Annotated in this window: 56 protein-coding genes and 1 pseudogene (3 of these 57 running past the window's edge); 31 read left to right on the forward strand and 26 right to left on the reverse strand. The window is 55.7% G+C overall.

Going from position 1 to position 57671, the window contains the following annotated elements:
• Positions 1-951, forward strand: the end of a protein-coding gene (locus OU800_RS12090; RefSeq protein ID WP_059392067.1) for an efflux RND transporter permease subunit. It extends 2199 nt beyond the left edge of the window; 951 of the gene's 3150 nt are visible here — the last part of the coding sequence; the start codon falls outside the window, past its left edge; the stop codon is at positions 949-951.
• Between the two features lie 342 nt (positions 952-1293).
• On the opposite strand, the gene cadR is transcribed toward OU800_RS12090, so the two are convergent.
• Complete coding sequence (gene cadR, locus OU800_RS12095; RefSeq protein ID WP_017675702.1) at positions 1294-1746, reverse strand: Cd(II)/Pb(II)-responsive transcriptional regulator; 453 nt, start codon at positions 1744-1746, stop codon at positions 1294-1296.
• Positions 1747-1981: 235 nt separating this feature from the next.
• Here cadR and OU800_RS12100 point away from each other — a divergent pair, with 235 nt between their 5' ends.
• From OU800_RS12100 to OU800_RS12130, 7 genes and pseudogenes are all read left to right on the forward strand, one after another.
• Positions 1982-4264: a heavy metal translocating P-type ATPase gene (locus OU800_RS12100; RefSeq protein WP_268184299.1), complete on the forward strand. Its 2283-nt coding sequence runs from the start codon at positions 1982-1984 to the stop codon at positions 4262-4264.
• Between the two features lie 16 nt (positions 4265-4280).
• Positions 4281-4625: pseudogene (locus OU800_RS12105) on the forward strand (DUF3703 domain-containing protein).
• Positions 4626-4651: 26 nt separating this feature from the next.
• Positions 4652-5128 carry a hypothetical protein gene (locus tag OU800_RS12110; protein ID WP_059392066.1) on the forward strand — a complete coding sequence of 159 codons (477 nt, stop codon included), beginning with the start codon at positions 4652-4654 and terminating at the stop codon, positions 5126-5128.
• A gap of 192 nt (positions 5129-5320) precedes the next feature.
• Positions 5321-5521, forward strand: a complete 201-nt coding sequence (locus tag OU800_RS12115; RefSeq protein ID WP_139204310.1) for a hypothetical protein — start codon at positions 5321-5323, stop codon at positions 5519-5521.
• A 212-nt stretch (positions 5522-5733) separates the two neighbouring features.
• The gene (locus tag OU800_RS12120; RefSeq protein ID WP_026088463.1) at positions 5734-7059 is read left to right on the forward strand and encodes an OprD family porin; all 1326 of its coding nucleotides are present in this window, start codon (positions 5734-5736) and stop codon (positions 7057-7059) included.
• A 147-nt stretch (positions 7060-7206) separates the two neighbouring features.
• Positions 7207-7485 (forward strand): hypothetical protein, encoded by a 279-nt coding sequence (locus tag OU800_RS12125; protein ID WP_224490798.1) that lies wholly within the window; start codon positions 7207-7209, stop codon positions 7483-7485.
• A gap of 462 nt (positions 7486-7947) precedes the next feature.
• Positions 7948-8916 (forward strand): arsenic resistance protein, encoded by a 969-nt coding sequence (locus OU800_RS12130; RefSeq protein ID WP_059392065.1) that lies wholly within the window; start codon positions 7948-7950, stop codon positions 8914-8916.
• Between the two features lie 107 nt (positions 8917-9023).
• Here the strand turns inward: OU800_RS12130 and OU800_RS12135 are convergent, their stop codons facing one another.
• From OU800_RS12135 to OU800_RS12150, 4 genes are all read right to left on the reverse strand, one after another.
• Entirely contained in the window at positions 9024-12146 is a 3123-nt protein-coding gene (locus OU800_RS12135) for an efflux RND transporter permease subunit (protein WP_045733420.1), read from the reverse strand.
• A gap of 11 nt (positions 12147-12157) precedes the next feature.
• Positions 12158-12499, reverse strand: coding sequence for a P-II family nitrogen regulator (locus tag OU800_RS12140; RefSeq protein WP_045733421.1), 342 nt, complete (start codon positions 12497-12499; stop codon positions 12158-12160).
• 14 nt (positions 12500-12513) lie between these two features.
• Positions 12514-14103 carry an efflux RND transporter periplasmic adaptor subunit gene (locus OU800_RS12145; protein WP_045733422.1) on the reverse strand — a complete coding sequence of 530 codons (1590 nt, stop codon included), beginning with the start codon at positions 14101-14103 and terminating at the stop codon, positions 12514-12516.
• A gap of 153 nt (positions 14104-14256) precedes the next feature.
• Positions 14257-15525, reverse strand: coding sequence for a TolC family protein (locus OU800_RS12150; protein WP_045733423.1), 1269 nt, complete (start codon positions 15523-15525; stop codon positions 14257-14259).
• A 571-nt stretch (positions 15526-16096) separates the two neighbouring features.
• Between OU800_RS12150 and OU800_RS12155 the strand changes: the two genes are divergently transcribed.
• The 7 genes from OU800_RS12155 (at position 16097) to OU800_RS12185 (ending at position 24337) form a co-directional block, all read left to right on the forward strand.
• Positions 16097-16771 (forward strand): heavy metal response regulator transcription factor, encoded by a 675-nt coding sequence (locus OU800_RS12155; protein ID WP_061239415.1) that lies wholly within the window; start codon positions 16097-16099, stop codon positions 16769-16771.
• Positions 16768-18171, forward strand: coding sequence for a heavy metal sensor histidine kinase (locus tag OU800_RS12160; protein WP_045733424.1), 1404 nt, complete (start codon positions 16768-16770; stop codon positions 18169-18171). Before OU800_RS12155 ends, OU800_RS12160 begins: the two co-directional genes overlap by 4 nt.
• 129 nt (positions 18172-18300) lie before the next feature.
• Positions 18301-19560: an OprD family porin gene (locus OU800_RS12165; RefSeq protein WP_059392064.1), complete on the forward strand. Its 1260-nt coding sequence runs from the start codon at positions 18301-18303 to the stop codon at positions 19558-19560.
• 214 nt (positions 19561-19774) lie between these two features.
• Positions 19775-20674, forward strand: coding sequence for a LysR family transcriptional regulator (locus OU800_RS12170; protein ID WP_017679356.1), 900 nt, complete (start codon positions 19775-19777; stop codon positions 20672-20674).
• A 216-nt stretch (positions 20675-20890) separates the two neighbouring features.
• Entirely contained in the window at positions 20891-22180 is a 1290-nt protein-coding gene (locus tag OU800_RS12175; RefSeq protein WP_059392063.1) for an OprD family porin, read from the forward strand.
• A 341-nt stretch (positions 22181-22521) separates the two neighbouring features.
• Complete coding sequence (locus OU800_RS12180; RefSeq protein WP_017675718.1) at positions 22522-22854, forward strand: DUF2790 domain-containing protein; 333 nt, start codon at positions 22522-22524, stop codon at positions 22852-22854.
• 157 nt (positions 22855-23011) lie between these two features.
• Positions 23012-24337: an OprD family porin gene (locus OU800_RS12185; protein WP_059392062.1), complete on the forward strand. Its 1326-nt coding sequence runs from the start codon at positions 23012-23014 to the stop codon at positions 24335-24337.
• Positions 24338-24508: 171 nt separating this feature from the next.
• Here OU800_RS12185 and OU800_RS12190 read toward each other — a convergent pair whose 3' ends face one another.
• From OU800_RS12190 to OU800_RS12215, 6 genes are all read right to left on the reverse strand, one after another.
• Positions 24509-24952, reverse strand: a complete 444-nt coding sequence (locus tag OU800_RS12190; RefSeq protein ID WP_059392061.1) for a DUF411 domain-containing protein — start codon at positions 24950-24952, stop codon at positions 24509-24511.
• Positions 24942-25784 (reverse strand): c-type cytochrome, encoded by an 843-nt coding sequence (locus tag OU800_RS12195; RefSeq protein ID WP_059392060.1) that lies wholly within the window; start codon positions 25782-25784, stop codon positions 24942-24944. Before OU800_RS12195 ends, OU800_RS12190 begins: the two co-directional genes overlap by 11 nt.
• A gap of 9 nt (positions 25785-25793) precedes the next feature.
• Positions 25794-26885 (reverse strand): copper resistance protein B, encoded by a 1092-nt coding sequence (locus OU800_RS12200; RefSeq protein ID WP_059392059.1) that lies wholly within the window; start codon positions 26883-26885, stop codon positions 25794-25796.
• On the reverse strand, positions 26875-27189 hold the full coding sequence (locus OU800_RS12205) for a hypothetical protein (protein ID WP_059392058.1): 315 nt from the start codon (positions 27187-27189) through the stop codon (positions 26875-26877). The genes OU800_RS12200 and OU800_RS12205 overlap by 11 nt, the downstream gene beginning before the upstream one ends.
• A 12-nt stretch (positions 27190-27201) precedes the next feature.
• Positions 27202-28992, reverse strand: coding sequence for a copper resistance system multicopper oxidase (locus OU800_RS12210; RefSeq protein WP_061239412.1), 1791 nt, complete (start codon positions 28990-28992; stop codon positions 27202-27204).
• A gap of 188 nt (positions 28993-29180) precedes the next feature.
• A complete protein-coding gene (locus OU800_RS12215; RefSeq protein WP_003246751.1) occupies positions 29181-29387 on the reverse strand; it encodes a co-regulatory protein PtrA N-terminal domain-containing protein in 207 nt (68 codons plus the stop codon).
• Positions 29388-29670: 283 nt separating this feature from the next.
• Here OU800_RS12215 and bufA2 point away from each other — a divergent pair, with 283 nt between their 5' ends.
• The 4 genes from bufA2 to OU800_RS12235 are packed head-to-tail and all read left to right on the forward strand — an operon-like array spanning position 29671 to position 31968.
• Positions 29671-29931 carry a BufA2 family periplasmic bufferin-type metallophore gene (bufA2, locus tag OU800_RS12220; protein ID WP_003246752.1) on the forward strand — a complete coding sequence of 87 codons (261 nt, stop codon included), beginning with the start codon at positions 29671-29673 and terminating at the stop codon, positions 29929-29931.
• Between the two features lie 44 nt (positions 29932-29975).
• Positions 29976-30812, forward strand: coding sequence for an MNIO family bufferin maturase (bufB, locus tag OU800_RS12225; RefSeq protein WP_004374664.1), 837 nt, complete (start codon positions 29976-29978; stop codon positions 30810-30812).
• Positions 30809-31603 (forward strand): HvfC/BufC N-terminal domain-containing protein, encoded by a 795-nt coding sequence (locus OU800_RS12230; protein WP_061239410.1) that lies wholly within the window; start codon positions 30809-30811, stop codon positions 31601-31603. The genes bufB and OU800_RS12230 overlap by 4 nt, the downstream gene beginning before the upstream one ends.
• A gap of 50 nt (positions 31604-31653) precedes the next feature.
• Positions 31654-31968, forward strand: coding sequence for a hypothetical protein (locus OU800_RS12235; RefSeq protein WP_268184153.1), 315 nt, complete (start codon positions 31654-31656; stop codon positions 31966-31968).
• Between the two features lie 19 nt (positions 31969-31987).
• Here the strand turns inward: OU800_RS12235 and OU800_RS12240 are convergent, their stop codons facing one another.
• The 8 genes from OU800_RS12240 to OU800_RS12275 form a co-directional block, all read right to left on the reverse strand.
• Positions 31988-32188, reverse strand: a complete 201-nt coding sequence (locus OU800_RS12240; protein ID WP_003246756.1) for a heavy-metal-associated domain-containing protein — start codon at positions 32186-32188, stop codon at positions 31988-31990.
• A gap of 97 nt (positions 32189-32285) precedes the next feature.
• A complete protein-coding gene (locus OU800_RS12245) occupies positions 32286-33713 on the reverse strand; it encodes a UvrD-helicase domain-containing protein (RefSeq protein WP_033725463.1) in 1428 nt (475 codons plus the stop codon).
• Positions 33703-35430, reverse strand: coding sequence for an ATP-dependent nuclease (locus OU800_RS12250; RefSeq protein WP_013715609.1), 1728 nt, complete (start codon positions 35428-35430; stop codon positions 33703-33705). Before OU800_RS12250 ends, OU800_RS12245 begins: the two co-directional genes overlap by 11 nt.
• A gap of 173 nt (positions 35431-35603) precedes the next feature.
• On the reverse strand, positions 35604-37967 hold the full coding sequence (locus tag OU800_RS12255; RefSeq protein ID WP_197432172.1) for a heavy metal translocating P-type ATPase: 2364 nt from the start codon (positions 37965-37967) through the stop codon (positions 35604-35606).
• A 5-nt stretch (positions 37968-37972) separates the two neighbouring features.
• Entirely contained in the window at positions 37973-38221 is a 249-nt protein-coding gene (locus OU800_RS12260) for a DUF2933 domain-containing protein (protein ID WP_003246761.1), read from the reverse strand.
• A gap of 79 nt (positions 38222-38300) precedes the next feature.
• Positions 38301-38834: a cupredoxin domain-containing protein gene (locus tag OU800_RS12265; RefSeq protein WP_003246762.1), complete on the reverse strand. Its 534-nt coding sequence runs from the start codon at positions 38832-38834 to the stop codon at positions 38301-38303.
• Between the two features lie 147 nt (positions 38835-38981).
• The gene (locus OU800_RS12270; protein WP_003139550.1) at positions 38982-39539 is read right to left on the reverse strand and encodes a cupredoxin domain-containing protein; all 558 of its coding nucleotides are present in this window, start codon (positions 39537-39539) and stop codon (positions 38982-38984) included.
• Positions 39540-39705: 166 nt separating this feature from the next.
• Positions 39706-40065 (reverse strand): co-regulatory protein PtrA N-terminal domain-containing protein, encoded by a 360-nt coding sequence (locus tag OU800_RS12275; RefSeq protein ID WP_003246763.1) that lies wholly within the window; start codon positions 40063-40065, stop codon positions 39706-39708.
• Positions 40066-40271: 206 nt separating this feature from the next.
• Between OU800_RS12275 and OU800_RS12280 the strand changes: the two genes are divergently transcribed.
• Entirely contained in the window at positions 40272-40949 is a 678-nt protein-coding gene (locus OU800_RS12280; protein WP_004374688.1) for a heavy metal response regulator transcription factor, read from the forward strand.
• Positions 40950-40951: 2 nt separating this feature from the next.
• On the forward strand, positions 40952-42328 hold the full coding sequence (locus OU800_RS12285; RefSeq protein WP_013715608.1) for a heavy metal sensor histidine kinase: 1377 nt from the start codon (positions 40952-40954) through the stop codon (positions 42326-42328).
• A 59-nt stretch (positions 42329-42387) separates the two neighbouring features.
• Here OU800_RS12285 and OU800_RS12290 read toward each other — a convergent pair whose 3' ends face one another.
• Positions 42388-42984, reverse strand: coding sequence for a DUF6088 family protein (locus OU800_RS12290; protein ID WP_080558749.1), 597 nt, complete (start codon positions 42982-42984; stop codon positions 42388-42390).
• Between the two features lie 58 nt (positions 42985-43042).
• Complete coding sequence (locus OU800_RS12295) at positions 43043-43480, reverse strand: hypothetical protein (RefSeq protein ID WP_197432171.1); 438 nt, start codon at positions 43478-43480, stop codon at positions 43043-43045.
• A gap of 82 nt (positions 43481-43562) precedes the next feature.
• Here OU800_RS12295 and OU800_RS12300 point away from each other — a divergent pair, with 82 nt between their 5' ends.
• Together OU800_RS12300 and OU800_RS12305 are read left to right on the forward strand one after the other, a co-directional pair.
• The gene (locus OU800_RS12300) at positions 43563-43853 is read left to right on the forward strand and encodes a helix-turn-helix domain-containing protein (RefSeq protein ID WP_013715607.1); all 291 of its coding nucleotides are present in this window, start codon (positions 43563-43565) and stop codon (positions 43851-43853) included.
• 10 nt (positions 43854-43863) lie between these two features.
• Entirely contained in the window at positions 43864-44097 is a 234-nt protein-coding gene (locus OU800_RS12305) for an AbrB/MazE/SpoVT family DNA-binding domain-containing protein (RefSeq protein ID WP_041769753.1), read from the forward strand.
• A 136-nt stretch (positions 44098-44233) separates the two neighbouring features.
• Here the strand turns inward: OU800_RS12305 and OU800_RS12310 are convergent, their stop codons facing one another.
• Together OU800_RS12310 and OU800_RS12315 are read right to left on the reverse strand one after the other, a co-directional pair.
• A complete protein-coding gene (locus OU800_RS12310; protein ID WP_041769455.1) occupies positions 44234-44476 on the reverse strand; it encodes a BPSL0761 family protein in 243 nt (80 codons plus the stop codon).
• Between the two features lie 121 nt (positions 44477-44597).
• The gene (locus OU800_RS12315) at positions 44598-44987 is read right to left on the reverse strand and encodes an antitoxin Xre/MbcA/ParS toxin-binding domain-containing protein (protein WP_049792475.1); all 390 of its coding nucleotides are present in this window, start codon (positions 44985-44987) and stop codon (positions 44598-44600) included.
• A gap of 214 nt (positions 44988-45201) precedes the next feature.
• Between OU800_RS12315 and OU800_RS12320 the strand changes: the two genes are divergently transcribed.
• From OU800_RS12320 to OU800_RS12345, 6 genes are all read left to right on the forward strand, one after another.
• Positions 45202-46098 (forward strand): hypothetical protein, encoded by an 897-nt coding sequence (locus tag OU800_RS12320; protein WP_041769454.1) that lies wholly within the window; start codon positions 45202-45204, stop codon positions 46096-46098.
• Positions 46099-46251: 153 nt separating this feature from the next.
• Positions 46252-48183: an HAD family hydrolase gene (locus OU800_RS12325; RefSeq protein WP_013715606.1), complete on the forward strand. Its 1932-nt coding sequence runs from the start codon at positions 46252-46254 to the stop codon at positions 48181-48183.
• Positions 48180-49298: a phosphoribosyltransferase-like protein gene (locus OU800_RS12330; RefSeq protein ID WP_041769453.1), complete on the forward strand. Its 1119-nt coding sequence runs from the start codon at positions 48180-48182 to the stop codon at positions 49296-49298. Before OU800_RS12325 ends, OU800_RS12330 begins: the two co-directional genes overlap by 4 nt.
• Entirely contained in the window at positions 49291-51186 is a 1896-nt protein-coding gene (locus OU800_RS12335) for a hypothetical protein (protein WP_013715605.1), read from the forward strand. Before OU800_RS12330 ends, OU800_RS12335 begins: the two co-directional genes overlap by 8 nt.
• Before the next feature lie 5 nt (positions 51187-51191).
• Positions 51192-52235, forward strand: a complete 1044-nt coding sequence (locus OU800_RS12340) for a hypothetical protein (RefSeq protein WP_041769452.1) — start codon at positions 51192-51194, stop codon at positions 52233-52235.
• A 28-nt stretch (positions 52236-52263) separates the two neighbouring features.
• Positions 52264-53331, forward strand: coding sequence for a PfkB family carbohydrate kinase (locus OU800_RS12345; protein ID WP_013715604.1), 1068 nt, complete (start codon positions 52264-52266; stop codon positions 53329-53331).
• 1 nt (position 53332) lies between these two features.
• On the opposite strand, the gene OU800_RS12350 is transcribed toward OU800_RS12345, so the two are convergent.
• Both OU800_RS12350 and OU800_RS12355 read right to left on the reverse strand, forming a co-directional pair.
• Positions 53333-53845, reverse strand: coding sequence for an NADAR family protein (locus OU800_RS12350; RefSeq protein WP_041769451.1), 513 nt, complete (start codon positions 53843-53845; stop codon positions 53333-53335).
• An 84-nt stretch (positions 53846-53929) separates the two neighbouring features.
• Positions 53930-54910, reverse strand: coding sequence for a site-specific integrase (locus OU800_RS12355; RefSeq protein ID WP_061239408.1), 981 nt, complete (start codon positions 54908-54910; stop codon positions 53930-53932).
• Between the two features lie 182 nt (positions 54911-55092).
• Between OU800_RS12355 and OU800_RS12360 the strand changes: the two genes are divergently transcribed.
• Positions 55093-56130 (forward strand): DNA-binding protein, encoded by a 1038-nt coding sequence (locus OU800_RS12360; protein WP_268177575.1) that lies wholly within the window; start codon positions 55093-55095, stop codon positions 56128-56130.
• Positions 56131-56520: 390 nt separating this feature from the next.
• Positions 56521-57671 carry the 5' portion of a hypothetical protein gene (locus OU800_RS12365; RefSeq protein ID WP_137006966.1) on the forward strand. 4 nt of this gene lie beyond the right edge of the window, so 1151 of the gene's 1155 nt are visible here — the first part of the coding sequence; the start codon lies at positions 56521-56523; its stop codon lies off the right edge, out of view.
• Positions 57661-57671 carry the end of a TniQ family protein gene (locus OU800_RS12370; RefSeq protein ID WP_013715599.1) on the reverse strand. 1447 nt of this gene lie beyond the right edge of the window, so the window shows 11 of its 1458 coding nt (coding positions 1448-1458); the start codon falls outside the window, past its right edge; the stop codon is at positions 57661-57663. The two genes, OU800_RS12365 and OU800_RS12370, sit on opposite strands and share 15 nt — an antisense overlap.

Below are 57671 nucleotides of genomic sequence, written 5' to 3' on the forward strand. Positions count from 1 at the left end.
GCGCGCTATGGCCTGAGCATCGCCGATCTGCAGACGGTGGTATCGGGCGCCATCGGCGGCAGCAATATAGGCGAGACGGTTGAAGGACTGGCCCGCTTCCCGATCAACCTGCGCTATCCCAAGGAGTGGCGAGACAGTCCGCAGGCACTACGGCGTATGCCGATCCTCACTCCAGCCGGCCAGCAGATCACCTTGGGCACCGTCGCCCAGGTAACTCTGACCGAAGGGCCGCCGATGCTGCGCAGCGAGAACGGGCGACTGTCCGGCTGGGTCTATGTCGATGTCCGTGGGCGCGACCTGGCCTCGACCGTGCGCGAGCTGCAGCAGCGCGTCGCCGAGCGGGTACAACTCGACGCCGGCATGACCGTCTCCTACTCCGGTCAGTTCGAGTTTCTGGAGCGCGCCAATGCGCGGCTGGCCTGGGTGGTGCCGGCGACTCTGTTGATTATCTTCGTGCTGCTCTACCTGACTTTCAGCCGCTTCGGCGAGGCCCTGCTGATCATGGCCACCCTGCCCTTCGCCCTATCGGGCGGCATCTGGCTGCTCTACTGGTTCGGCTTCAACCTGTCGGTGGCCACCGGCGTGGGCTTCATTGCCCTGGCCGGCGTCTCGGCCGAGTTCGGGGTGATCATGCTGCTGTACCTGAAGAACGCCTGGCATGCGCGTGTGGATACCGGGCGCAGCGGTGATCCGGCCCTACTGGAGGCAATTCGTGAAGGCGCGGTGCTGCGTGTGCGGCCCAAGGTGATGACGGTGGCCGTGATCATCGCCGGCCTGTTGCCAATCCTCTGGGGCGGAGGTGCCGGATCTGAGGTGATGAAGCGCATCGCCGCGCCCATGGTCGGCGGCATGATTACCGCGCCGCTGATGTCCATGTTGGTTTTGCCGGCCGCGTACTGGCTGATGCGTCGACAGGGCAAACGAAAGAGTTACTCACCACAGGAGCTATAGCTCTGAGTGTTCAGGAGAGCCCCTCCGCCAGATGACGAAAAGGGGCTTATCTGCCTTAAATCACGCGTTTAACACTCAGGTACTCGCCCTTGGGTTCAGCTCAACGGCAATGGCACAGTGACCCTCAGGTGCTCAAAGCCTGGGAGGCTGCTGCCGTGCGCCAGACGACCACGTTTTTTGTGAATGGCAAACCGCTCCTGAGCTTTGGTGCACAGCCACTGATTGATCTGGTTAAAGCTGAAATCGAACAAAGCAAATAAGCGCTTGCAGTCTGTAAACAAACGAACCCGCACCACCGCCTGCAATGTCTCGTGCCGAGTACTGCAGGTGGTGGCGCATTGTTTAGTGGCGATGGCTTTTCCCAACGTGGGTATGGCCATCATCTGGAAGTGCACTGACTCCGCCGGTGGTATTCAGGCGCTGGAGAATTCCACACTCGTCTACACCCCGCTCAGAGGCGCAACGGTGTCGTAACTCAACCAGCTGTTGTTGCAGTGCCAGGAGGCTGGTCACTCGCGCTTGCACATGCTCGATGTGCTCATCCACTAAGCTATTCACACCCTCACAGTTCCCCTCTGGCCGATCCATCAGCGCCAACAAGCTTCTGATCTCGTCCAGGGTCATGTCCAGTGTTCGGCAATTACGAATAAACGTAAGCCTCTCAAGATGCTCACTGCTGTAAAGACGATAATTGCCCTCGCTGCGAGCCGGTGTCGGCAACAGCCCTTCACGCTCGTAATAGCGAACCGTTTCAACCTGGCAATCGGCAAGCTTGGCCAGCTCTCCAATTTTCATGAAATACCCCTTCTACAAACTCTTGACCCTGTAGTGGCTTCAGGGTGTTCACTCTACAGCACTGACCAATAAGGATACCCCCATGGCTGGTTGCTGCAGTGATGAACAAAAACCTGAAGCGGTTTCAAAGGATGTCTGCTGTGACCCCAGCGGCGCGTTTAAGTGCTCGGCCACGGCAACTACAACGGTAAATGCCATGGTTCGCTCCAGGCTCAGCAGTTTCCGTATTGAACAAATGGACTGCCCCACCGAACAGACGCTGATTCAAGACAAACTGAGCAAGCTGGCTGGCATAGACAAGCTCGATTTCAATCTGATCAATCGCGTTCTTGGGGTATGGCACAGCTTGCCGTCGACCGCTCTTATTGAAGCGGCGATCTCATCCCTAGGTATGCAAGCAGAACCGCTCTCTGCTGAGGGGCAAGCCCGCATCACAATCGAACAGATGGACTGCCCAACGGAAGAAAAGCTGATCCGCGACAAGCTCTCCTCCCTGACCGGCATCAGCGCGCTGGAGTTCAACTTGCTTCAGCGCGTATTGACGTTTAGCCACACAGCAGAAGCATTGCCAGCAGCCCTGGCAGCGATTCGCGACCTTGGTTTCACGCCAGTGGTTGAGGGTGCAGCAACAGTAAACGATGAAGCGCAAGCAGCGCCGCGCAAGAAGGCTTGGTGGCCTTTGGCGCTATCCGGTGTGGCTGCCGTATCGGCTGAAGTGCTGCACTTCGCCGAGCTTGCACCTGAGTGGGTTGTGGCCGGTGTGGCGCTGCTCGCCATTCTGCTGTGCGGCCTGACGACCTATAAAAAGGGTTGGATTGCGCTGAAGAACCGCAACCTGAACATCAATGCACTGATGAGTATTGCGGTTACCGGTGCGGTGCTGATTGGGCAATGGCCGGAAGCCGCCATGGTCATGTTCCTCTTTTCTGTGGCCGAGCTGATCGAGGCAAAATCGCTGGGTCGGGCTCGTAATGCCATCCGCGGCCTGATGGATCTGACCCCAGAGCGCGCCACGGTGCAGCAAGCAGACGGCTCATGGCTTGAAGTTGAGGTTAAAACCATAGCCTTAAGTGCATTGGTCAGGGTTCGGCCTGGCGAGCGAATCGGCCTCGATGGCGAGGTGACTTCCGGCAACTCCACCATCAACCAAGCGCCGATCACGGGGGAAAGCCTGCCCGTAGAGAAAACCGTCGGAGACCCGGTTTTTGCTGGCACCATCAATCAAGCAGGCTCGCTGGAATACCGCGTCGTGGCAGCCGCTGCCAACACTACGCTGGCACGCATCATTCACGCGGTCGAAGAGGCACAGGGTTCACGTGCTCCGACCCAGCGCTTTGTCGACCAATTCGCCAAGGTATACACCCCTGTCGTATTCCTATTCGCCCTGGCTATCGCCATTGTGCCGCCACTCTTCATGGCCGAACCCTGGTACGACTGGATCTATCGTGCCTTGGTACTGCTGGTGGTCGCTTGCCCTTGCGCCTTGGTTATTTCAACGCCCGTCACCATTGTCAGTGGCCTGGCTGCGGCTGCGCGCAAAGGCATTCTGATCAAAGGCGGTGTCTACCTTGAAACCGGCGGCAAGCTTGGCTTCCTGGCACTCGACAAGACCGGCACTATTACTCACGGCAAGCCGGTGCAGACCGATTACATGCCGCTGGTTGATCAGGACTCAGAAGTCTACCGCACACATGCCGCCAGCCTCGCCAGTCGGTCTGACCATCCGGTATCGCAAGCGATAGCCAAGCATGCCAGTAAGAATGGGCTGGCGTTTACCGCCGTTGAAGGATTCGAAGCCCTACTGGGTCGAGGTGTTCGAGGCACCATCGAAGGCATAGATTTCCACCTGGGTAACCACCGCCTGGTGGAAGAGCTTGGCCTCTGCTCACCCGAGCTGGAAGCGACGCTGGAGCGTCTCGAACGCCAAGGTAAAACAGTGGTGGTGCTGTGCAATCCGCAGCGTGCCATTGCCCTGTTCGCCGTTGCCGATACCGTCAAGGGCTCCAGCCGCCAGGCAATTGAGGAGCTTCATGCGCTTGGCGTGAAGACCACAATGCTGACCGGCGATAACCCGCACACCGCAGATGCGATTGCACAGCAGGTAGGCATCGACGAGGCACGCGGCAACCTACTGCCAGTCGACAAATTGCAGGCCATTGAAGCATTGCAGGCGCGCGGCTACGTTGTAGGGATGGTCGGCGATGGCATCAACGATGCGCCGGCGCTGGCGAAGTCTGAAATCGGTTTCGCCATGGCCGCCGCCGGCACGGACACGGCCATCGAAACTGCGGATGTGGCCTTGATGGATGACGACCTGCGCAAGATCCCGGCCTTCATCCGCCTGTCTCAACAGACCGCCGTCATCCTCAAGCAGAACATCGTGCTGGCGTTAGGGATCAAGGCCCTGTTTCTCGCCATTACCCTAACGGGGCAGGCGACGATGTGGATGGCCGTCTTTGCCGACATGGGCGTCAGCCTGCTGGTGGTGTTCAACGGCCTGCGCCTGCTTAAAAAGTAGGATCGGAGGATTGAAGATGAAAGCAGCATTGCAACTCGCAATTGAACAAGCCTTTCAGCAGGCCCGGCAGGCCATGCAGGAACAGCGCAGCGCAGATGCCTTTCAATGGTTAGAGCGCGCGCACATCCTGACCCAACGCCAACCCGTGCTGCATGCTGGGTCACACTGACTGATGCTTGTGCTCGGCTGGCAGACCGGCGATTACCGCGAGGTCGCGGGGCAACTACCACGTATTTTCGCGGCCCTGCTGTTCTCCAAAATCTGGGTGCCTATCGGCAATACAGGCCGCTCCAGGGTCAGTGCTTTCAAGCCCATGCCGGTTCCCGAAGAACCACAGACCTTGCTTGCCGATGACAAGTAAACTCAATCCGGTCGGTGATTGCGCCCATGCAAATTGATATCTCTACCCAGCTGCCATGCTCACTGGCAGAGGTGATCGCCCAGGTGCGCACGCCACGTCTGCTGCATCAGGTTGCATCACCGTTGCTGAGTTTCAGCCCGCTGACTCCCGTTGAGTTTCCTGGCACCTGGAACGAGGGCACTTACTGGGTCAAGCTGAAGTTATTCGGCGTACTTCCCATTGGCCGTCAGGCGATTGTGATTACATACCCGCAGACGGAAAATGCTCAGATTTTCATGCTAAGAGACAACGGCTACAGCCCGCTGATCAGCAAGTGGGATCACCTCATTACGGCACAAGAGGTCAACGGCGGAACGCTTTACCGAGATAGCGTGACCATCAAGGCGGGCGTCCTCACTCCGTTCGTCTGGCTATTTGCGCGCCTGTTCTACGCCCACCGTCAGCGCCGCTGGGCAACCTTGGCGGCAAATGGCTTTAACTACGGAAACTCTCAGCCGCTGTAGTAATCGCACCTTGCTAGGTTCTTGGTCGCATCAACCAACTCTTCGTCTGGTAAGCGCTGAGCCCATGGCTATTCACACCCATGCGGTCACAGTTTCATGCACCATTACTGCCATGAGCTGGAATATACGCAGTGCGCCTGCCAGCTCCAGCTCGTCAGCGAAATGCTGGCTTACACGGCGGGAGTGAGCAGCATGCCCGAATCACGCAAGGTGATTCGGGTGGACGCTTACGAGCATCCAAACAAGATCAACCGGCGTCACCCCCAGCCGGCTTGTCACATCAGCCCGGCGCTATCGATCTATCTGAGTGCACCGTCCTATGAGCTGGCAGTCATGAACATTCGGCCTGATCAAGGCTGGAGCTCTCTCGACCTACCCGTCGGATTCTATTGAAAATCTGAATTCAAATGTCGCTTTAAGACAACTTTCATTGCCGCCTTGTGAAGATTACAGAATTGTAATTTTCCAATCATCTTCAAGTTATCTTCAGCTTGCAAGGATAGGGCTCAGCTCCCCAAAGGCGCAGAGCGCTTGAGGGTGCAATACCTATAAGAACGCCATGGCGAAAACTAGACTAATAACTGCCAATTATAAAGGAGCAATAAATGCTTAATAAAACCAAACTATCCCTTGCAGTATTTTCGGCGATTGTCAGTGCAGCTCCGCTCATGGCGGCCGCAGAAGAGCAAGCCGAAGGTTTTGTAGAAGGTAGCAGTTTCAATATTCTCAACCGTAACTTCTACATGAATCGTGACTTTCGTAAAGGTCAGTCGAGCAACACTGACAATGGTTATACTGAAGCTTGGGCACACGGGATCATTGGCCAGTTCGAGTCGGGCTTTACCCAAGGTACCGTAGGCTTTGGTATTGATGCCTTCGCCATGCTCGGCCTTAAACTGGATACCGGGGATGGTCGATATGGCCCAGGTGGTACTGTTAATCTGCTGCCGGTAAATAGTGATGGTGAAGCCGAAGATAACTACTCCAAAGTGGGTGGTGCAGTAAAAGCCCGGCTATTCGACACCGTTGTCAAAGTGGGTGATGTGTTCCCCATGACGCCGGTGGTTCACTACGGTGACTCCCGCCTGCTACCGGAAAGCTTTCGCGGCGTTACGGTTGAGAACACAAGCTTTGATGGTTTGACCCTTCAGGGTGGCCGCCTGCATGCCATGAGCCAGCCGCAGGTCAGCACCATGCGTGATGAGTTCGCAACCTTCTATGCGGGCTCTGTCGCGTCTCCATGGGTTGCCTATTTCGGCGGTGACTATTCGCTAAATGACAACCTGAGCTTTAGTCTCTATAGCAGCCAACTCAAGGATGCTTGGAAGCAGCACTATGCCGGTACGTCCTTCACCTACCCGCTGACCGACAGTGTTTCCTTGTTCGGTGGCTTGAACTACTACAAAGCTGTTGATGACGGCCAGCAGCTGTTGGGTGAGTTCGATAACGACATTTACAGCGGCAAAGTGGGTGTGCAGTTCGGTGCACACAGCGTTGCCCTGTCGCACCAGCGCAACAACGGCGACGATGATTTCGACTACCTGCGCCAGTCTGATTCCATCTTCCTCGACAACTCTATTCAGTACAGCGACTTCAACTCGCCGAAAGAGAAGTCCTGGATGCTGCGCTACGACCTAGATATGGCCAGCTATGGCGTTCCTGGACTGACCTTCATGACGCGCTATGCGCTGGGTACAGATGCGGACTATTCCGACGCCAACAGTGTGTATATGCGTCGTGATGCCGATGGCAACCCGCTGACTGACCAGAAGCGCTGGGAACGCAACATCGAAGCCAAGTACGTCGTCCAAACGGGCTCACTGAAAGAGATGTCCTTCCGTGTTCGCCAGATGACTACCCGCGCAACGGATTACGAGTCGGATCTGGACGAGGTTCGTCTGATCGTCGAGTACCCACTGAGCGTGCTCTAAAAATGGATGGGCGGGCGGGCTCTAAAAGCACTGCCCGCTCATGCATAACAAGATAGGCAGTTATTAGATTTCAAGAATGTAATGTTGGGCTCACGCTGCTGTTAGCTTCACCTCCGTAAAATTCACTCGAACTTGCAGAACTTGTCCATGAACCTCGACAAGCTAATAATTGAATTTTACGAGGCCTGCCTTATGAAGATGTTGAAAGCCCTAGTTATTGGATCAGTACTTCTTGTCGGCTCCACACAGTCTTATGCAGAAGATGGCTATGATCGCTCAATGAAAGCTCAGGCAAAATTTCGAGCAGATCAAAAACGAATTCACGGAACTGAGCCTGCTGCCAAACCGGCGGACGAACTAAAGGTTAAGACCAGCAACCAAGATCGGACCAATACCGATCTTAAAAAAGAAACCAACGCTGACTAACCGCTCACTTCCGAACGATGTTCACCTCTAGAAGCTCCCGAGCTCCTTTGGAAAGAGGTGTACCCTAAGCGCCCTTCGGGGCGCTTTTTTTATTTAATCTTTAATAATAAGAAAGATTCACTGGGAGTTTAAACCTCCAAGCTAGACAACTAACTCTTCTCTTCCGCAAGTCATTCATATCTGCAACAAGCCATCGCTGTCAGCGTGTAGCAAGAAGGGCAAAATGATACCGGTGAAGGCCTTTAGATTGATCTGCCTGATATCTGCAAAGGCACTCGGCTATCACCCCGATGCTAGAACACGGTGTCATTTGAATACCGCGCCCTTGCACCGTCAGCAGATACCCACTCAATAGCCAGACGCCGTGCCCATCTCAATCTTTCATGATTCAAGCCATCCAAGAGGATCGCCACGCTTTTCGCTTCCTCATGTAAGCTGACGTTTTTCATCCTTGAGGATGCTATGAGTAGGGATGCACTTGAACAAAACCAGATACCGATCTATTTCGTCGCGGTCATTGCAGCGGCAATCGGTGGGTTAATAGCTACTGCAGCGGCGCAGAGCCTGAACGCATTAGTGACCCCGACTATCGCCGTGCTGATGTACGCGATGTTTCTGCAAATTCCCTTTCTTGATCTCCGCAAAAGTCTTAGCAACAAACGCTTCATGTCAGCCTTGCTTATCGCCAATTTCGTACTGATTCCACTGCTGGTATGGGCACTCACCAGAGGGCTCGCAGAACACCCGGCAATCCTAATAGGCGCTCTTCTAGTTTTGCTCACCCCGTGTATCGACTACGTGGTGGTCTTTACTCACATTGGCAAAGGCGACTCGCGTGCGATTCTTGCAGCAACCCCCATCCTCTTGCTGTTGCAGCTTGTGCTGTTGCCTGTGTACTTGGCTTTCATGCTAGGGGAGCAATCCCGAGTCGTTATCTCGATAGCGCCTTTCGCTGAAGCCTTTCTCGCACTGATTGTCGTGCCTTTATTGCTCGCGGTTGCTACAGCAGCCTTGGCTAAGCGCTCACGGTTCGTAGGTCGCTGGAACACCGTATGGGCATGGATGCCAGTCCCTGCGATGGCGGCAGTTCTCATTGCGGTGGTTGGGTCGCAAATCTCGCCGGTGGTTCGTGATATCGACCAGCTTTTACCGGTGATCCCGGTGTACATCGGTTTCATGCTTTTGGCCCCCGTAGTGGGCGCACTGGCTTCAAGAGCTTATAAACTGCCCGCCTCGACGGCGAGAGCGGTTACTTTCAGTACCTCCACACGTAACTCGTTGGTGGTTCTTCCGCTGGCCCTGGCATTGCCTGAAGAAATACGGGGGCTTGCAGCCGCAGCGGTCATCACCCAGACGCTGGTTGAGTTGGTGGGTGAGCTTGTCTACATCCGGGCAGTTCCGATTCTTATTTGGCGTAAAAAAAGCCGCTGAGGACGTCACAGGCACAGTCACCGCCCACATTGAGCGGTATTTACGGTAAGCAAAAAGCCCCGCTCAAGAGCGGGGCTTTTCAGTTGCACACGAATAGCGCTGTGAACTTAGCGCAGACGATGGGCCAAGCGGTAGAGCAATGGCAAAACCAGCAGCGTCAGCACGGTTGAAGACAGGATTCCGCCAATCACCACCGTCGCCAGAGGGCGCTGAACTTCTGCGCCCGTACCGATGGCAGTGGCCATTGGAATAAAGCCCAGAGACGCAACCAAAGCAGTCATCAGCACCGGCCGCAAACGAGTCAACGCGCCTTCACGAATAGCCTCGTCCAGCCCCATGCCGTTCTCACGCAAACTGCGAATAAAGGAAATCATCACCAGGCCGTTGAGTACCGCGACACCCGACAACGCAATGAAACCCACCCCCGCAGAGATCGAGAGCGGAATATCACGCAGCCACAAGGCCATGATCCCGCCGGTCAGCGCGAAGGGCACGCCGGTGAATACCAGCAGGCCATCTTTGACATTGCCGAACATCATGAAGAGCAGCGTGAACACCAGCAGCAACGAGACCGGTACGACAATCTGCAGGCGCTTGGCTGCCGACTGAAGCTGCTCGAAGGTGCCGCCCCAGGTCGTCCAGTAGCCTGTAGGGACGCTAACCGCCAGGGCGATCTTGCTCTCGGCCTCGGCGACAAAAGAGCCAATATCGCGGCCGCGAACGTTGGCGGTGACCACCACGCGACGCTTGCCACTTTCACGGCTGATCTGGTTCGGCCCCGGTGCGGACACCACGCTCGCCACATCAGCCAGGCGCACAAACCCTGGGCCATCCAGCCCATCGCCATTGGCCAGACGAATAGGCAGCTGCTGGATCTTGTCGACATCATTGCGCCACTCGTCCGCCAGGCGAACTTGGATATCGAAACGCCGGTCACCTTCAAACAGTGCACCCGCCTCGCGCCCGCCGATGGCGGTGGAAATGGCGTCCTGAATCTCCGAGACATTCAAACCGAATCGTGCGGCTTTCTCACGGTCGATTTGTACGCTGAGCATCGGCAGACCGGTGGTCTGTTCGACCTTCACATCAGCTGCTCCTGGAATACCCTCCAGCACCTCAGCGATTTGCTCGGCGGTCTCGTTCATCACATCCATGTCATCGCCAAACACTTTCACTGCGACGTCACTGCGTACGCCGGAGATCAGCTCGTTGAAGCGCATCTGAATGGGCTGAGTGAACTCATAGTTGTTGCCGGAAACCTGTTCAACCGCCTCCTGCATCGCCGCAACCAAATCGGCTTTGCTGCGATCAGGATCGGGCCACTGGTCGCGCGGCTTTAGCATGACAAAGTTGTCCGCCACGTTCGGCGGCATTGGATCGGTTGCGACTTCAGCGGTTCCAAGCTTGGCGAACACCGTATCAACCTCGGCAAAGGATTTGATTCGTTGTTCGAGTTGCACCTGCATTTCAATTGCTTGCGAAAGGCTAGTGCCAGGAATACGCAGGGCATGCAAAGCGATATCGCCCTCATCCAGGCTCGGCACGAACTCACTGCCCATCCGCGAAGCAGCTAAACCAGAAAGCACCATGATGACTGTCGCAATGGTCAGCACTAACGGCTTGCTGACCATGACCCAATCTAGCAACGGCGCGTAGCCTTGCTTGACCCAGGCCATTAGCCGATTTTCTTTTTCACTGACGTTGCCATTGAGGAACAGTGCAACAGCTGCCGGGACGAATGTCACCGAGAGGATCATGGCTCCGAACAGGGCTGTCACCACGGTGAACGCCATTGGGTGGAACATCTTGCCTTCCACGCCGGTCAGCGCAAATATCGGCAGGTACACCACCATAATGATCAGTTGGCCGAACAGCAGTGGACGACGCGCCTCCTTCGACGCCGCGAACACCTCATGGAAGCGCTCATTACGGGTCAACGTTCGGCCTGCTGCGGCCTGGGCGTGAGCCAAACGACGCACGCAGTTCTCTACGATCACCACGGCACCATCGATGATGATGCCGAAATCGAGTGCGCCAAGGCTCATCAGGTTCGCGCTGACCTTGTTGCTGACCATGCCCGTAAAGGTGAACAGCATCGACAGCGGAATCACCATTGCGGTGATGAGGGCCGCCCGAATGTTACCCAGGAACAGGAACAGGATAGCGATAACCAGCAGAGCGCCTTCGATCAGATTCTTCTTCACCGTATTGATGGCCTTATCGACCAATACAGTGCGGTCATAGACCGTCTTCGCTATGACTCCTTTCGGCAGGTTGCGATTGATCTCCTTTATGCGCTGGTCGACAGCCTGCGATACATAGCGGCTGTTCTCACCAATCAACATAAAGGCAGTGCCGAGCACCACCTCCTGGCCGTTCTCAGTAGCGGCACCGGTGCGCAGCTCCTTACCCAGGCCAACCTCGGCCACATCACCGATGCGCACAGGAACACCATCGGTGTTCTTGATGATGATGTTGGCGATGTCAGCGATATTGCCGACTTGTCCCGGAGCGCGGATCAGGTACTGCTCGCCGCTGCGTTCGATGTAGCCCGCACCAACGTTGGCATTATTGCTCTCCAACGCAACCACAATGTCCTGCAGGCTGAGGCCATGTGCGACCAGGCGCTCCGGCTTGGGTGAAACCTGGAACTCCTTGGCATAACCGCCAATGGTGTTGATCTCGGTAACACCTTTGACGGTTCGCAGTTGCGGCTTGACGATCCAGTCCTGAATCTCACGCAGATCCATCGGTGTATAGGTGCTGCCATCCGGCTTCTTCGCACCGTCTTGCGCCTCGATGGTCCACATGTAGATCTCGCCCAGACCAGAAGCGATTGGCCCCATGCTCGGCGACAGATCACTGGGTAGATTTCCACGCGCTTCCTGTATCCGCTCATTCACCAACTGACGAGCGAAGTAGATGTCTGTGCCGTCTTCGAAAATGACGGTGACCTGCGACAACCCGTAACGTGAGATTGAACGCGTTTCCTGTAAGTTGGGCAGCCCAGCCATTACCGATTCAATCGGAAAGGTCACGCGTTGCTCGGTTTCCAGTGGCGAGTAGCCCTTTGCCTCGGTATTGATCTGCACCTGCACGTTGGTGATGTCGGGAACCGCATCAATCGGCAACTTCTGGTAGCTGTAAACACCCAACGCTGCCATGCCGAGCACAGCCAGCAAGACTAGCCAGCGCTGGTCGATGGCGAAGCGAATTAATCGTTCGTACATGTCAATTTCCCCTAAAGCGCAGCATCACCGCGCTCTCCAGTACGGATGCGCAATGCGTCGGTCAAAGGGGCCACGGCGACGATTCCATCACCGGGTACACCTGTGTGGGCGGCCTTCTCGATGGCATGGACGATCTCATCGGCAACTTCTTCTGAACAGAACGCCAGCAGCACGAGATGCTGATGGGCGTCGGGGTTCCACTCGTCGGCGATGTAGCTGTGATCCTTGCCGTGGCCACGTGGATGACCATGGGCGGGCAGGATGGTAAATCCAGGCAGGTGTGGCAGTGCATGCAAAGCTTGCTCGACGGCCTCAAGCCGGATCGGGCGAAAAATAGCTGTAACTTGTTTCATAGCTCGACTCCGAATTAGTGGTCATGGCTCGCGCCGGCTTTGCCAAGCTCAGCTTTGATCAGGAAGCTGTTCTTCAGCGCGTATCGATCGCCCGCCTTCAGACCCGAGATAACCTCGACGAAGCGGCCGTCGGATTTGCCCAGCTCAAGAGGCCGAGCTTCTAGCTGGTTATCGAAGCGGCCGAACACTACCTGCCAATCGCGAACGGTCTGGATCGCTTCGACCGCTACTGCAACGGGAACGTTGTTCTCCTCGGCAATCACCTCGACCGTCACTGGCAAACCAGGCCGCCATAGCCGATCTGGGTTAGCTAGCACGATGCGAGCAGTCGCTGAGCGGGTTTGCGCCCCAACCAGAGCGCTGACATAGGAAATGGAGCCCTTAGCCGTGGCGGCGAATGCGCTGGAGCTCACGACAACGTTTTGCCCTTCGGCGATTACGCCCAAGTCTTTCGCCGCGACGGTTGAGTCCACCCATACGGTCGACAAATCCGAGACGGTAAAGACTGCGGAATCCTCTTTGAGTACTTCACCAACAGAGATGCTTTTGCTGGTTATCACGCCATCGATAGGGGCACGAATCTCGAATTCGGTGAGATTCTGGCCTTTGGCCGGTGCACCGCCCAGCGAAGCGATTTGTTGCTGGACGCGCTGCACTGCGATAGCAGCTTCCTGCATGGCAACTTGCGCCTGCAGGAAGTCCTGCTCGGCGGAAATCTTCTCTTCCCACAATTGCTTTTCACGTGCATAGGTCGTGCGGGCAAGCGCAGAGCGTTGCTGGGCGGCCAGTAGCTCGCCACGCAGTTCGGCCAGCGCCTGGCTGGAGATTTTGGCCAATACCTGACCCTTGCTGACCGTATCGCCAGCACTAACCGCCACCGAGTCGACGCGCCCGGCAAGTTGCGGGGTCACCTGAACCGTGCGGTCACCGTTGTAACGAACCTCGCCGAGCACTTGCAGCGTGGAGGCGATTTTCGCGGGACCAGCAGTGGCGAGCGTGACGCCACCCTGCTCAAGCTGCGCATCCGTCATGGTCACGCGGCCCTCAACCTGCTCGTAACCGAACGAATAGCTCTTGCCACTGTGCGTGGCGCTGATGGAAACCTGGAATGAATGCGGCTCTACAACCGCGGCATCGCCACGTAGGTAGTTATTCTCTTTGCTGAAATTGATGATTTGCGCAGGTTGGCCAAGACGCAACAAGGTCACTTGCACCGTGCTTTCAGCAGGATTTAGAAGCTTGCCGTCCAGGTAGGTATAGAGCCTGAACTGAGGCTCTACGCCCTCCTCAAAAATCGTCACTTCAAGCGCATAATCACCCTCGGTGAAAAGCTTGCCGCCATGCTCGCCCTTGGTGGGTTCTACAGTTTCATGGTGCTCTTTATCTGCATGCTCATCGGCCTCTTCATGCTCGTCGGCCGAAGCCTCCCCGTGGTGCTCGGGATCTGCGTGAGCCGATACATCCTCATGACTCTCATCATGGCCATGGCCTTCCTCCCCGGACTTACCAGGGCTACCACTTAGAATCAGGCCCGCCACGGCTAAACCGATGACGACAACAGCCACAATCATCAGCCACTGCTTTCTGGGAGTTGTTGATGCCATTGGTAACTCCAAATTATCAAAAGTATTGAATTTGATTCATGCCCAGGCGGCGACTAAACGCGCTCAATAAACATGCAGCCGCCAGGAAAGCAGGCGAGGCTTCATGTCGCATGACGCGACCGTCTAAGGCGTTATGTAGGTGCGCAGAGATGCTTATTTTTTGAATTCGATGTTGAGTTGGGAGCCGTAAATCTTCTCCAAGCTCACCCAGGCCGAGATAGCTTCATCCAGGGTATTCAGGTACTGGGAGCGCATGCTTACGAGGGTGCGCTGAGCATCGAGTACATCGATAAAGGCAAACTTGCCCATCTCGAATCCACGTACTGCGCCCTCTACTGCTTGCTGCGCGGTCGGCAGCAGTGTGCCGCTGATCGAGTCGACTTCACTTCTAGCGCTTTCCCACTGCTCAAATGCCTGCTGGGCTTCCGCGCGCAGGCGGAGTTCTGCGGCATTGCGCAAATCCCGCGCTTGGTCAGCTCCTTGAGCAGCGGCCAGCACATTGCCTTGGTTACGGTTGAACAACGGAATAGGCATCGACAAGCCGAGCAAATTGACGCGCTCGCCAAGCCCTTCGTCGTATTGGCTGCCAACACTGACGGTGAGGTCTGGAATGCGCTGCGACTTTTCGAGTTCCAAGGAAGACTCGGCACGCTGGATGTGCGTGCTGGCCAGCCGTAGGTCCGCTGTATCTGTTATGCGTGCAAGCATCTCAGCCTGCGACGGCAGGTACGGCAGGCGCTCAAGATCACCCTCGACATGCGCGAAGTTCGGTGTCTCGGCACCCGTTATGAGCGCCAGTTGCTTGTAGGCATTGCTTTGATTGAGGCGTGCGCGATTCAGCTCCAGTTGAATTTCCGAAAGCTGCACCTGAGCACGCGAAATTTCGATTGGCGAAGCCTTGCCGGCCTTTACGCGCCCTTCGACCACCTGAAGTCCGCGACGGGCAAGGTCTAACGACTGAGTGGAAAGCTGCAGTCCTTCCTGGGCACGCAGGGCTGAGTAAAAGGCCTGGATGACCTCAGCGCGCAAGATGTTTTTCTTACGCTCCAGATCAATCGCCACCGCGTCCTGATCACGCTCAGACACATCAATACGCGCGCTACGCTTGCCGCCCAGCTCAATTGGCTGAGATACCTGAATGCTGGTAACGCGCGACTCACTGCGCGTGTCCTCAACGCTCCAGGACAACTCAGGATTCGGGATCAGCCCAGCTTGAGTACGAGCACCTTCGGCAATACCTGTATTCCATTGTGCTGCAGCGAACTCCTGGTTCTCAGTGAGCGCTTGCGCCAACGCCTCATCAATCGTTATTGACTGCCTTGTTGATTCGGCAGCAGTTGTTGGAACTGGAGCAATTAACAATGCAGCCAGTAGCCCTGATAACACACAGAACTTACCTACTCCAACTCCATGTCCGGCCATTGTTTTTACATGCACTTAAAAGTCCTCCGCAGAACTAACTCTGCTGGAATATAATGAAGGCCTTTATATTTATTAATCCCGAGGGATATCGAGGATCATTACTTGGGAAAATAAGTAGAAAGCCAATTCCCGGCAGAATGTAGTGCTCCACGCCTATCAGCAAGGTGACTGGAAAATTACAAATACGTTATCCAGCACCTTTCCAAGTAGGCCTGTATTAGTATTGGCAGCGCTCAAGAGAGCAGGCGATTTAGCGCCCAGCAACAACTAGAAACAAACACAGTTAAATAGCGGTTGCCTCGCGTGTAGCGCCCCGGGCAGCCCTGCCAGTCAAAAGTTGGGGGTTTTGGATAAGGGCAAGTACTGCGACACGTTGTCGCTTAACACCTTGGAGCCATGCGAAATAGGCATTACAGCTTGACCCTAAAGCCGCTTCAGGCTTTAGCCTTGGAGCAACCTGAAAAGCCGTAGGTCATATCCGTGACCGCCGATGAAAGAATTAAAACCACTCCGCAGCCACAACAAAAGAATATCTAAAAAATACTGGCTGCACATTTTAAGGTGAATTTTTATGCGAATCCTTATTGTCGAGGACGAGCCCAAGACTGCCGAATACTTACACCAAGGTTTAAGCGAAAGTGGCTATGTAGTTGATAAGGCAGCCACTGGCGTGGACGGTCTCCACCTTGTTAGGCAACACGCTTACGACTTGGTAGTGCTTGATGTAAACCTGCCTGAAATTGATGGCTGGGGCGTGCTTGAGCATATACGCAGTAACAGCAGTACACGCGTGATAATGCTGACTGCACGCGGGCGCTTAGTGGATAAAATTAAAGGCCTGGATTTGGGGGCAGATGATTATTTAGTCAAACCGTTCGAGTTCCCTGAATTACTTGCGCGAGTTCGTACATTGCTACGGCGAAGCGAGCAAATTCCAGTACCGGAAGTGCTGCGGGTAGCCGACCTTGAGCTTGATCCGGCGAGGCACCGCGCGTTCCGTGGTGAGCAGCGCATCGACCTGACCACTAAAGAGTTTGCGTTGCTGCACCTACTGATGCGCCGCTCTGGGGAAGTGCTATCGCGCACCCAGATCATTTCGCTGGTCTGGGATATGAATTTTGACTGCGACACAAACGTCGTCGAAGTCTCCATCCGCAGGCTACGCGCCAAAATTGATGATCCGTTCGATAACAAACTGATCCACACCCTCAGGGGTGTTGGGTACGTGCTTGAGGAACGGGCATGAAGCCGGCCAGTCTATCCATGCGCCTTGGCCTGTCGGTCAGCGTGATGGGGGCGGCACTGGTTGTTCTGCTAGCGGCACTCGCCTACTTCGCGCTTACCCATGAGCTGGACTCGTTGGCCAAGCAGAGTCTTGACGGCAAACTGGAGCAGATTCAGCACAATCTCGCCGAAGACATGAGTGCACATGCAATTGCCCAGCAACCTCACGAGTTGCTGGATCTGGTCATGGGGCATGACAACCTGCACCTGACGATCTACGGGAAAAAGTCAGGCACCAAATTACTCCTGAATCTGGGTGAGAAATCCAGGGAGCCCATTCTTGCCAACATACCAGCAGGCGATACCCCTAGTTACCAAAGCTGGTCGGATACTGAGGGAAACAACTTCCTGACCGCATCCAAGGTGATGCTGCTCAACGACGGCGACCACGTCAGGGTCTTACTCTCAATTGATCGATCTGCCGACGAAGCACTGCTCAGTGCCTACCTCAAGTCAACACTGATCGCACTCCCTCTTCTGCTCGCGCTGATTGGCATGGGCGCATGGTGGATCGTGCAGCGAGGCCTTTCTCCGCTCCGGCAATTTCGCCAGGTTGCATCGCTGATCTCCACACAGGATCTGACCCACCGAATTTCCGTGGATAAGCTTCCACAAGAACTCAGCGCGCTGGCCCACGGCATCAACTTCATGCTGCATCGACTTGATGGCGGCGTTCAGCAGCTATCGCAATTCTCTGATGACTTGGCCCATGAGTTGCGTTCGCCCATCACCAACCTGATGGGCAAAGCCCAGGTAACTCTCTCCAGAGAGCGTCCGCCAGAGGAATACAAAGCCGTACTGGAGTGCTGTACAGAAGAGCTTGAGCGCGTCACCCGGATTGTTTCCGACATGCTGTTTCTCGCTCAAGTCAGCCACCCGGCGTCCCTGGTTCCCTTCGAGAAGATTGCCCTAGAAGATGAGGCAAGACGCGTTGTGGATCTGTTCAGCATCTCCGCGGAAGAGAAGCAGATCAGCCTGAGCATTGTCGGAGCAGGCCTAACCTTCGGTGATCGGCTGATGGTGCAGCGCGCGATTTCAAACCTGTTGTCCAATGCGATTCGACATAGCCCCATCGGCGCAAACATTTCGTTGCTGATCGAAAAGCACAGCGAAACCGTATCGTTCTCGGTGGAAAACCCCGGGATTGGCATTCCCGCACAGCACATCCCTCATTTGTTCGAACGCTTCTACCGTGTCGATACCAGCCGCTCTCGTGCCGAAGGTGGAACAGGGCTTGGCCTGGCAATTGTTCGCTCGATCATGAGCCTGCATCAGGGCACGGTCGAGGTCAGCAGCCTGCCAGGCAGCTTCACCGTGTTCCGTTTGATCTTCCCCAAAGTCCGCAATGGTTCCTCGACCTAGACCCTGCAGGCGTACAGGCATAACGACCAGCCGAAGATTGGCTGCAGAGGAACCCGCCCCTATTCGGAGAGCACGGCATACAGCGACGGCTCCCCGATATGCCAACCCCCTGAGCATGGAGAAACAACAATGAAGAAGACCCTCTTGGCAGTCGCGGTGAGTACTGGGGTACTCAGTCTTAGCCAGCCAGCCTCCGCTGAATTTTTTGCAGACAGCAAAGCCGGTCTGGAAGCGCGTAACTTCTATTTCAATCGCGACTTCCGCCAAGACTCAGCCAGCCAATCAAAGCAGGAGGAATGGGCCCAGGGCTTCCTGCTGCGCTACGAATCCGGGTTCACCGAAGGGACAGTCGGCGTGGGCATCGACGCTATCGGCATGCTTGGCCTCAAGCTGGACTCCAGCGCCGATCGCTCAGGCTCGGGCCTGCTCAAGCGCGATAAAGAAGCACCTCGTGCCGCGCAGGATGAATATGGCGAGATGGGTTTAACCGCGAAGCTACGTGCTTCGAACAGCGTGCTGAAATTAGGCACGCTGCAACCCAAGCTGCCAACCGTCCAAGCGAACGACTCGCGCCTACAGCCACAGACCTTTCAGGGCGGACATCTCAACTCGCTGGAGATTGACGGGCTTACCTTTGATGCAGGCCAGCTCAAGCAAGTAAGCCAGCGCGACTCCTCCGATAGCGAAGACCTCAGCATTACCAGCGGCTCTGCCCGCGCTATCAGTGGCGGTGGAACCCAGACGAGCGATGAGTTCAGCTTTGCCGGGGCGACCTACAAATGGAACAGCAACCTGACCACTGGCTACAACTACGGCAACCTGGACGACTTCTACAAACTGCATATTTTCACTGTCCTGCATACCTTGCCGCTAGGTGACAAGCAGTCGCTAAAAACTGATCTTCGCTACGCCCGCTCCACCGATGAAGGCAACAGCAACGTCGACAACAAGGCATTCGGAGCAATGTTTACCTACGCCTTTGGTGGCCACGCCCTCGGTGTTGGCTACCAGAGCATGAGCGGAGACACCGGCTACGCCTACATCAACGGCACCGATCCGTTCCTGGTCAACTATGTGCAGATCGGCGACTTCGCCAACAAAGACGAAACCTCATGGCAGGCCCGCTATGACTTCAACTTTGCCAGCGTTGGCATCCCTGGCTTGACGTTCATGACCCGTTACCTGACTGGTGACAATATTGATCTAGGCGCAGGCAGCGCCGATGGTAAGGAATGGGAGCGCAATACTGACATCGCATATGTCTTCCAGGACGGTGCGCTGAAAAACCTGGGTGTGAAATGGCGCAACGCCACACTACGTTCAACCAATTTCGGCAACGATGTTGACGAGAACCGCCTGATCGTCAGCTACACACTTCCGCTGTTGTAATCATCAAACCTCAGCGCGGAACTAGTAGTCGAGTGCCGCGCTTAGAACCGCCCGCGCTGATAAAGTGATACTGCCGGAAGTTCAATTCCAAACATAAAGCTCCTCCCTCCATCAGATTACAAATAAGTAATCCTGCTGCGATCCTGGCGTTAGGTTCGTCTCGTTAAGCTCAAAGTACATGCATTTTGCTTGGCACGAGCTTTGATCGCCCCCCATGTTCGACCCTCTCACCATCGACCACCAACTAGCACAGATTTTCTTGACCAGCGCGCGCTGCGCCTGCTTTAGGCAGGCTGCACGCAGCCTAAACTTACATATCGTGCCGATGCGCAAAAAACTCAGGAAGCTGGAGGCAACTGTAGGTACCCCGCTATTCCTTTATAAAGGACGCGAGCTCAGCCTGAGCGCAACAGGACGTGAATTACAACAACTACTGATCCAGAAATTCGGTGACCTGCATCCAGAGGACGTCAGTGTCCAGCGAGCTCTGGTACGTCTTGCGGTGCCGACGGCACTGCTCACCGACCTGCTGGCCCGTGATTTGATCTCCTGGCTGCGTAATGACGCGGCCGTGAGACTAGAAATCATCCCACAGGAGGGCGAGCCCGAGAGGCTGGCAGAGGTCATGATTTGGATCACCGATCCCGGCACGCCAAGACCGACTCCAAGCTTTGCAATGACAACACCATTGATGCTTGCACGAATTCCCTATCGTGCCCATATGGCCAAACGTTATGCGGGTAAACGCCTACCGAGTTCTGTAGCCGACCTCAAGGATTTCATGCTGGTTCAGCTCGCGGGAAACACAACGGTTGACAGTTTCGAACCATGGAATCAGCTGATCCGTCAGCGCCAAAGCGCGGTCATTCAAGTGCATTCACAAGAGTGGGTCGTTGACTTGCTGCGTAACTCCTCCTGCATTGGCCTGCTACCTGGCTACATCTCCCATGTAGACCGTAACCTGCTGCCCCTTGACGAGTTATTCGAGACTGCCTTGGAACGGGTGGTCTGGATTTCAACGTCCCCGCTGGCAGCAGAGCAATCAGAAGTGCAGACACTGGTATCGCTCATCTACAAAGCCTTTGAAGATCGCCACAACTGGTTCACTCAGTAGCCCTGAGTAGTCCACAAGCAGCTAATTCACCAAATAGTCATCTCGCTGAAACAAACAAAAGTTTCCACTCCTGCATTGAAACCCTCGCCCTGTAAGGCTTTCATTCGCCCTCTCGATCATTGAAATAAAAATGTCATCGAAAGTATGTGCAAGTGTAATACGCCTACCCGAGCCTGCCCCACGTCTACCACACATGTTTTCGACGAGGATAATTACATGCTCATTGCTACCCCCAACTCTCAATGGCTTAACCGAGTCACGTGCGGGCTCCTGCTGAGCGCTGGAGGACTCGGTCTCAGTCAACCAGCGGCAGCTGATTTTTTGGCAGATAGCAAAGCTGGTCTGGAAGCGCGCAACTTCTATTTCAATCGTGATTTCCGCCAAGACTCAGCTAGCCAGTCAAAGCAGGAGGAATGGGCCCAGGGCTTCCTGCTGCGCTACGAATCCGGCTTCACTGAAGGGACAGTCGGCGTGGGTATCGACGCCATCGGCATGCTGGGTCTCAAGCTGGACTCCAGCGCTGATCGTTCAGGCACGGGCCTTCTAAAACGCAACAAAGAAGCACCTCGTGCAGCGCAGGATGAATATGGTGAGATGGGCTTAACCGCGAAGCTGCGCGCTTCAAACAGCGTGCTGAAACTGGGCACGCTGCAACCTCGACTGCCAACCGTCCAAGCAAACGATTCGCGCCTGCTGCCACAGACCTTTCAAGGCGGGCACCTGAATTCGCTGGAGATTGCCGGCCTGACCTTCGATGCCGGCCAGCTCAAACAAGTAAGCCAGCGCGACTCATCCGATAGCGAAGACCTCAGCATTACCAGCGGCGCAGCCCGCGCTATCAGCGGCGGCGGAACCCAGAATAGCGATGAATTCAACTTCGCCGGAGCAACCTACAAGTGGAACAGCAACCTAGCCACCGGCTACAACTACGGCAATCTAGACGGTTTCTACAAGCAGCATATTTTCACGGTCCTGCACACCTTGCCGCTAGGTGACAAGCAATCGCTGAAAACTGATCTGCGCTACGCTCGCTCCACCGACGAGGGCAACAGCAACGTCGACAACAAGGCATTCGGGGCGATGTTCACCTATGCATTTAGCGGTCACGCACTCGGTGTTGGTTACCAGAGCATGAGCGGAGACACCGGCTACGCCTACATCAACGGCACCGATCCGTTCCTGGTCAACTATGTGCAAATCGGTGACTTCGCCAACAAAGACGAAACCTCATGGCAGGTCCGCTATGACTTCAACTTTGCCAGCGTTGGCATCCCTGGCTTGACGTTCATGACCCGTTACCTGACCGGCGACAATATTGATCTAGGCGCAGGCGGTGCCGATGGTAAGGAGTGGGAGCGCAATACTGACATCGCCTATGTCTTTCAGGACGGTGCGCTGAAAAACCTGGGCGTTAAATGGCGCAACGCCACACTACGTTCAACCAACTTCGGCAACGACGTTGATGAGAACCGCCTGATCGTGAGCTACACCCTTCCACTGCTGTAATTAGCAATAATCCGTGCGTTGCACTGTTTGTGCAGCGCACGCATTTAGCGAAATGCACAGACGGCGACTATGGGGAGCCGCCAAGAGTGCATTACTACCGCTAACGATCGCCTCACCAAAGCTGACTTTCCAATGACCCACTCACTGATACCTGGGTAGAAATTGTTATCTTCGGTAGCCGACGCCTGTAATTGCTCTGACGAGTGCCAAACATAACTGACGTATCAAAACCTTTACTCTCAAAGAGTTTAGATCCATTACAGGAATGTAATTCTCGCTTCACGTTTGTGACAGGGTCTTGCGTTTATATTTTAATCACCACCTTGAAGGAGTGATTAAACATGAAAAACCTCAAAGTCATTGCTGCACTTTCCGCTATGGTTGTTTCCTCTGCAGCTCTGGCAGAAGGCGGCGCTGATCGTGTCTATGGTCGGATGATTCAGGCCAATGAGCAGGCCATGCAAGAGTATGCTGCCGCTAACGGAAAGAATCCGCCTGAAGTTATTCATTACCGCTACGGCATGAAACTCGATATCGCCAGGGTCGTGGCCACTACCCCGACGGACTCTAGCTGCGGTGTGATGCCGGCCCAGATGACCTACGAGGACTCCAATGGCGATCTGAATATTCTTGAATACCGGGCAGCCGGGACAGGTTGCCGTAATCAAAACTAGATAAATGACATCGCGCTGACTGAAATGTAATTTCCAAGTCACCCTGACGTTATTTGGCATGTGGAAATATGACCAAGGCGTGCCTGGCTATGCCCGGCGCGCTTGGCACATATATGCGACCACACAATGACAACTGCCAATAACATCAGGAGCATTTATGAATAACAGAACCCTGTTAGGACTTTCTCTGCTCACTCTGAGCGTCAGTACCGGGCAAGCTGCAATGGCCGCCGGCGAGAAAGGCGAGGGATTTATCGAAGGCAGCAGCCTGACCATTCTCAATCGAAACCTCTACTTCAACCGCGATTTCCGTAAAGGCCAGTCCAGCAGCTCGGGTAATGGCTATTCGGAAGAGTGGGCGCATGGCGTGATAGGCCGATTCGAGTCTGGCTACACCGAAGGCACCGTAGGCTTTGGTGTCGATGCCTTTGCAATGCTGGGACTCAAGCTGGATACAGGCGACGGTCGCTCTGGTGCAGGCGGCTCAGTCGATGTGATGCCGTATAACAGCCTCGGGCAGGCTGAGGACAACTACTCCAAGCTGGGCGGTGCAGTAAAAACACGGTTCATGGATACCGAAATCAAGGCAGGCGATGTCTTTCCTGTCAGCCCGGTCGTCCAGTACGGTGATGCGCGGCTTTTACCGGAGAGTTTCCGCGGCATCACCGTGGCCAACACCAGTGTGGAAGGACTGTCGCTTCAAGGCGGTCGCCTTCATTCGATGAGCCAACCCAACAGCAGCAGCATGCGTGACGGCTTCGCCACCTTCTACGCGGGCGAAGTCGACTCTCCATGGATCGCCTATTTCGGCGGTGACTACACGCTCAACGACAACCTGGGCTTCAGTCTCTACACCAGTCGGCTCAAGGATGCCTGGAATCAATACTATGCGGGCACCACGCTGAGCTATCCGCTTGCGGACGATGTCACCTTGATCGGTGGGTTGAACTACTACAAGGCAGTTGATGAAGGGAAGCAGCTCCTCGGGAGCTTCGATAACAACATCTGGAGCGGTAAGGTCGGCATCCAGTTCGGCGCGCACACCGTCCTGGTTGGACTCCAGCGCAACAACGGCGATGACGACTTCGACTACTTGCGCCAATCTGACTCCATCTACCTCGACAACTCCATTCAGTACAGTGACTTCAACTCGCCCAAGGAGAAGTCATGGCAGGTGCGCTATGACCTGGATATGGAGCCTTTCGGTGTGCCCGGACTGAGCTTCATGACTCGATATGCTCAGGGCTGGGATGCCGACTACAGCAACGCAAACGAAGTCTATATGCGCCGAGATGACAATGGCGATCCGTTGACCAACCAGAAGCGCTGGGAACGTGACATCGAGGCCAAGTACGTTGTGCAGTCTGGATCACTGAAGGACATGTCCTTCCGCATTCGACAAGCCACGACTCGCGCCACTGACTTCGAGTCGGATTTGGATGAGTTCCGCTTCATCGTCGAGTACCCACTGGAAGTGCTTTAACGCCAGTGCGCGAGCGGTGTGAATGCCGCTCGCATTTTGACTCTGCTGTCCCCTCTAGTGCTCCTTTGGTTTGGAGACAGCCCTTGGCGCCCGTCGGGCGCCTTTTTTACTTAGGGGAAGTGTGAAGAAGATCGGCCACTCGTTCCCAAGCGGCCGCGGTGGAATGGGCTGCTACTCGGCGGGATATTCTGCAACGACCTGATCGGCACCCGTCTTGGTCAAGCCAATGACCTGGTAGGCATGCTGTACGCCATCGACTTCCATGCCGGGGGAGCCCGCCGGCATCCCGGGAACAGCGATGCCCAGCAGATCATCGCGCTTGGTGAGTTCGATGACCTGAGCCGCCGGCACATGACCTTCGACGAACTTGCCGTCAATCACCGCGGTGTGGCAAGACGCTAACCGTGGCGCGACGCCCAGTCTTTGCTTCACTGCTGTCATGTTGCTTTCAACATGGTCGACGACTTTGAAGCCATTCGCTTCGAGGTGTGAAATCCACTTCTTGCAACATCCGCAATTGGCATCACGATGGACATCAATCGTCAGGGCATCAGCTGCTTGAACCGCAGACGTGACGGAGAGAGCGGCCAGTAAGGCCAGATATTTAGCTTTCATGTACGTGCTCTTTGCCATCGGCGTGGGTGTGGGTCTTGGGCGAGGCGTTCGGAGCCTGCTCGGCGTGATGATCACCTCCGTTGGACGACGCCTCATCTCCAGCATGGTGGTCATCGCCACTCATATCCGAATGGTGACCTGCCTTAGGTGCGGAGCCACCCTCGCTATCCGTAGCCGCGGCATCGTGATGACCAGGCTCTCCAGCATCACCTGATCCATGATGGTCATCGCCACCGCCACTATTGTCATGATGGCCAGGCTTGTTGTCGCCGTGCTGTCCTTCATGGTTATGCATCTGCGTTTCCCCACCACCGTGCTGATGGCCGCCACTGGATGCGACGAGTGTTTGGTATTGCTTGGCATCCATCGTCGGCAGTTGGTTGAGGAAGGCAACCATGCCCCAGATGTACTCGTCTCCCATGCTCTTGCCCCACGCAGGCATACCCGTTGCCTTGATGCCATGCTTGATCACCCAGAACGCTGCTGACGGATTGCCATCGACACCGATCTTGGCGAGGTTGGGAGGAGCAGGATAAAGCGATTGGCTCAACTCGGTCTCCGCCACACCTGGCGCCAAGTGGCAGCCGATGCACATGGAGTTGTAGTTGCCCGCACCGGCGCGAATAAGAGCTTTATCATCCAGGTTAGGAACCTCGATGTCCCGCGAACGGACCTCGATAGAGCGGTCACGGGCCATTGTGAGAAACGCATACACCGCAGGAAAATGGGGATCGTCGGCCCCCACATTGACCACGCCAAAATAGGCGCCGGCCAGGACAGCTGTGCTACCGACCACGCCGGCCGCCACCAAAGTTTTAATTGTTCTTTTCATGTCAGGTTCTCAAAACCACATCCGGATACCGGCTACAAAACGCGCCTCGTCTACATCACCGCCCTCGTCGCGGACCATGTCTGCCGTGTTGCCATAGGAGCGGCTCCAGGAGACCCCGACATAGGGGGCAAACTGCCTGACAATCTCGTAACGCAGACGCAAGCCGAGCTCAGTATTGGCCAACCCCGATCCGACACCACGCTCAGGATCGTTCTTGCCGTAGAAGTTCATTTCGGCAGTTGGCTGGAGTATCAGTCGGTTGGTCAGCAGAATGTCGTACTCGCCCTCCAGTCGGGCAGCGGTCTGGCCATTCTCACCTACGAAGGCGGTGGCTTCGGCCTCGAAGGCGTAAAGCGCCATGCCCTGAACGCCGAAGGCGGCCCAAGTCTGCGGCGACTCGGGTTTGAAGTCCTGGCGAACGCCCGCGACGACGTCCCACCAAGGGCCGATCGAGCGGCCGTACAGCAACTGCAACTCCGCATCCTCAGTCACGCCGTTGGTACGCTCGCCTTCGGAGCGGAACCAGACCCGGTTGATGTCACCGCCTACCCAGCCCGACGCATCCCAGGCCAGGGTGCTGCCCTCATCTGCATCCTGGTATTCGAGCTGATCGAGCAGGAAAAAGCTGTTGATGGCGCTGTCGTGCACCTTATGGCCAGGTAGAGGCGGGAAAGCCGCTTGGCGATCAGCATCCGTCAGAACGGGAATCGGCGTACGGCTGGTGGTTCTTGGGTCTTCAGTGGAGCCATGGTTCATCTTTGAATGATCCATGCCTTCCATCTGCCCTTGCATGGCGCCATGGTTCATCTTGCTGTGGTCCATGACTGGAGCCTTATCTTGGCTCTGGCTGTGGCCCATTTGGCTATGATCCATGCTGCCCGAAGCACCCTGTATGGCACCATGGTCCATCTTGCTGTGATCCATGCCCTCCATCGGCGCTTTGGTAGCGCCGTGGTTCATCTGGCTATGGTCCATCGACATGGCGCCGTGCCCCATTGCCGAATGATCCATTTCTTCCGCAGCCAAGGTAACGCCGCCGCTGAACGCACTCAGCGACACAGCCAGCGCCAAGAGAGATGGACGTGAAAACTTAGTGGTCATGGTTCGAACCTGCTTCGGCTTCGGTGCCGCCATGCTTATCCATCATGTTTTCGTGATTCATGCCGTCATGCTTCATGTCTCCGTGATCCATGGCGCCATGATCCATCTGCTGGCCAGTCGCCTTATCCTTCGACTGATCTGCGTGATTGCCACTGGCGGTCTTGGGCGCAGCCGACTCGGCAGCATGTTGTTCGTGCTCACTGTGCCCCTCACCTGCCAACGAAACCGGTGCGTGCAGGGCAGCCAATAAGCTAAACATGACTGCGCTGCCAGTCAGGGCATTTCGCTTCATAAAAGTGCTCATCAGAAATCTCCTTTACTCATCCACACGAACTTCACGGAACATGCCCATTTCCATGTGGAGCAGCAGGTGGCAGTGATAGGCCCATCGCCCCAACGCATCGGCAGTCACTCGATAGCTGCGCTTGGAACCTGGCGGCATGTCGATGGTGTGTTTTCGCACCAAGAAATTGCCGTTCGCATCCTCCAGGTCGCTCCACATGCCATGAAGATGGATCGGATGAGTCATCATGGTGTCGTTGACCAGCGTGATGCGAACACGCTCGCCGTACTTGAGGCGCAGAGGCTCGGCGTCAGAGAACTTGATGCCATCGAAGGACCAGGAGAATTTCTCCATGTGCCCGGTAAGGTGCAGCTCGATGGTGCGACTTGGTTCGCGACCATCCGGGTCGAGGAAGGTGCTGCGCAGGTCAGAGTACGTAAGGACGCGTCGGCCGTTGTCTCGCAAACCAATACCTGGGTCGTCCAACTTGTGCGTCGGTGTCATGGTCTGCATATCGACCAGCGGGTTGTTGGTCTCTGAGGCTGGGTGTGCCTGCATGGCACCTGCCATGCCTGCCATGCCTGCCATGCCCGAATGATCCATTCCAGCCATCTGGCTGTGATCCATGCCGGCCATGCCACCCTGCATGCTCCCATGATCCATGCCCGCCATACTGCCGTGGTCCATTCCGGCCATGCTGCCGTGATCCATACCCATGTCGCCCATGGCAATCAGCGGACGCGGGTCGGGGCTGGGTACCGGTGCACTCAATCCCTCCTGTACAGCAAGGGTGCCGCGCGCATAGCCAGTGCGATCCATGGATTGGGCAAACACGGTATAGGCCTGTTCGCTGTCTGGTTCGACGATCACGTCGTAGGTCTCGGCCACGGCGATACGGAACTCGTCGACGCTGACCGGTTTGACGTGCAGACCATCGGCCGCAACCACAGTCATCTTCAGGCCCGGGATGCGCACATCGAAATAGGTCATCGCCGAGGCGTTGATGAAGCGCAGGCGGATCTTTTCGCCCGGTTTGAATATGCCGGTCCAGTTGCCATCAGGTGCCTGGCCATTCATCAGGTAGGTGTAGGTGTAGCCACTGACGTCAGCGAGATCCGTCGGGCTCATCTTCATCTCGGCCCACATCTTGCGATCGGCTACCGCAGCGGACCACCCCATCTCGCTCACGTCATTGATGAAATCACCAACGGTGCGCTTGTGGTAGTTGTAGTAGTCCGACTGCTTTTTGAGCTTGGCCAGTACCCGCGCTGGATTTTCATCGGTCCAGTCGCTCAGCAGCACGACATAATCACGGTCGTAACTGAAGGGCTCGGGTTCCTTGGCGTCGATGACCAGCGCGCCGTATACGCCGACTTGCTCCTGGAGCCCCGAGTGGCTGTGATACCAGTAGGTGCCGTTCTGGTTGACCTTGAACTTGTACTCATACATGCCGTCGGGGGCGATGCCATGGAAGCTCAGGCCCGGAACGCCATCCATGTTCGCCGGCAGGATAATGCCGTGCCAGTGAATGGACGTGTCCTCCTTGAGGCGGTTGCGTACGCGCAACGTCACGGTCTCGCCCTCCCGCCAGCGCAGGATTGGGCCTGGCAGCGAGCCATTGATCGTCATGGCGGTACGCGCTGCGCCGGTGATGTTTACCGGAGTCTCTCCGATAAACAGGTCGAAATCGTTACCGCTCAGCACGTTCGGCTGACCTGGGCTGGTTACCGCCCAGACCGGCGTGCGCCACATGCCCATGCCGCCGAGAATACCGGCGGCGGCGAGGCCTTTGACGAAAGTACGTCTTGTGGTTTTGCTTTGCATGCCGTTATGTCCAATCCGTCAGATGAGCCGGTGATGTGCATCCGGTCTCGGGTTCATTGACTGCTCCAGTATTGGGAGATTTGATCTTCAAGCCTTGCGTGCTGCGCAAGCCCCCCCGACACCAAGCAGTATAAAACTGCCATATCTCAACCATCCGGGTGATTACATTTCTGTAAGGTTGAAGGGGCTCAGCAGTTGGCGTGTTCCGCCTGTTTGGCTTGGCTGCCGGCGACGGGAGCTCCATCCTTCTGCTGCTTGGCCAGCTGATACGCTTCCAGCGAGACCTGACGGGCCTGCTCCATGCGTGCAAACGTGCGATCGGCACCGCCTTCGGCCATCGCCAGAGTGGAAGCACTCAGGGCAGCAACTACAAACAGGGTTTTGATCGATTTCATTTCGTGAATCCTCGTAAGTTTAGAAGCCCCCGTAACTAGTGGGGGCGAGCCTTAAGCTCGCTGTTACGTTAACCACGAAGCCCTGTCAGCAACCTGATCTGAACATTACAGTTCTGTCAGGTTGCTATTTCTTTCTTGTAGGCCCTCCTGAAGGCTCGGTACTGTCTTCTTGCCCGAGAAGCCTTGCGGATTCCATGGGCCTGCTCGGCAGCAATGCCTGAGCTAACTCGCTCATTCGCACCGACGGATCGCGACCATCAAACAATCAAGAGAAATAGCCACTATGTCGAACAAATCCAACGTAGCTACCGGTGCCGCCCTGGCTCTGGTAGCCGCCAGCCTGTTCTCCACCCTGCCCGTCCAGGCGGCCCAGGACACCAAAGCAGCAGAAGTGAAATGCTTCGGGGTCAATGGTTGCAAAGGGCAGAACGACTGCATGACCGCGAAAAACGACTGCAAAGGCCAAGGCGAATGCAAAGGCCAGGGGTTCAAGTTGATGACCCAGGCCAAATGTGACGAAGCCGGTGGCAAAACCAGCGAATAAGGCGGTTCAGGGGAGTGCATGCCACTCCCCTGCTGGAGTCTCGAATGAGTAAGCGCAAAACTCTGGGTTTCGGTCTTGGCCTTCGCAACGAGTATTACCGGCAGATCCTGGAGGAACGGCCTGCGGTCGACTGGTTCGAGATCATTTCCGAGAATTACCTGGTGGAGGGCGGCAAGGCTCTCTACTTCCTTGATGCGATCGGCGAGCACTACCCCCTGGTGATGCACGGAGTATCTCTTTCGATTGGCGGCTCACATGCCTTGGACATAGACTACCTACGACAGCTCAAGCAGCTGGCGGATCGGGTGCAGCCTCAGTGGGTGTCTGATCACCTGTGCTGGAGTCGAGGCAACGCCCATCAACTTCACGATCTGCTACCGCTGCCGTTTACCCAGGAGAGCCTGCTGCATGTCGCGGCCCGGGTGCGCTTGGTGCAGGATGTTTTGGAACGTCCCATCGTGCTGGAGAACGTTTCCTCCTACGTGCAGTGGACAACATCCAGCATGAGCGAGTCTCAGTTCCTCTCGGAGCTCAGTTACCTGACCGGGTGCGAGCTGCTTCTCGACGTGAACAACGTCTACGTCAGTTCGCGCAACCAGGGTTTCGACCCTTGGCAGTTCATCATGGAATTGCCGCACGAGCGGATTCGGCAAATTCACCTGGCCGGGCACAGCGATTACGGGCAGTACCTCATCGACACCCATGACCAGCCCATCGCTGATCCGGTTTGGTCTCTCTACAGCAAGACTTTGAGCTACTTGGGCCCGACATCGACCTTGATCGAGCGGGATGACCAGTTTCCGCCGCTGGAAGAGCTGTTGTCCGAATTAGCACATGCCCGTGCTATCGCCAAATCTGTGATATCGGGGGCCACCCCTTGAGCCTGATCGCCCTACAGACTGCATTTGAAACTTACCTGACAGGTGACAGTGGCCTGCCCTCCAACGAGCTTTTGGAGCAGATCCGAGGTAGCACAGCGCTGAGTGCTCTCGAAGGCCTGCAGATCTACCACAACGCTTACCGTTCGCGCCTGCTTGCGGTCTTGCGAGAAGACTTCCCTGCCCTGCTTCACTGGATCGGCAACGAATCATTCGAGCAGCTCGCACTGGCCTACTTGGCCGCCTGGCCACCACGACATTTCAGCATTCGCTGGCTGGGCGAGAAGCTGCCCGAGTTCATTAGCAGCTACGTCGAAGAACCCCAACTATCGCCGATGCGCGAACTCGCGGAACTGGAATGGGCCTTTACACTGGCCTTCGACGCTCAGGATGTCGAAGCGCTTTCGCTGGAGACCATGAGTGATTTTTCGGCTGAAGACTGGATTTCACTCAGGGTTTCCCTGACTGCATCTGCCCGGTGGTTGCAGCTGCAGTACAACACGCTGGAGTTGTGGAAAGCCGCCAAGTCCGGCAGCTTGCTGCCTGATGTTACCCGCCTGCCAACGAACCTAGCCTGTCTTGTTTGGCGTCATGAACTCGTCTGCCAGTACCGGAGCCTGGAGCCAGCGGAGGCTTCGGCATTGCAGTTTCTCATCGAGGGCGGATCGTTCGCTGAACTCTGCGAGTCGTTGAGCGCCACGCATGGCGAGCAAGCTCCCTTGCAAGCCGCGACCTGGTTGAAGTTGTGGGTCAACGACGGTTTGCTAAAGCGCGGCCAGCTATTACACGAATGACCCGGAACCTTTAGGCTAGCGCTCTCTCTTTGGCCACTCCGAGCGCTTCTATGACTCACCGCATCATTCATTTCAAACAGCAAGCCTTGCTTGACCCGGAGACCTATCAGGCAATGCTGGCCGACGGCGTTGGTCACTGGGAGCGGCTTGCAGGAGAAGTCGTCGGCATAGATGACGAAAAAAGCCACGAGTTCGCTGCATTGAAAAGCCTGTTCAAGCGCAAGCGGTACTCCTATGACACGCTGGAAATGCGCGAGCCAGGCGATCACTCAAACTGGCTTCGCGGCCGAGATGGTTCAGAAGGTATGACCAACGAGGTCACCAGTATCCCAGGGCTAAAAGAGCTCTCAGAACTGGAGATTTAGTGGGATAGCAGGTCAGCGCTCAAGCGCTGACCTGGGCCGAATAGCCAAGCTCCTGGATGAGTTCGCGGATCGATTCGGCACTTTCTGTGCTCTCAACGGTGACCTTGCCGGCCGCTCGATCCACTTCTACTCGTGCATCCTGATCCAGAGCTTGAATGGCCTTCGTGATTTTGCTCACGCAACTGCCACAGCCCATCCCCGCAACACTCAGACTAAACATGTCTTTCACCTCATTTCGTCCGCGGCTCAAGTTACCGCACGGACAGCATCGACCTTGACACGATGGCAAGGTCAAGCCCGTAAGCGCTACAAAAGGATCAGCCGTTTACCACGGGCGTAAGGATGGGGGTTGGTGAACACACCACGACATGCCTTGCGCCCCTCGTCAGTGCGACGTATAGATTCTGGGGGGTCATAAGCTCAGGATGCAGGACAACCGAGACATCCGCCTCCAGCCCCTTGAGAAGTAATGTGCTGCCTACAGAGCGTCTTGCGATCGGTCGGGCAAGGTGTCTATTGCGCTCTCGCGCTTGAATGGCTGCACTCAGAAAGTCGGCAGCACCTCCCACCACCGCTTGCATTGCAGACCGGCAGCAGTACAGAACCTCCGGTCGGTATACACGTGCCCCGTGCTGCTCAGCGAGCGTATCGATCACACGGAGCGCTTGCCCCAATGTTGGCGCTGCTACGAAATCGATCGCCGCAGCCTCGGCCGCGGTCGGAGGCGTTCGGGCCCTTCCTGCACGCAGCGACTCCACGCGCGTTCGCAGGTTTGCTGCACCTACCCCCGTCATTACGCTGGAAGCAAACTCCACAAGTTGTGCCAGAGCATTGGCACCCTGCAAGTCAAAGTTCCTGGCGAAGTTGACGAGATCTCTCAGGTCGACGGCTTCTACGGCCATGGCACCGGGTGTCTGGCTCGTGAGCTGATGGCGACCTTGCACGTTGATGGAGTCCCCGATGATGAGGACGCTACCCTGAGCGTTGGGAGCTTCGGTTCTCGCGGCCACCAGTCGCTGCTGAACTTCGGTTCCGGCGTTTAGCTGCACCCAACGCACTTCTGCTGGAGCCGTGCGCAGATCCACCGGCTGACCAGCTTGAAGTTGTTGCCTTATGGCGAGCAGCCACTGCCCGAGGTTCTCAGCTCCAGCCAGCCGCCAGCGCCACGGTATCCTCAACTCTCCCGCTGCGGGAAACAGGGGTTGCACCTCATTCGCCCAATGCACCAGTCGATTGCCACGGAAGCTGAATATGGCTTGCATCGGGTCACCGAGCACGCAGGTCGGAAGCACCTGGGCCAAACCAGACACGATGGCGTGCTGGACGACGTTGCAGTCTTGGTACTCGTCGACAAGCAACCGTGCATAGGTGGCGCGAAGGGGCTGAGCGAGGTGACCGGCCTGCAACAACTGCATGGCGGCCTCCCGAATTGCCGGGTAGTCAGTATTGGGTTGATGCAGCTGTAGGATCTGCGGGTTATGGCCGCTTCGCGCTGGGAACTTAGCGATCAGGCGCATCGAGAATCCGTCAATGGTGGAGACTCGATATGCGGAGTTAGGAACACCGGCTCGTCTCAGGCGCGCCCGTAAGGCCGCAACGCCGGCGTTCGTATGTGTCAAGACGAGGATGGGTTTGCTCTGCGTATGCGCGATGAGCGTCTCGGCAATCAATTGCGTTTTTCCACAACCTGCGGGGGCCGTTATGGAGCCACGCTCGATAGCGAAAAGATCAATCTCAGGGGGCACTTGTAAACGTCCAGAGCTGATTCGTGACTGCCATGAAGCCCGGTTCGGCGTTCTGTAAAGACGGACCGACGATGTCCCTTGCAACCTCCTGATAGGTTGTCAGCGACTTGAACCAGCCGCTGTTGCGGATACGGGATGCGGTTCCCAGCAGCTCTCGTCTCTCAGGTGAGTACCCATCCACGAGTCGCTTGGCTCGGATATCGTTCAGCGTCACGCGGCCTTGGGACTTCGTCTGAATGTGTGCGTTCATCAGCTCTGCACCCACTATTGTTTCGGCTTTCGCCAGAAGTGCATCGAGTGCTTGCTCACTGAGATGGCGGAAGATCTCGTCCTCCAACGTGAGGCCTGGTCGCCATGTAAGAATTTGCCCGCCGGCGGCCAAGAATGCTTCAGCGAGCCCCGCGGTCGAAGGCTTGTCGGCATCTACAAAAACCATCACGCGGTAACCCAAGTTCAGAAGTGCTGTTCCCCGGATAAGACTGTTATCGGGGCTTCCCCCGCCGGCGTCCACATACGCGCCGCCATGGGCCAGGAATGAGGTAGCGCCAAGACTGACCCACCATTGGTCAAGGCCACGCGCGAAGCCAACCTCGCTGGCCCCCTCGCAAACGATGATGGATTTGGCGAGGAATGCTTCGGGGTCCTTCCGAAGGGTACTTTGTACCTCGTTGGCTTCCCCAGCTGGCATAACACTGTGGCGCTGAGGTGCTGACCGAACAACGAATAACTGGCTGCCGGACAGCTCGCGCAGCGCGACCGGCGAGTGCGTCGTCATGAACACTTGCAACGGAGCGGCAGCGTCCTTTGCACCCAGCGAGTCCAGGAATCGCATGAGCCGATGAGGTTCAAGCCCGTATTCCACCTCATCAACCAGGGCAATTGGCGCGGCGCTGGCCGCAGCCCTTTGAAGCCCTGCCACTAGCAAGCGTGACGAGCCCGTGCCAAGGGAGCGCAGCGGAATACCTGTTTCACTGTGCAGCGCGATCGCCCCCTCGCCAATCGACACAGAATGTGCGTCAAGGAGCGCCTGAGGCATAGCCCCGACCGAAACGCCAAGATGCTGTGCTGTGCGTTGCACGACCTCAAGCGTCTGGGTCAGATGTTCGGCTGCTTGATTGCCAAAGTTCGCTCTTGCTTGCCTAGCGGCGCGCGCCAGTTCAGCACCAAGCTCGGCGCGCTCATCGGTAAGTCGATTGAGCACTGAGCCACGACTCCACGACAAGTTCGAACTCGCAAAGCTGCCGATACGGGCGGGTGCTAGTGCCGCTCGTTCCTTCCAGGGAAGAGTGCGTTCGAGTTGCTGCTGCTCCGCACGCTCAGAAAAAAGTGTCCAGGTAGGTTCCAAATCGGCACCAACTTGCAGGAGCAAGGTGATAACGGTCTCCAGCCCCGCTCGCGGTTCGTCTTCGACTTCTCCCGTTCCTGGATTGAATCCACGCAAGAACTCGCCGTAAACATCGATATCCATCAGCGATACCGGCAAATCGCCAAGCGTCACACTGATGGTGATGGGTGTTTCGACGTTCAGAGCGAAGAAGTCCATGTCGCCGAACGTGCCGCCCCGGCGGGCACCGACGCAAAGGTCAATCGCATCTAGAATGCTGGACTTTCCACTATCGCCAGGACCTATGAGGCAGTTAATTCCTGGGGCCGGCACCCAGTCGAGCGCCTGGATAGATCGGAAGTTGCTGATAATCAGTCTGCGAATGCGGGCCACGGAGAGTCCTCATGGGTTAACGACGACCAGTCTCCTACCCGCAGCGGCAACAGTCCATCGAACGTCACCTCGTCACTATGTGTTGCGACAGATAGGTCGGACCGGAAACTACCGTACGGCATTTTCCGGTCAGATGCGCTTCTGAATAATCACCTGGTCGGTGGTATGGAAGCCTATCCGATGTCCGTTGATTTCAACCTCAGAGCATTGAAGACCACCGACGCCGAGCTGACACTCATCGCCAGCGCAGCAATCAAGGGCGACAGAAGATGCCCCGTCAGCGGGTACAGCAGCCCCGCTGCTAGCGGGATTCCCATCGCGTTGTAGAGGAACGCAAAGGCGAGGTTCTGCCTCATGTTTTTCACGGTTGCCACTGACAGGGTGCGCGCTCGCAGGATGCCCATCAGATCTCCCTTGACCAGCGTCACTTGGGCGCTGTTCATCGCCACATCGGTACCGGTGCCCATGGCGATACCTACGTCAGACCTGGCCAGGGCGGGCGCATCGTTGATGCCGTCACCCGCCATGGCGACACGACGGCCATAGCCCTGCAAATCGGCGACCAGTTTCTCCTTATCCTGCGGTTTGACCTCACCATGCACTTCCTCGATTCCGAGCTGCTTCGCCACGGCTCTTGCTGTGGTGAGGCCATCACCAGTGGCCATGATGACCTTTACGTCTTCGCTTTGAAGCTTGGAGACAGCCTGTTGAGAAGTAGGCTTGATCGGATCGGAAACGGCCAGGAGTCCCGCCAGGCGACCATCAACGGCCAAATAGATGATGCTGATGCCTTCCAGACGCAGTTGCTCGGCGCGATTGCGCAGCGGGGTAATATCGACGCCCGCCTCGTCCATCAGTGCGGTGTTGCCGAGCTGCAGCTGATGGTCATCGACCTGGCCGCGCACACCAATACCCGAGCCAGATTCGAAAGTGTCCGGTTTGACCAGTGCAATGCCCTGACCGCGCGCATGATCGACGATGGCATGAGCCAGCGGGTGCTCACTACCCTGGTCGAGACTAGCAGCCAGGCGCAGCACTTCATTGGAGTCGTAACCGCCTGTCCCTTCCGCACTATGAAATACGGGACGCCCCTCAGTCAGGGTTCCAGTCTTGTCGACGATGAGCATGTCGATCTTGCATAGATTTTCGATGGCGCTGGCATCGCGGAACAACACACCGCTGCTAGCGGCCTTGCCAGTCGCAACCATGACGGACATCGGGGTTGCCAGACCCAGAGCGCAGGGACACGCAATGATTAGCACCGCCACCGCATTGATCAGGCCAAATACCCAGCCTGATTCCGGCCCTAATAGCCCCCAGCCGAAGAAGGTCAGAATCGCGATCAGGATCACCCCGACCACGAAATACCCTGCCACCGCATCAGCCATACGCTGCATGGGGGCCTTGGAACGTTGGGCTCTGGCCACCATCTGAACGATCTGCGACAGCATGGTCTCGGCACCGACCTTCTGCGCCTCCATCACCAGGCTGCCGTGGGTGTTCAGGGTGGCACCGATAAGGGCATCCCCTACCCGCTTGGTCACGGGTAACGGTTCTCCGGTAAGCATCGACTCGTCGACGGCGCTCTCCCCCTCTAGAACCGTACCGTCCACCGGGACTTTCTCTCCCGGCCGGACACGTAGGTGGTCGCCCTGATGGACATGTGTCAGCGGAATATCTTCTTCCTGGCCATCGGGCTTGATGCGACGCGCAGTCTTTGGTGCCAGCCTCAGCAGTGACTTGATGGCTGCCGAAGTCTGCGAGCGGGCCTTGAGTTCGAGCATTTGGCCCAACAGCGTGAGTGAGATAATCACCGCGGCTGCTTCAAAATAGACGCCGATACGTCCGTCCTGGGCAAAAGCCGCCGGAAACCACTGCGGAACCAAGGTAGCGGCCACGCTGTAGAGGTAGGCAGCGGCCGTTCCCAAACCGATCAGGGTCCACATGTTGGGGCTGCGGTGGCGGATGGAGTCAATGCCGCGGGTGAAGAATACCCAGCCACCCCATAGCGTCACGGGCGTCGCCAGAGCCAGCTCGACCCAGTTCTGGGTCGTGCCATGAAACAGTTGCAAGGAATGGCCGGCCATCGCCAATACGGTCACGATGACGGTCAACGGTAGGGTCCACCAGAACCGCAGCGAGAAGTCCTTCAGCTCTGGATTTTCCTCCTCTTCCAGCTCCGGGATGACAGGTTCCAGCGTCATCCCGCAGATCGGGCAGTTTCCGGGAGCCGGTTGACGGATTTCTGGATGCATCGGGCAGGTGTATTCAGCACCTACAGGTGTCGATGTGTGTGCTGGAGTCGCGTGCTGGTGATGCTCCCCATGAGACTGATGGCTCATGTACTGATGAGGATCTGCTTGGAATTTCTCTAGGCACTTCGCACTGCAGAAATGATAGGCCTTCCCTTCAAAGCTCTCGCGATAAGGGCCATCAGGTTTGACCTCCATGCCACACACCGGGTCGCGCTGGCTCTCGGAGTGGGCGTGCGAGTTATGTGAATGATCCTGGTCATGATGGCAGGAGGTCTTTTGCATGCGATCTATGTCCTTTCTTCGTCCTTGGAAACAGCGGTGCTGCTGGAGTGGGAGTGCCCGCCGTGATTGTGGCCAAACAGATGCATCAGCGGGCATAGCAGCAGGATGAGGTACGGCAGGGCCTGCGAAAGATGACCGTAATGCTCACGCGCTACATAGAAGATGCCTATTACGGCCAGCATGATCAGCGCAATGCCAATCTTGCTCTTCCAAAAAGGCGGCTCAGTGGTACTGGTGTGATGGGTATGGTCCACGACAATAGCCTCGTTTCAATGGCGGCCGGATCACTATAGGTGTCTCAGACTGGACGGAGTTGGCGAGTATCAATAAACGTCAGCGTACGGTCACCTTACCGACCATTCCCGACTGATAATGTCCTGGAATATTGCAGGCGAACTCCAGTTCGGTGGCGGCGGAGAAGGTCCAGATCAACTCTTCGCGTGCTCCAGGTTCGACAAGAACACTGTTGGGGTCATCGTGTTCCATACCGACCATCTTCATGCCGCCCATGGCATGGCCCATATTGCTCATGTCATGTGCACCTGTAGGGGACAGCGTGCCGTTCTGAAACATCGCGGCCATCTCTTTCTGGTGCGCGGCATGGGATGCCGCTTTGCCAAGATTGAATTCGTGTAGCAGTGCACCGTCATTTTTCAGGACGAAGCGAACTGTCTCGCCTGCTTTGATCTCCATTGCTTTGGGTTCGAAGAAGATGTCCCCCATCCGGACTTCGATGGTGCGATCTACTGCCTGACCGTCTCCCGGTTGCCCAATACTGTCTTTCTTGTGGCCCGGGCTGGCCAGCGCATTGGCAGCACTGAGCAGCAAGCCAAGGGTGGTGATTATGAAAGCGGGTCTGAGTTTCATGGTGTGCCTCTGAGGTGTTGAGGAGGGATGAGTCCCGATGCTAATGAGGTGCAGCTGGCGGTACGCTGACGTGAAAACTACATCGCAGTAAGGTTCGTCAGATCGGTGCTACCCAGCTCGCGGCCAACGGGTAGCACCGATGCCGGACTAACGCAGAGCAAACTCACCGACCATCCCCGCCTGGTAATGCCCAGGCAATGTACAGGCGAAGCTCAAACTGCCCGCCTTAGGGAAGGTCCACACGAACTCTTTGGTTGTGCCGGGCTCGACGAGAACCGCGTTCGGGTCGTCATGCTTGGCTTTGATGACTTCCGGATAGCCTGGAGGGTTGGAGTCTCCCATGCCATAACGCTCATGCCAGACAATGCGCTCGGCCATGCCGGTCGGGGTCAGTGTGCCGTCCTTGAACAAGGACGCCATCTTGCGCTGGTGCTCCAGCTGGGACGCTGCCTGCCCGATGTTGAACTCGTGCATCAACGCGCCCTCGTTCTTCAGAACGAAGCGCACGGTTTCACCTGGCTTCACATCGATCGTTTTCTGGCTGTAGTTGATGTCGTCCATCTTTACCAAGATGGTACGAGTCGCTGGCGTCGCCTGGGCCTGCTGCCCAATGCCATTGCTACTGCCGCCGACCTCGGCAAATGCCGGAAAGGTGGTGCTGATGAACAGAGTGCTGATCAGCAGTTTAAGGGGTAAGCGTTTCATGGTGAGACCTCGAGATGGGTGCTGGAAATCTCATGCTATTCCCCGCTTGCTGCCAGGCCGCTGACCCCAAAACTACAATTGCGTCAGCTGGGAAAAAGCACGGCGCCATAAAGGCGCCGCTAGGCCAAAGGAGCAATCACGGAAGGCCTGGAAGATGGGAAAATCCTTATCGATGGCACTCTTTGTCGGCCATCATTAGCTTGTGCTCGCGGATCATTTGAGCCAGCACGTCGTCTACCAGCTTGTCATGCTTTTCCATCCAGGCCAGATGCTCTTCGGCAGACATGTTTGGCGCGGGATGTTCGTTGTGCAGCTGGCTCATGATGTCTTCGAGCATGTTCATATGCTCCTTCATGTGCACATGCCGCTCGCCGACCGGGGCCTTCTCCGCCTGGATCAGCACGGCTTCTGCTTTGTCGCGCATCTGCTGGATGCGCTCGAATACACGGTCGCTGCCCCCTTCGGCCCAAGCCATGGAAGACAGCAGTAGCGAACCAACCAGAAGCAAAGGTTTCAGCGATTTCATGGGCAGTCTCCATCAGTGCAAACTATGGCCGGCACCTCTGCTTTTGGTCTGTCGAGGGCCGAGAGCACAACCTAGTACTCATGCTTGCACCCTAGACAAGCCACCCTGTCAGTGAGCTGAAGTCAGAATTACATTTTCGTAAGCTTCTGGTTGGGGCCGCGGTTTGCCTGCAAACTCAGGCCACCCGACTTTTGGAGTCTGCACACATGAAACTACTGGTAGCTGAAGACGAACCCAAAACCGGTACGTACCTCCAGCAAGGTCTCACCGAGGCTGGGTTCAATGTCGACCGGGTTATGACCGGTACAGATGCCCTTCAGCATGCACTTAGCGAAGCCTATGACCTGCTAATTCTGGATGTAATGATGCCTGGGCTGGACGGTTGGGAAGTGCTGCGCATGTTGCGCGCAGCAGGAAAAGACGTCCCCGTACTGTTCTTGACGGCACGCGATGGTGTGGAAGACCGCGTAAAAGGGTTGGAGCTGGGTGCGGACGACTACCTGATCAAGCCATTTGCTTTCTCAGAGCTTCTGGCCAGGGTCAGAACGCTGTTGCGCAGAGGTAATGGTTCGCCGACGCAGACCACCATGAAAATTGCCGATCTGGAAGTCGATCTGATGAAGCGGCGTGCGATCCGTGGCGGGAAAAGAATTGACCTGACCGCGAAGGAGTTTTCACTGCTGGAACTGCTACTGCGCCGGCGCGGCGAGGTGCTCCCGAAGTCGCTGATTGCCTCTCAGGTTTGGGACATGAATTTCGACAGCGACACCAATGTCATTGAGGTTGCGGTACGCCGGCTACGCGCAAAAATCGATGACGATTTCGATCTCAAGCTGATTCATACCGCCCGCGGCATGGGATACATGATGGATGCTCCGGAGTGAATATGAAGCACCTTTCGCTGACCGCACGCATGAGCCTGATGTTCATGTCCGCGGTAATTGCAGTCCTGACGGTAGCAGGGCTGAGTTTCAATATGCTCAGCCAGCACCACTTCAAGATGCTGGATCGGCAGGCCCTGGTGGAGAAACTCGAATCCGCCAAACATATCCTCAACAATGCTCGCGGTGAAGCGAGCCTTTCGGAAGAATTACCGCAGTTGCGAGCTTTGCTGGGAGCCCATCAGGATCTGGCCGCCACTATCCTGGCCAGTGACGGTTCTGTACTGTTTTCCGACCCCAGAGCAGTCGAAGTACCTGAGCGTTTCAGACGTGCAAATGAGCAGAGCATGTGGGAGTGGCAGAACGGCCAACACATGTACCGTGGCATGACGGAGCAAATCTCGGTAGCCGATCAGGCTGAGCCGCTCACTGCGTTGCTGATTCTTGACGTCACCAATCACACACACTTTTTCGACACGCTGCAACGATGGTTTTGGATTGGATTGGTCATCAGCGCCCTGTTCAGTGCCGCACTCGGCTGGGTGGTTGCTCGCAGCGGCCTTAGGCCTCTGCGGCAAGTCACTCATGTGGCCTCCGGGATGTCCGCTCGCTCGTTACAGGAGCGAATCCCTCTCGAACCAGTGCCGCGGGAACTTCAGCAACTGGTTCTCTCCTTCAATGCGATGTTGGCTCGGCTAGAGGATGCCTTCGTTAGGCTCTCCAATTTTTCGGCCGACATTGCCCACGAGCTACGAACTCCAGTCAGCAATCTGATGACCCACACCGAGGTCGTGCTGAGTAAAAAACGCGATATCAATGCCTATGAGGAGAATCTGTACTCCAACCTGGAGGACTTGAAGCGCATGTCTCGGATGATTGATGACATGCTGTTCTTGGCCAAGGCTGATAATGGCCTGATCATCCCCGAGCAGGCCAGGATCGAACTGGCTGACGTAGTCTTCAAGCTGTTTGACTACTACCACCTTCTGGCCGAAGAGCGCGGCATTGAACTTTCGCTCACAGGCAAAGGCCAAGTGCTAGGAGATCGGCTGATGCTTGATCGAGCGCTGTCCAACTTGCTGTCCAATGCGCTGCGTTACACGCCGGCGGGAAAGAGAATTTCGGTTCTGATCCGCCAGACAGCGGACTCAACTACCTTCAGCATCGAGAACCCAGGGAACACAATCAGCTCGGAGCATCTAGAGAAACTCTTCGACCGCTTTTACCGGGTAGACCCTGCTCGACGCGAAGGTAGCCCGAGCAATGCCGGGCTCGGGCTTGCCATCACCCGATCCATAATCGAGGCTCACAAAGGCCGCATTTGGTGTACTTCAGCGGCTGGCCTCACGGGCTTTCACATTGAACTTCCCCATCCCAGCTGATGTCGGTCTGCCGGTAAGTAGACTACAGCAGACAGCTAGCCCAACTTGACAGAGCGAGCTCAGGTGCAATTCGACCGAGCGCAGATGGCTTTCGCCATCCAGGCAGGCAATGAGCGGTGAGCTGACACTAGAGCCCGCCATTCGCTCTCGGGTAGTAGTTTATGAAGCTTTGAAACGGCATCACCTACGCTTGCCTTGCCCAGCCAATCCAATGCTCGAATGGCATCCCCCGCTCCAGTAGCGCCAAGAGCCATCAGCCATCGAGGCGCATGCCGAATCGATACGGTGGTCTTGCCAACCTGAAGCACCCTAGAACGTCCGGTGGTTAGGAAGACATACCGAACAGGAACCTGTGTTGTCAGCCCCCATTTATTGGAGACGCTAGCCCCAGTGGCGACTATCAGCTCACTCTGCACATTTGCCAATGAGCGGATGATCATCTCCGGTGCCAGTTTGCGCGCGCCGAACCGAGTTTCGACTGCAGCAATATAAAAGCCCCGAGCAACACGAAACAGCTTTCCACCTTCGACCAGGCGAGAGAGCCCTCGCTGCACAGCATGGCGAGGTCCCTGATGCACGAATCTGCCAGGTGTCAGAACTTCGCCTTCTGGAAGCTGTTGAATAATGTCTAGGATTTTCTCGGGAAGAGCCTTCATTGGCCGGCCAAATGCAGTGAGTGGCCCCTACCGAGAACCGAGAGAGCCTGCGCCCATCTTATGCGGGACAGATCATCGAACAATAGACCTGGCGCTTGGCTCCGTCCTGTGAGTACTGGCAGTCCCTGTGCGAGTAGATCTGGCCTGATGCCGTTTTGAAGTCGTAGCCCAAGACTCGTTCGTCTGGATCATAGACCCTTACCAGCTCGGTCAGCCTCTCCATTGTCCAATCATTGGACCCATTTATCCTTGCGGGCAGCACAACCTGGACTGCCTCGACTAGCGTCCCCTCGGCGCGCTTTTCTAGCATGTGCTCCAGCTCTTCTTCAGTCGGAATCAGAAGCATCGTCCGCCATGAGGTGGTCTTCCGGCGGCGATTGATCACCACGTAAAACCAAGGGCGATGCTCCTCGAGCTCGACGAATCGCCACATTTGGAAGTCATCTCCAAACAACGGCGGATACGCGATTTCAGCGCGCTTGTACGTGAGAAACATCAGTACACCCCTTTTTAAGCTATATATAGCATAGCCCAAGAGACGCTAAAAAGGCTTCATCGTTCCTTTTGCGAGACAGCAAATGGAACTCAATGAAGCGCTTGGTCTGGTGATCAAGAATCTGAGAAATTTGAAGGATCTCCCCCAGGAAGGGCTGGGCCCCAGCCAGAGCTATATCAGTGCAATCGAGCGCGGCAAGTGGAAGCCATCGATTGAAAAGGTTGAGCAGATTGCCGAGGTTGTCGGCATTCATCCTTTGACGCTGCTGGTTCTGGCGTACCAACGGCAGACGCCTGGACTGAAGCCAGATGAGCTGCTGAAAAAGATCCAGCGAGAAATCATGAGTCTTCAGAGCAGCCTGTCACCTGAGTAGGTATGTGCAGATGAAATCGATGCAGGTGGTAATCGAAGACTGGGATGGTGACGGAGCTATTCGCATTCCCGACGAGGTGCTCCAAGAGCTTGGGGTCGACGTCGGGGACAGCCTTTACCTCATTGAAGAGTATGTCGGTACCGCCCGCTGTCTTGTGCTCAGTAAATCGCCACAGATCCCTGATAGGGTTGATGAGCTGGTGAGCACCTGGGAAGCCTCCGCTCCAAAGCCCTCTTCAAAATAATCTGGTTTCGCAATCCCCCTGCAGCTATTCTGTGTGTGCAGCCCAAGAGCTTCCTCTCCCGGGCGCTGTACCGGTGATGAAACTTGGTTCGAGGCGGCCCCTGAGGCCGCCTTTATCATTTCTGCGGGATGAGAACCTAGTCTGTAATTGAGGAGCTGAAAACTGGCCCCATTGCGCCCAGTGGCAAGGTCTCCGACTGCTCTTCTATTCGCCCCGCCAGGAACACATCGTCCTGCGTAGGGAAGTGCCGCAAAAGGAACTTGGCATCTCGCCGTACCTTTTCAGGCAGGCTGCTATCTCGGGACAGTTCAACGAGAAAATCTCGCGTCTTTATCACAGCGCGAGAGCGCTCATTCGGCATTGTCATTTCCGTCTCCATGAATACCAGGACTCCTCTGGCAGCATACGCTTGGAGTCATGACAGGTGGCCGATGCTGACGCAACTGGGCGGCAAGCCAACGCCTAAGATCTCTTGACCGAGAGCAAAAGCAGCGAGTCAGTCAAACCGGTAGTCCGTACTCAATAGAGAGCAACACCTGGTGTACAGCTCGGCCACCGAACTCGGTGCTCAACAGGGAAACGGGCTGCACGTTTCCTAGCGCAATATTTGGCGACGTGAGCCAGCGAGTCGCTGCGGCTTGATCTGCCTCCAAGACGTTCCGAAGCATGTCGACAAGATTCGCGAGCCGACAGAAGGCCTCGCCCTCCGCAGGCGTCATGAGGGAAGCCGCTGGAGTGATGCCGATCCAGCCTGCCACGAGGCAAGAACCAATACCCAGCTCTTCCGCCAAACGCGTGGTTAGCTCAACCGGGAGTCCTGCCATGGTCGCCTGATGCAGGCTCTTATGGCTTTGGGGCAGCCCAAGTCGCTCGATAAGACTTTTCATCATGGCAACCTCTGGTTGTATGTTGGCACCAGCCCGACATCGGCGCTGGTTAATTAATGGACCGTCCAGCACTTTATGTGGAGGTTCATTCGTGCGCTGAGACCGCTCGCGGACCGCAGGTTTTTTTTGCGACACTGCCTCACAGCTCAATCTCTTCGGACAGTATGCTGGGCGGAGAATAAGGCGAATACCCACAACCCATGGAGAAGTAAGCGTGATGGACAACGCTCGTGATCGTGTTACACAGGAAATTGTAGAGGCCGAAGACCTCAAGCTGTTGGCGTCAGTTAACTCGGATGGGTACCTGTGCAGCGGGTGCAATACCCAAGTGTTCCCGCGCTCTTACCGGCCGGAGAATCTATATCGTGCCCACTTTTTTATTCTCGACCCTCACGGCCAGGGTTGTGGGGTCGAGGTAGAAAAGAAGGTCATTGCTCGCGGCAAGCGTGGAAGTGTCCAACACGAGTTGGAGACCTCCCCTGGTTTGTCCCCCGCCCGCTTACAACTGATTGATGCTCGAACGATCGTAGACCCCGCCTTGCCTCGCACGGAACAACGAACGCAGAGCGTTAGTCAGCAGGACGCAACGGGCAACACAGCTCGCAGAGAGGGACGGCGCGCAGCCAACAGTATTCGCCCGATCTGCCGTGCATTTTTGCGCTTCCCCTACGATAGGCATCTCTCGCTTGAAGTCCCCGGCGTCGCCCCGACGACCTATCAAACCGCCTTCAAAAAACTTCGTTCTAAAGGTTTTGAGCGGTTTGCCCAAGCGCGTGTGTTCTATGGCGAGTTGGCATGGTCACAGGCCATCGAGTCACCCGAGCACCTGACCATCTCGCTCAATGCGGGGGAATGGGTAGAAGGAGAGCTTTCGCCTTACCAAGTGCTCGTCCACTGGCGCGAGTGGTCAGCGGTAGCATGCGCGCGCCTCAGGAATGAGCTAGAAGTAGCCCGCAAGGAGGGCATGGACGCCAAGAAAGCCAAGCAAACATCGCGCAGCTATCTCTTCTTTGTTGGTGACCAAGACGATAAGAACCCTGCATTGTTCCATGTGCTAGACCATCGGCTTGTCTGTACCCTGCACGGTGACCTGATGTTCCCTCCGCGAAAGTAATCGCAGCAGGAAGATCGCTGGCGGTGTAGCTACGGCAACTTCTCTGGGCCAGCCAATATTGCACCTCGATGGGCTTGTACCATTGCTCTAACGCATGAAGACAGGCATGGTGCCACTAGTGCAGCTGGTCGACGGGCAAGGAAGGAGTGGTAAGTGGGAAAACCATATCATGCGGAGCTTGATGCTATTCATGCGACCTATGTGTGGGCAACGCAGCAAGTCGTGTTACCCCTCCATCGGTACTTGAGTAGATGGACCGGTGAATACGCCTGCTTCATTGGTTCCGGAGGCTCATATTCAGCAGCGTTCGCAGCAGCTGAGTTACGAGAGATCGCACATGGTTCTCCTACCCGTGCGCTGACCCCGATGGAACTGTCGGCCAAAGCCAGGTTCACTCCTACCTCAAAAGTCATGTTGCTTTCTGCAGAGGGCCGCAATCCAGATGTTCTGGCCGCAGCGACGTACGCAATGCAGTCGGACATGACGTGTGCGGCGCTCACTCTCACCAAAGACAATCCGCTGACCAGGCGCGCTGTTGAGAACCGGGCAACACGAATCTTTTCGCATGAGATGCCCTGGGGCAAAGATGGCTATTTAGCAACGAACAGTCTGATCGCAACAGTCTTGCTTTTGCACAGGGCGCTCTTCCCTGAGGATACCAGTCGTGAGTTTCTAGCGCAGCTGTTTAATGTAGACCGATTGCAGTGGTACCGGGATCAGTGGCGTAGCGATGTGACAGTCAAAGCGATGGGCGGACGTAACTTCATCGTTCTGCACGATCCAATGACTAAGTCTTTTGCTATCGATTTAGAATCTAAGCTCTCCGAGTCCGCAGTGGCCAAGGTCGAGATCGCAGACTATCGTCAATTCGCTCATGGCCGCCATTTACAGTTGGCGGATGGTGCTGACGGTACAGCCGTCATTGCCGCTTATAGTGCAGACTCTAAGGAACTGGCTGAAGCGACTCTAGCTCTTTTCCCCACGGACATATTGACGTTTAAGCTTGAGATTCCTGGTGTCGAACCGAATGAATTGGTTGTTTCTGGGCTAGTTATGGCCACTCTTCTAACCGAAGCCATCGCCCGAGCGGTAGACCGCGATCCAGGGCAACCCACGGTTCCTACTTTTGGCCGGGAAATTTACCGACTGGATAGCAGTCAATATTTCAAGGGATGGAGCCAAGCGGAGAACCGCTACTCGCTTGCGGCTCGCCGAAAGTTCGACCATCGAAGCGTTTCATCAGAAGAGATGGTTCAAGCTGAGGTAGCGGCAAAGATCTATGAAGGCAAGCTGGAAGGAGCCGTCTACAAAGCAATCATCAGTGATTTCGACGGCACATTATGTAATGCAGAGGATCGTTTTAGCGGCATGTGCCCGCGCATAGCAAAGCGGATCCTCCAACTGATCGATGATGGCCTCATCTTCTCAATCGCATCAGGTCGAGGTGGATCGCTTCGGGACGACCTTATTAAGGCTTTCCCTACGGAGTATCACAAAGCAATTTGGGTTGGTTATTACGGTGGTTCGCTACTTCAACCACTTGAAGTAAAAGTCGAGCACCCAACACCGAACACAGATTTTCTGAGCCTTTTGGGCTGGCTAAAAACAACTGCTTACTACCCTCGCTTGAAAAGCTTTGAGGATACTGTAAGAGGCGGACAACTGACCATAAAAGTATCCAGTCCAGAGGAGTCCAGAAAACTCCGCTTGGCACTGCGTACACGTCTCAATGCCGAAGGACTCGGAGACTGGAGAGTTTTTTGCTCTGGCCATTCGATCGACGTATTGGATAGCCGTACCAGTAAGAACAACGTGGTACGGGCGATTGCAGAACGGTTTGGTTTTGACCCACTTACCCAAGCCTTGCGTCTAGGAGACAGTGGCGATGAAGAAGGTAACGACTACGAGTTACTTAGCAAGGGCTGCAGCCTTAGCGCCGACCGTGTTTCTGCATCGTTGACCTCGTGCTGGAACCTCGCGTCTCCGGGCGCTAGTCAAGCAGGGGCCACTCAACAATATTTAGATTTCCTGCAGAAAACTGACAAAGGTTTTGAGCTTCGGTTTTCCAAGGAGGGTGTTGCTTGAAGAGTAAGATTGCCCTGAGGTTGTTAGCTGAACAGCTGGACTGGAGTGACGAGGAGGCAACGGAAGAGTTCTCCGCTCTTCAGTTGATGATCACCCATAAGTACGATGGCTACCAAGGGTTTCAGCCAGCCTCTCGATTCCATGTTGCCTTATTGAACTGGCTTAGTCAGTTCCGGCAGGTTGCCCAGCGTCGTGTTGCCTTCAGCATTATTAAAAAGCAACTGGTGTACATCACTCAGCGCGAGATGCATCACCTCGTAAGCTTGATGATGCCTGAACTGGACAGGCTCATGCGCAAGCAAGTTGCGAAGGAGCTGGGCGTCCAGTTTTACGAGACCTGGACGGATGCTGCCGCAGAACGTCGACTACTGCTTCTCCGTCGCCGAACTATCTTCGTAGGGTTGAGCGATGGTGCGCGCATCGATGTCTTCCGCCGTTATAACGAAGGAAAGATATCCAATGAGCAAGTCGTGCCCTTCAGTGAGATGTCGGACCTGAAATGGGAAAACCTTACAAAAGAGCTCACGGAGTGGTTGATAGAAAAAGAATATAAAGACGAGACACCACATTTTGAGGCCGTATGCTTGGTAGACGACTTTGCTGGCTCAGGTGATTCTCTGCTCCGCCTCGATGAGGAAAAAGGAGAGTGGAAGGGGAAAATAAGCAAATTTTACAATACTAACAAAGCAAAAGTAGGCCAGATCCTCGCCAAAAATTGCCACCTGTATACTCACCATTATTTAGCCTCGTCCCAAGCCGAAAAAACGATCAACGATCGACTTGCGCGCTTTAGCGAGAGCCATGAGGAATTCAGCTACAGCGCCACATATTCCTATGTGCTTCCAGAGTCCATTGTCGTTAATGACAACACGCCCCCTCCAGAGCTAATAGATCTCATCAAAGCTCATTACGACAAGGGTATTGAAGATAAGCATGTGGGGAACGACATCTGGTTTGGGTATAGAAATTGCGGGCTCCCTTTAGTCCTTGAACACAATACGCCAAACAATTCAATTGCCTTGCTATGGGCTGATTCGCCTAATAGCGGCTCTGAAGGCCAACACAAAATGAAGCCCCTTTTCGCTCGACGCAAACGGCACTCGACTAATGGATAATCCATTTAAAAAGCGCGCCACTGAGTATGTGGCCGAGCCAAACACCCTACTCCCTCTTGTCAGCCATGCTCCGCTGGTGGAGTTCTTCACACAAGACGGTACGGAGTTACTGGAAAAGCTCAGCATTGTCGTTGGGACTCCTGGGTGCGGGAAGACCACAATTGCCCGAATCATTGAGTTCGACTCTTTGGCCACGCTTGCGCGCGACCCAGTGGAGATCAATAAGGAATTAGCAATAGCACTTGCTCAGCTCAAAATTTTGCGAGATGGAGCACCGTCGCTGCTGGCCTATCGATTGCCGATGACCACTAACTTCCGAAGCATTTGGGATCTGCCCTATTCGGACTCTATTCGGGCAACGCTTCTGCGGGCCTATGTGCAGTCCAAGGCAGTGCTGGGGTGGTTTAGGCAACTCGAAAGCGTCGAGGAAATAGACCTCGAGCAAATTGTGATTGTGACGCGTAGCGACTCGGAATCTGCGCGAAAAGTCCTTAAGGCCGACTCGCCAAGAGAGTTTCGTGAACATGCGCGGCGAATAGAGCTCGCAGTCTTCAAGGTGATAACCGCGCTAGTAGCACCCAGCGAGCAAGATTTGGCTGAAATCATAAACGAGACATATGACGTTTTTGAATATATAGAGCTTTTCAGGATAAAAGGCTGGCTAACTGGAAAGTCGGATGAATATGTAGACTTACTGCCTATGGCAATAGTCGATGACGCGCATGAGCTTCACCCGCTTCAGTTTGCACAACTCCGCGATTGGCTTAAGCGGCGCAACATAAAAATTGGCCGCTGGGTAATGTGCCGTCCTGATGTTGTGTCGCCTGAAGACTACCGGGATGCTATGGCTAAAGACGTGATAGAGGAAGGCGAACACCGACCGGGCACAACTGGTGGGCGGGACTACATCCTCAAATTGATGCAGCCAAGCCATCGCAATAAGCGATTTATAGGTGTGGCCCGAGATATCAGTACTCGGTATCTGAGTGGAATAAATGACCTTTCGCGTCGCTCTGTTAAAACCCTATCCAGTGTCCTTGATCACAACAGCGTGACCTTGACTGCCTCCCAACTTGAGCAGCTTCGTAAATCTGTAGATAGCCTCCAGCGGGAGTCGAAGCTTTCTGAGTCTGTGATTAGTTCTTTGCGCGCGCGCGTTCCAGAAAAGACACCACCCGACGAGGCGCTTGCTGCATTTCGAATTTTACTCAAGCGTGAATGGAATAGAACCCCCCAACTTGGCCTGCTGGATGATGAGCCAGCGGAAGAGCCGATTACAGGTGATCGCACTGTAAGCCCCTCTCTGCTCGAAGGTGCCCGCCTGCAATTATTTCATGAGTTTGGGCGGCCTTATTACTTTGGGATGGACAAGCTCGCAGACGCAAGCAACAACAACATTGAACAATTCATCCGCCTATCCGGCTCCCTTATCGACGAGCTTATTATGCGAGTCGTTAGAAATAAAAAGCCAGAACTGTCGGCGAAGCTGCAACATGATGCTTTGCGCAAGCTTTCAACGAAGATCATGGACGAATGGGATTTCCCATATCATGCCTTGGTCAAAGATCTCATACACGGAATGGCGTCTCGCTGTGTGGAGCGTACGCTACTGCCCAATGCCCCTCTTGACCATGGCGCCAATGCTATTGGTATTCCTCAGGAAGAAATGGACAAGGTGCTTGCTCGCTCTGAACGCCTTACTCGTGTTCTGCATTTCGCATTTGCCTATAAGGCCTTAGTCTTCGTCCCTCAATATAAATGTAAAGGGCGTGTTTGGTGCCTTTTGGAAATCGGAGCAATTCCAAGCATCGCCTATGGTTTGACTTTGCGCCGCGGTGGCTTCATTGAGGACACTCTCTCTGGCCTGCAGTCTCTGCTTAAGGAGTAAGCATTGTGAAGTTGATTACTCATAAGGACTCTGAGGAGTGTCTCGGCTTTTTCAATGGCTACTTCACCTTGGCCAAAAAAGCGCTTTTTGTGGGCACGCTCGGTTTCAACGACGCGTGCTTGTACTTCCCCAGGATGATCTGCGACCTGCAGTGTTTTGACTTTCTCTTCCTGATCGAAAAGCGCCCCGAAGTTTCGCCGATCCTTGAGCAGTCTGCGGATCAGATCCGAGAAGAGCTGGAGAAGATCCTGAGCCAGCACAGCCTTAGCTTTGAAGCCGTGACCATTATCGCCGAAGACACAGCCAGCATTGCCGGCAGAAACGCAGCGTCGACCTTCGCCAAATGGCTGGCAAACGATTACACCGATGTAATTGTGGACGCAACAACCATGTCCCGAGGCGTATGTTTTCCCTTGGTGAAACAGGCGTACGAGAGCAAGACAAATGCTCATGTAGTGATTGCTGATCGCGCCGTCTCCCCCCTCAAGACAACCGCAATGTACACGGACTCTCCGCAGTACATGCATGGTTTCCAGGCGGACATGGATACCGATGAGGTGATCCAAGCAATCAAGCTTTGGATTCCTCAACTTTCCGAAAAAAACCGGGATTCATTGGACCGCATTTTTCGTAAAGAACGGCCGCAGGAGGTCGCACCAATCCTGCCCTTTCCTGCCTTAGATCCTCGCCGCGGAGATGAGCTGATGCGGGAGTTCCATGACTTGATCCTTACAGATTGGGACGTGAACCTCCTAGACATTATTTATGCCCACGAGTCGGACCCGACGGACGTTTTTGCGACGATTGAGCGCATTCACAATGGGCGGGAGTCCGCCCTCAAGAGCTTTGGTGAAACGCCTCCACGCACCATTTTGTCGCCCAGCGGCAGCAAGATGGGGAGTCTCGGCATGCTATTTGCCGCCATATCGCTAGATTTGCCAGTGGTATACTCTGAGACGATGGGTTACCGATGTGAACAGCAGACGGTTCCGCAGGTCTCAAAAGACAAGCCAGACCGTATGTGGCACGCTTGGTTACGCCGTCCGTAAGGGTTCTCCAGGATGGGGAGGAGAAAATATGTGGCAGCAGAATCGAATTGTCGGTACTGGGCTCTTTGCCCTGGACGTGATTTTAGGAGCGGACTCTCGCCGCTTGGGTTCTGCACTGGGTGGGTCGACAGGTAACGTTTTGTCCATCCTGGGATCCTTGGGTTGGGCCGCTACGCCTGTTGCAAGCTTTGGCCAGGACCCTGCCGGCGAACGACTCTGCAATGAGCTTCAAGCCATTGGGGCAGATCTACGATTCGTGGATATCTCCAGTTCCCAACGCACGAACGTGATCTACCAGCATCAGCTAGCGCCTCAAAGCAGTAGCTCTCCAACACACCGTTTCAGCTTCAGCTGCCCCTGCTGTGGGAAGAAGCATTACCCCATAGTCGAGTGTGACGACCGCATCGTCAACAAAGCTTTGCAGGGGCAATCAAAGACCGATGTCTTCTATCTCGATCGGCCTACCAAGGCAGGTTATGAGCTAGCAAAGTCCTATTACGAATCTGGAGCCTTGGTCGTATTCGAGCCTTCTACTGCCGGCGACGATGAAGATCTTTTCTCCGCAATTCTGCAGAACGTCCACATCATCAAATACGCGGATGAGCGCTTCCATTCGTTTTCTCGACCACTCCCCAGCTCCATTCTGGTTGAGATCCAGACTCTAGGCCCACGCGGGCTGCGCTTCCGTAGTCCGGTCTCCGGCAGCGAGTGGCGCCAGCTATCAGCCTTTCCCCTACCAGAGGTTGCAGACACTGCAGGAGCAGGTGACTGGTGCACCGCTGGACTGGTGTACTCCCTACAGCAAAACCGAGTGCACGACTGGAGTGACCTCAAGGAAAGCGAGCTGGAACACGCGCTGTCGTTTGGTCAGGCGCTTTCCTCAATGAACTGTCTAACCCGTGGCGCTCGAGGGTTGCTGAGGGTTCTTACACCCGACGAGATTCTTTCGTTCGCCCAGCAGCTGTGCACTGGCCGCGACAATCAGGCAAGCGAAACAGCGACAGCCTCGCAACTCGGGAAGCTTGCCCGGCAGAAGACACACGCCATCGCGGTCAGTAGCACGGACCCACTTGAAGTGTGCTGTCAGGCCCGCTGATCTAGTCGACTGACACAGCAGCTTTCCGCGGCTTTTTAACAGCCCTTACGGGCTTTGCTTCTGCCTTGCGAAGCTCGTCGCGAACCTCCATCAGCAGCACTCCGAGCATATTCTTGCCCTTGCCATTGACCTCGCCCCAAGTCCTGTTAACCTCGTTATCAACAGTGGCCGACTCGACGAGTCGGGCCTCACCGGTAGAAAGCAGGAGCGCTTTCAGATCCTCGTGTTGAGTGAACTTGGCCAAGAGAATAGCGCGCATGCGCTCAAATTTAACTTTCGACCAGCCCGGGCGAATGTCCCACCAGTAAAGACCGTGAGCAGCCATTGCCACTAGCGCTGGCGATGGAGCCGCAAGGATCCAATCCCGCACGGCTTCCTTGCGAGGCTTGCCCGCTTGGTAAGCGTGCTCGGAGGTGGGATACACGACATCCTCAAACAACACTTCGCGCTTATACAGGTTACTTAAGGCCCCATAAGGCTTTTCATTTGCACGGTAGAACCGAATTTCCTGCATTACTGCTCCTCACCTAATGACTATCGGCCTGAGGCCAAGCATATGGGTTGCCAAAGCGGCACGCTAGAACGCAAACGTTGTTTTTCAAGTCCGCACCGCTGGACCATCTAACTCCGGATTCTCGGCGCTGAGAATGAGCTGTGGCGTACTCAGCTGTCCCGGGAACACCCCGACGCTCTCGACATAGCGCAAGGCCGACTGGCCATCGCTCCAGCCGACGTATTGCATCAGCGCCTTGAGGTCCCAGCTATTACGCGTGGCCCAGGTGGCAAAGCCACGGCGCAACGAATGGCTGCTGTACAGCTCCCCTGGCAGCCCTGCCGCCTGTAGGACGGCGCGCAGGAGCGGAACGACACTGTTCGGGTGCAGGCCTTCTTCACCCAGATGGCCCCAGCGATCGATACTGCGGAACACCGGCCCCCTCGCGATACCTGCCACGCTTATCCAGTCGACGTAGGCCTGTACGGGACACAACTTGGCCAGCGCCGGCGCGCTGAAGGTTTGGCCATGGCTGTCCCGGTCGCCTTTGCTCCACGGCAGAAAGAGCTGCATCCCCTCCCCGCTCCGCACCTGGATGTGCTCGACCTGCAGGCGGCAGAGCTCATCGCTGCGAAACGCCCGCCAGAAACCAATCAGAATCAGCGCGCGGTCGCGGCAACAGCGCAGCAACCGCGGCCAGTCATCTTCCGCTCGTGCCCTCCCCTCGGCCTGCGACAGCCACTGCACGCACTGCTCAAGTTGGAGGAGCTGCAACGGCTCGGCCTGCTTCTCCTGCCGTGGGTGCAGCGTCCGAATGCCCTTGAGGATCTGGCGGACCAGCGGGGTCTTGGTCGGATCGGGGAAACCTTGGCTGGTGTGCCACTGCGCCAACGCTGCCAGACGCAGCTTGAGGGTGTTGCTGGACAGCGTGGCGGCGTGATCGACCAGGTAACGCACGATGGCATCGCTGGTCGCCGGCAGAAAGCCGCCCCAGGTCACCTCGAAGTGCTCGAGCGCTTGCTGGTAGCTGCGCCGCGTGTTGGCGCGAGTGCCGGCCTGCAGGTACCGCTCGATGTCCTGGCTCATCTGGGCCTATCCCCCTGGTGTACCGGTGAGCGACTGGCAAACGACGAAAAAGCCGCTTCACCTTGGATAATTCGTGATTACCCAATTCTAGAATAGAAGCAGAACAAAAATAAAATTCTTGATAAAGTGCCATGTATCTACATAGTACATACCACAGAACGAAATTGTCAGGAGGCCCACTTATGGCCCGCGGTGGCGTCAACAAAGCTGTCGTGCAGAAAGCCAGGAATGACCTCCTAGCTCGCGGCATTTACCCCAGCATCGATGCGGTTCGCATCGAACTGGGTAACACCGGCTCCAAGAGCACGATCCACCGCTATCTGAAGGAGCTCGAGGCCGAGAGCGAGCCGACCTTGTCGGGGGATTCGCTGAGTGGACCGCTGACAAATTTGATGGGACAGTTGCTGGACCAACTGAAACAAGAGGCGCAGCAGTCCGTGGTCGAAGCCCACGAAACGCTGAGGCGCGAACGCTCGGCGGTACAGCAGCAGTCGGCCGTATTCGAGGCCCGAATGCGAGACCTCGAATCACAGAGTTCGAGCCTGGCGCAGCAGCTACAAGCAGCTCAGGAGCTGGCTCTTCGAGAACAGCAACAGCGGCAAGTTATCGAAATCGACAACGCTCGAATGGTTCAATCCCTTCGGGATCTGGAGGTGCGCGTCAAAGAGCGCGATGAGCGCATTCAGTCGCTTGAGGACATGCATCAGCACGCTCGTGACGGCATGGAGCATTACCGCCAAGCCAGCAAGGAACAGCGAGAACAGGAGCAGCGCCGCCACGACGCTCAGATCAGCCAGCTTCAGGCCGAGGTACGCCAGCTGCAACAAACGCTGATGATCAAGCAGGACGAGTTGACTCAGCTGAACCGTGACAATGCACGAATGGTCACCGAGGCGCGGCAGCATCAGAAGGATCAGCATGCACTGGAGCAGCTCCTCTCGCAGAGGGATCAGGCTTTGGTGAGCACTCAGAGCGCTCTAACCAGTATGGGGCGTACGAATGAAACGCTGGAGCAGCGATGTCAGGCCCTGCAGGGAGAGGTGGCTCAACTCGATGAGGCCCGCACGGTGCAAACAGAGCAAGTACAGACCCTGGAGCAACAGCTAGCCAAAGCTACTGCCCAATTGAAGGCGCTTGGACATTTGCCACCGCCAGTCCAAGAGCCGGCGTTTAAAAGAGTTAGTACAGGCGACTGCCCTAATCAGTCCTCGGCTAAGTGACAACTATTGGCCCGTAACAGGACATGAATGCCAACGAAAGACAAATTGCGAGAGATGCTCGCGGGCCAGGCAAGGGAATTTCAGCACGCCGGCGGTGAGGTAGTTCTTTATGCCTGGCAGCGTCCACCTTTGGCGAGAGAGATGGCGAATCGGCGTCTGAGCAAGGGGAACCGCACCATCCACCATGAGTTGAATGGGATCTATGGCCATCGCCGAATCAAAGCCGAGTTGGCAGCCATGGGGCATGCGTGTGGTGCCGCTGAGGCTGAGGGTGTTCTGTGACCGTAAGACAGCAATAATGGACGCGCATACCGGTCTGGGCCGTGGGCCAGGTGCAGCCGAGGATCGCACCTACAATCGACGCAGTCAGAGCTAAACTCAGATACGAGCATGCGTGCGCTGCGAGGTCATGCCGCTTTCACAACAGCGAGCGATCCAATAATGAGCCAGCCAGCCGAAGATATACCAAGGGCAAGTGATGCGGAACATTTCGCTTTGGACTTTCCTTACCGAAAGTCGGTGAAAATCCGACGCGACCTGAAGCACTTTGATCTTTGGTTGCAAGCAACCTACGAAATCACGATCGATAGGCCAATCCCTTTAGCCTTTATCTACAAAGACTTCTTTCTCAGCCACGTCGCGCTTTATCCATGCCCGGCGATGCCAGGGCGTTTACTATCAGCGAACCTGGAGAATAAATTGCTTGGGTCAGGGTTACTAAATGCTGATGAGCTTAGTTGTCAGCAAGTAGCCTCGATGGTTTTATCCGTCATCCGGTGGCAACACCATCGATACAAAGCAATAGATGCTCACAAACTACTGCACGAGTTGCTCCCTTTTTACCGACAGTTCCGATGGGTGACGCGCAACAAAGTGTTCACTTATAAATCGGCACAAGAGTCTGCAAGAGTTCTAAACGTCTTCCGGCGCCATTTGGCGCAAAGCCCTCAAGCCGAGCGCGACCTTGCCTTAATCTTACTGACCTGGGGATATGACTTTAGCCCATCCGAGCTTGTCCAGTTGAGCTTTGATAGCATTCAAATAAATCGCAGACCTCTAGAGTGGATGTATCACCGCGCCAACGGCAAAGTGAAGCTGGATCATATGACAGCTGTAAGCACCTTTACCCTCCTTTGCGAAAATGCTGACTTGATGGATTTACAATCCCACTGGCTTATGAATCGCAGGGATGGGGCGCACTGGCGTGCCCTAACCGAAAATGAGGTTGAGATAATCCTGGAGCGCCATTATCGATATGCGGGCGGTTTATATGGATTTGAGCATTACTACGTCCCCGAAGGGCCATCAACACCCGACCTCTTGCCCCAAGAGGAAGCGGCATTTACCAAGGCGTTAAAAAGGTTCACCAAGGACCTGTTTGCTGGTCAGAATTCGACTGAAGAGGAGGATGAAGATGATGACTGGGATGCAGCCGTCCGAAAAATATCACTACAGCGAAGCTCAGCGGACGAAGGACCACCGGTGAATGACGAGCAAGTTGATTGGGATACGGTCATCAAGAATAAAAGTTCAAGCGTTGA

This window comes from Pseudomonas sp. GOM7 (assembly GCF_026723825.1).
GTDB lineage: Bacteria > Pseudomonadota > Gammaproteobacteria > Pseudomonadales > Pseudomonadaceae > Aquipseudomonas.

Coding starts and splice junctions, on each gene's coding strand:
- OU800_RS12355 (WP_061239408.1), bottom strand. CDS start 54,910: ATGAGCCAGGACATCGAGCGGTACCTGCAGGCCGGCACTCGCGCCAAC.
- OU800_RS12155 (WP_061239415.1), top strand. CDS start 16,097: ATGCGAATCCTTATTGTCGAGGACGAGCCCAAGACTGCCGAATACTTA.
- OU800_RS12295 (WP_197432171.1), bottom strand. CDS start 43,480: ATGTTTCTCACGTACAAGCGCGCTGAAATCGCGTATCCGCCGTTGTTT.
- OU800_RS12350 (WP_041769451.1), bottom strand. CDS start 53,845: ATGCAGGAAATTCGGTTCTACCGTGCAAATGAAAAGCCTTATGGGGCC.
- OU800_RS12265 (WP_003246762.1), bottom strand. CDS start 38,834: ATGAAACTCAGACCCGCTTTCATAATCACCACCCTTGGCTTGCTGCTC.
- OU800_RS12180 (WP_017675718.1), top strand. CDS start 22,522: ATGAAAAACCTCAAAGTCATTGCTGCACTTTCCGCTATGGTTGTTTCC.
- OU800_RS12135 (WP_045733420.1), bottom strand. CDS start 12,146: ATGTACGAACGATTAATTCGCTTCGCCATCGACCAGCGCTGGCTAGTC.
- OU800_RS12170 (WP_017679356.1), top strand. CDS start 19,775: ATGTTCGACCCTCTCACCATCGACCACCAACTAGCACAGATTTTCTTG.
- OU800_RS12285 (WP_013715608.1), top strand. CDS start 40,952: ATGAAGCACCTTTCGCTGACCGCACGCATGAGCCTGATGTTCATGTCC.
- OU800_RS12240 (WP_003246756.1), bottom strand. CDS start 32,188: ATGTTTAGTCTGAGTGTTGCGGGGATGGGCTGTGGCAGTTGCGTGAGC.
- cadR (WP_017675702.1), bottom strand. CDS start 1,746: ATGAAAATTGGAGAGCTGGCCAAGCTTGCCGATTGCCAGGTTGAAACG.
- OU800_RS12110 (WP_059392066.1), top strand. CDS start 4,652: ATGCAAATTGATATCTCTACCCAGCTGCCATGCTCACTGGCAGAGGTG.
- OU800_RS12290 (WP_080558749.1), bottom strand. CDS start 42,984: ATGAAGGCTCTTCCCGAGAAAATCCTAGACATTATTCAACAGCTTCCA.
- OU800_RS12255 (WP_197432172.1), bottom strand. CDS start 37,967: ATGCAAAAGACCTCCTGCCATCATGACCAGGATCATTCACATAACTCG.
- OU800_RS12320 (WP_041769454.1), top strand. CDS start 45,202: ATGGACAACGCTCGTGATCGTGTTACACAGGAAATTGTAGAGGCCGAA.
- OU800_RS12120 (WP_026088463.1), top strand. CDS start 5,734: ATGCTTAATAAAACCAAACTATCCCTTGCAGTATTTTCGGCGATTGTC.
- OU800_RS12345 (WP_013715604.1), top strand. CDS start 52,264: ATGTGGCAGCAGAATCGAATTGTCGGTACTGGGCTCTTTGCCCTGGAC.
- OU800_RS12100 (WP_268184299.1), top strand. CDS start 1,982: ATGGACTGCCCCACCGAACAGACGCTGATTCAAGACAAACTGAGCAAG.
- OU800_RS12190 (WP_059392061.1), bottom strand. CDS start 24,952: ATGAAAGCTAAATATCTGGCCTTACTGGCCGCTCTCTCCGTCACGTCT.
- OU800_RS12165 (WP_059392064.1), top strand. CDS start 18,301: ATGAAGAAGACCCTCTTGGCAGTCGCGGTGAGTACTGGGGTACTCAGT.
- OU800_RS12125 (WP_224490798.1), top strand. CDS start 7,207: ATGAACCTCGACAAGCTAATAATTGAATTTTACGAGGCCTGCCTTATG.
- OU800_RS12175 (WP_059392063.1), top strand. CDS start 20,891: ATGCTCATTGCTACCCCCAACTCTCAATGGCTTAACCGAGTCACGTGC.
- OU800_RS12305 (WP_041769753.1), top strand. CDS start 43,864: ATGAAATCGATGCAGGTGGTAATCGAAGACTGGGATGGTGACGGAGCT.
- OU800_RS12300 (WP_013715607.1), top strand. CDS start 43,563: ATGGAACTCAATGAAGCGCTTGGTCTGGTGATCAAGAATCTGAGAAAT.
- OU800_RS12115 (WP_139204310.1), top strand. CDS start 5,321: ATGCCCGAATCACGCAAGGTGATTCGGGTGGACGCTTACGAGCATCCA.
- OU800_RS12215 (WP_003246751.1), bottom strand. CDS start 29,387: ATGAAATCGATCAAAACCCTGTTTGTAGTTGCTGCCCTGAGTGCTTCC.
- OU800_RS12205 (WP_059392058.1), bottom strand. CDS start 27,189: ATGAGCACTTTTATGAAGCGAAATGCCCTGACTGGCAGCGCAGTCATG.
- OU800_RS12150 (WP_045733423.1), bottom strand. CDS start 15,525: ATGGCCGGACATGGAGTTGGAGTAGGTAAGTTCTGTGTGTTATCAGGG.
- OU800_RS12185 (WP_059392062.1), top strand. CDS start 23,012: ATGAATAACAGAACCCTGTTAGGACTTTCTCTGCTCACTCTGAGCGTC.
- OU800_RS12200 (WP_059392059.1), bottom strand. CDS start 26,885: ATGACCACTAAGTTTTCACGTCCATCTCTCTTGGCGCTGGCTGTGTCG.
- OU800_RS12360 (WP_268177575.1), top strand. CDS start 55,093: ATGGCCCGCGGTGGCGTCAACAAAGCTGTCGTGCAGAAAGCCAGGAAT.
- bufA2 (WP_003246752.1), top strand. CDS start 29,671: ATGTCGAACAAATCCAACGTAGCTACCGGTGCCGCCCTGGCTCTGGTA.
- OU800_RS12195 (WP_059392060.1), bottom strand. CDS start 25,784: ATGAAAAGAACAATTAAAACTTTGGTGGCGGCCGGCGTGGTCGGTAGC.
- OU800_RS12145 (WP_045733422.1), bottom strand. CDS start 14,103: ATGGCATCAACAACTCCCAGAAAGCAGTGGCTGATGATTGTGGCTGTT.
- OU800_RS12270 (WP_003139550.1), bottom strand. CDS start 39,539: ATGAAACGCTTACCCCTTAAACTGCTGATCAGCACTCTGTTCATCAGC.
- OU800_RS12335 (WP_013715605.1), top strand. CDS start 49,291: ATGGATAATCCATTTAAAAAGCGCGCCACTGAGTATGTGGCCGAGCCA.
- bufB (WP_004374664.1), top strand. CDS start 29,976: ATGAGTAAGCGCAAAACTCTGGGTTTCGGTCTTGGCCTTCGCAACGAG.
- OU800_RS12315 (WP_049792475.1), bottom strand. CDS start 44,987: ATGATGAAAAGTCTTATCGAGCGACTTGGGCTGCCCCAAAGCCATAAG.
- OU800_RS12130 (WP_059392065.1), top strand. CDS start 7,948: ATGAGTAGGGATGCACTTGAACAAAACCAGATACCGATCTATTTCGTC.
- OU800_RS12210 (WP_061239412.1), bottom strand. CDS start 28,992: ATGCAAAGCAAAACCACAAGACGTACTTTCGTCAAAGGCCTCGCCGCC.
- OU800_RS12140 (WP_045733421.1), bottom strand. CDS start 12,499: ATGAAACAAGTTACAGCTATTTTTCGCCCGATCCGGCTTGAGGCCGTC.
- OU800_RS12235 (WP_268184153.1), top strand. CDS start 31,654: ATGACTCACCGCATCATTCATTTCAAACAGCAAGCCTTGCTTGACCCG.
- OU800_RS12160 (WP_045733424.1), top strand. CDS start 16,768: ATGAAGCCGGCCAGTCTATCCATGCGCCTTGGCCTGTCGGTCAGCGTG.
- OU800_RS12275 (WP_003246763.1), bottom strand. CDS start 40,065: ATGAAATCGCTGAAACCTTTGCTTCTGGTTGGTTCGCTACTGCTGTCT.
- OU800_RS12310 (WP_041769455.1), bottom strand. CDS start 44,476: ATGGAGACGGAAATGACAATGCCGAATGAGCGCTCTCGCGCTGTGATA.
- OU800_RS12280 (WP_004374688.1), top strand. CDS start 40,272: ATGAAACTACTGGTAGCTGAAGACGAACCCAAAACCGGTACGTACCTC.